We start from the raw sequence: 57,671 nt of genomic DNA on the forward strand, positions 1-57,671 counted from the left end.
GAAATACGTCTAGATTGGAACAAGGGTGGAACCACGAAAACACATTCGTCCCTTTCCTAGGGATGGGTGTGTTTTTTTACTTTGAAAGGAGGTGCAGTAACATGGAACGATTTGTACGTACGGAAATAACCACCACCTGCATGATTAAAAAGCAGAGTAAGGTGATTGATAGAGATAAATAATAAAATTGTAGGAGGAGATTAGAAGATGAATAACGTTATAAATGTTGGGGTATTAGGTTTAGGTACGGTCGGAAGTGGTGTTGTCCATATTTTGAAAGAACATTATAAAAAAATCGCTCTTGATACAGGATACGAAGTGAAAGTGAAAACAGTCGTTGTACGTGATTTGGAAAAAGAACGCGATGTTTGTATTGACGGAATTGCAGTAACAAGTCATGCAGATGAAGTTCTAAATGATTCAAATATTGATATTGTAGTAGAGGTAATGGGCGGAATTGAAGAAGCAAAACAGCATATTGTTAAGGCTTTACGAAATAAAAAACATGTCGTAACAGCAAATAAAGATTTAATGGCTGTATATGGTGCAGAGCTTCTTCAACTGGCGAACGATAATGATTGTGATTTATGTTACGAAGCGAGTGTAGCGGGCGGTATTCCAGTGTTAAGAGGATTAACGGATGGATTAGCTTCAGATCAAATTGAAAAAATAATGGGAATTGTAAATGGTACAACAAATTATATGTTAACAAAAATGAGTCAAAATGGATGGTCTTATGAAGAGGCTTTACAGGAAGCACAAAAATTAGGCTTTGCAGAATCGGATCCGACAGCAGATGTAGATGGACTAGATGCGGCGAGAAAAGTAGCAATTCTTGCAAACTTAGGTTTTTCGATGAATGTTTCATTAGATGATGTGCAAGTAAGAGGGATTCGAAAGGTCGAAAAAGAAGATTTACAAATGGCTGAAAAGTTAGGATTTACTATGAAGTTAATTGGTAAGGCTGAAAAACAAGGACCAGCCATTCATTTAAGTGTAGAACCGACGCTTTTACCGAGCCAGCATCCATTATCAAATGTGAATAATGAATTTAATGCGGTGTATGTTCATGGCCAAGCGGTAGGAGAAGTAATGTTTTATGGACCCGGAGCTGGGAAGTTACCGACTGGTTCTGCTGTAGTAAGTGATATTATTTCAATCGTTAAAAATATGAATCAAGTTCCGAAAAATAAAAGTGCGTTAAAAGAACCAGTTCCTTATGAATTACAAGGTGATGAAGAAGTAGTTTCGAAATATTTCTTACGTATTTCATTACGAGATGAGCCTGGGATGTTACAGAAAATAACAGAATGTTTCGTTAATTATTCTGTAAGTTTAAAAGAAGTTATTCAATTACCTTTAAACCGTGAACTGGCAGAAGTCGTGGTTGTGACACATCGAACTTCCAAGTATCAATTCGAACGAGTTTTAGAAGCGATAGAAGCTGTCGCAAGTGAAATAAACAGTTACTACATTATTGAGGAGGAAAAACAATATGTATAAAGGACTATTAAAACAGTATGCGTCTTATTTACCGGTGAATGAAAATACACCTGATGTCAGCTTAATGGAAGGAAACACACCACTTATTCCATTATTAAATATATCAAAACAATTAGGGATTCAGCTATATGGTAAGTACGAAGGAGCGAATCCGACAGGTTCTTTTAAAGATCGTGGCATGGTCATGGCAGTTGCTAAGGCGAAAGAAGAAGGTTCAGAAGCAATCATTTGTGCATCAACAGGTAATACATCAGCATCAGCTGCAGCATATGCGGCACGTCTTGGGATGAAATGCATTATCGTAATACCGGAAGGAAAGATTGCACATGGAAAATTAGCACAAGCAGTTGCCTATGGTGCTGAAATCATTTCAATAGAAGGGAATTTCGATGATGCACTTAAGGCTGTAAGAAATATTGCTGCAGAAGAGCCAATTACGTTAGTAAACTCAGTAAATCCTTATCGAATTGAAGGGCAAAAAACGGCAGCATTTGAAATTTGTGACCAATTGCAAAATGCACCAGATGTTCTAGCTATCCCTGTTGGGAACGCAGGAAATATTACAGCATATTGGAAAGGTTTCTGTGAATATGAGAAAGAAAAAGGTTATAAGAAGCCAAGAATTCATGGCTTTGAAGCGGAAGGAGCAGCTGCAATTGTAAAAGGGCATGTAATTGAAGAGCCTGAAACAATTGCAACAGCGATTCGAATCGGTAACCCGGCAAGTTGGTCATACGCAGTAGATGCTGCTGAGCAGTCTCACGGTGAAATAGATATGGTATCAGATGAAGAAATTTTACATGCGTATAGGTTATTGGCAAAAACTGAAGGAGTTTTCGCTGAACCGGGATCAAATGCTTCATTAGCCGGCGTAATTAAACATGTTGAATCTGGAAAAATCAAAAAGGGAGAAACAGTTGTTGCAGTATTAACTGGAAATGGTTTGAAGGATCCTGATATCGCTATTTCTTCAAATCAACTAGACATCGCAAGTGTGTCAAATGATATAGAACAAATTAAAGATCATATTAAAGGGGTGATTATGTCGTGATACCATTTAGCGTTCGTGTCTCTGCTAGTACGGCGAATGTTGGTCCTGGATTTGATTCAGTTGGAATAGCTTTGTCATTGTATTTAGATGTGGTGGTTAAAGAAAAAGCTGATAAATGGCAAGTAATCCATTCCTTTGAAGAATCAATTCCGACAGACGATAAAAATTTAATCGTTAGCACGGCATGTAAAGTATGTCCTTCTATATCACCCCATATAATAGAAGTTACTAGTAATATCCCATTAACGAGAGGGCTAGGAAGTAGTGCATCAGCAATTGTAGCCGGGATAGAGCTTGCGAATCAACTAGGCAATTTGAACTTAACTGCTGATCAAAAAGTTCAAATTGCTACAAATTTTGAAGGACATCCTGATAATGTTGCTGCTTCTATATTAGGTGGAACTGTAATTGGAGCACTTGATGGAAAGGATGTTTCCGTCGTAAGAATTGAGAGCAAGGAATTGGGTGTAATTTCTCTCATTCCGAATGCAGAATTAAATACAGATGAAAGTCGATCTGTATTACCAAAGATGTTTCCGTTTCATGAGGCAGTTAAAGCTAGTGCGATAAGTAACGTATTAGTAGCTGCATTATGTCAAAAGCGGTGGGAAGTTGTAGGTGAAATGATGGAGAGAGACCATTTTCACGAACCATATCGTTTAGAACTCGTACCATTATTACCATCTATTCGTAAATGCGCAAAAGAATTTGGTGCGTACGGCACAGCACTTAGCGGTGCGGGGCCATCTATTTTTATATTAACGCCATATGAGAAACGTCAAGAAATCGCTGAGCAATTAGCGAGAGTATTTACAGATATGAAAGTATGTGAGCTTGAAATCGACCATAAAGGTATTATTGTAAATAAGGAAGAGCATATTGGAACGTAAAGAAAGCTGGCATGGCTAGCTTTCTTTACGTTGCAAACCTATTTTAAATTAGGTTTTTTCGGAAAAAATATAAAACAAATGTTGATTTTGAATAATGTAAGTAAAGAGTGCATTCATTTTGGAGGTGATTAAATGAATAAAGAGTCACCAGAAGAAAAAAGAGAGCGTATGAGACAAAGTGAATTAAAAAGTAATCCTACGGGTTCTTTACGTGACGGACTCAATAGGGCGGAAACGGGTAGTCCAGTTGATATAGCAGGCGGTATGAATTGGAAAGGTACAGGAATAATCATTTTAGTACTACTTTTAGGATACATTGTATACACTTATTTTTTCAGTTGAAGAATGCTTGTTAAAATTTTGATTTGTTTAGTTTCATAATTGTTGAGAAAAAATGCAGTTACTGTATTACATATCTTCTAAGCGAATTATAGTTGTTCATATCAACTTTTAATACTCCAAACAGAGCTAGCAAAATGCTAGCTCTGTTATTTTTTGCCACATTCCTGTAACAAAGCATCTGTATATTCATTGGTGGAGGTGCAGAGGATGAAAAAAATGATAGCGATATGTCTTCTTACAACTATGTCGTTTTCGACTTTAGTCGGTTGTGACGTAAAAGGTAGTAATGCTGTACAAGAGTCTAAAATAAAGAAAGCGACGTATAAAGATTTTACTTATGATGTAAATCCAGAAACATTCACATTAACTGTAGAACATGAGGGGGTAAAGGAACAGGCATCACAACCCCTACCGAAAATGAAGGTATCGAATGTAAAAAAAGAAAAGGATCGTACATCGTGGGAATATCCAGATCAAAAAGTAAAAATAAAATTAGAAAAGAAAAAAGACCACTTAAACATTGAAGTGGAATCGACTGGTGCAGAAAGCTTTACATGGCCGAAAGTAGAAGCTGAAAATTATACACTTCCGTTATGGGAGGGTAAGCAAATTCCGAGCAATGATGAGAATTGGAAGAAGTTTTTAAAGGATGATGCATATTCATTTGCTGAATCATTTTCTATGAAGTTTTTCGCATTAAATGGTTCGAAATATTCAATTGTATATATTGCAACAAATATGTTTAATAATGAATTGAAATTTCATTCGGATCCGAAAATAGGATTTGATTTTACACATGAATTTCCGAGCATAAATAAAAATAAAACATATGGATTTCAATTATATGTGACAAATAATGATGCGGTAAGCATTGCTAAACTGTATAAGGATGATATTGTTCGAAAAGGTGAATTTAAAACATTACAAGAAAAGGCTAGAAAAAATAAAGAAATCGAAAAGTTATATGGAGCGGCGCATTTTTATTTTTGGAATCAAAATGGTTTATTAGAAAATAATATAAATTGGCCAAAACTAAGGGAGCAAATAAATAGCCCGCTGTTTAGTCATATAAAAGAACTTATTCAAAAGAATAGTTCCGAGCCTGGGGAACTGAATGTATTGGATCAAGTAAGTAAACAAGATTTCATTGATAAGTATCAAAAAAATGTTATTTTACGTTATATAAACGAAGTATTATCGATGAAGGAATTTTATAAAGAGGATATTTTTCAAAACGTTAATCAGGAAGCTAGTGTGCTATTAAAGAAAGGTGTAGGTCACTTAACGAATACAGAATTGTATAGCTTAAATAAGCATTTATTAAAGTCGCTACTTGGTGATGCGGTTGAAGAGGTAAGTAAATGGGGTAATGCAGATGGAACGGATATATTAAAGGAAATGAAAGAGGCAGGAATAGAAAAAGCGTGGATTGGTCTGCCGAACTGGGAACAAGGATTTATGCAACCTAATTTCGTGACAAAAGCTAAGGAAATGGGGTATTTAGTTGGTCCGTATGATTCGTATCATTCCATTCACGAAAAAAGTGATAAAAATTGGAACACAGCATCCTTTAATGACCCGTCATTATATGAAGAGGCTACTGTAACGAAGAAAAACGGAGAAAAGGTGCAAGGCTTTTTAGGAAGAGGTCGCAAGTTAAATCCGACTTTATCGCTGCCTAGTGTAAAGGAACGCATGAATGATATATTACAAAATGGTCCTAAATATAATTCATGGTTTATTGATTGTGATGCGACAGGTGAAATTTACGATGACTATTCAGCGAAACATATAACGACGCAAGAGCAAGATTTAAAAGCACGTTTAAAACGAATGGACTACATTGCGCAAGAAAAGGGTATGGTCGTTGGTTCTGAAGGCGGAAATGATTTTGCTAGTAGTACGATTGCATTTGCACATGGAATTGAAACACCTGTTATTAAATGGGACGATGAAGATATGCGGAAAAATAAAACAAGTCCGTATTATGTCGGTGGATATTGGTCACCAAATCAAAATGTGCCTGAAAAATATGCAAAACAAGTACCATTGAAAGAAGAATATAAACAAGTATATTTAAACCCAGTATATTCGGTACCATTATATAAATTAGTATACAATGATTCCGTTATTACAACGCATCATTGGGAATGGGGAAGTTTAAAGGTAAAAGATGAAGTTGGAAATCGAATGCTGTCTGAATTATTGTATAATGTTCCTCCGTTGTACCATTTAGATGAAGTAGAGTGGAATAAGCATAAAAAAGAAATTACAGAGCATCTAAAAGTTTGGAATGAAGTTCATGAAAAAGCAGTAAAAGAAGAGATGACGAATTTTGCGTATTTGTCAGAAGATAAGCTAGTACAATCTGTTTCTTATGGAAAAGATATTAAAATCATTGTGAACTTCTCAAATGAAGACATGGAAGTAGAAAAAACGAAAATAAAAGCAAAGTCGGCTTACATTGATAATCAGGGGAAGAAAAGCGTGTATACGCCGTTTGAGAAATAATAACGTCAAATATACTGTATTCATAGAGATTTTATAATTAGCTGGATTCTTTATTCATATCGTTTGTTAAGAAAAAGACATCCTAATTTAAAATGAAAGAGTTAATAAATTTGTAAATTTATATGTTGCGAAGTGCTAAATTTTTGAAATTGGTAAATAGTGACTTGCCAAAAATAAGTACGAGAGTATAATGTGAAATGGAATACGTATTGGGTTTAAGTAGTAACCTTACAAAATTGTAAGGTTAGTGAAAGGAAATTCAATATGAAGATAAATAGACTTACATTATACTTGGTAAAGAGAAAGAGAGGCGAATGGGTATGAGCTCTGAATTAGAACAAAATACGAGAAGTAATAAAAAGCGTTCTAAAAGAAAGTCAATAAAATGGTTCATATTAATTCCATTTTTCCTACTTATTTTTGGAGGAGTAGGATATGGTTCGTTTATATATAATAAAGCAAAAGCTGTTGTAAATGATGCGTATGCAAAAATTGATAAGTCATCAAAGCGTGATAAAGAAGTCGAACCTTTAAAGGATAATATTTCAATATTAATCATGGGTGTAGATGGAAGTGAAATGAGAAAAAGCCAATATGGCGAAGCAGTTCGAACAGATGCACTTTTATTAGCAACAATTAATAAAGATGATAAGTCTGTTAAGCTAGTAAGTATTCCACGTGATTCACGTGTTTACATTCCAACTAGAAAAAAATTAGATAAAATTACTCATGCTCACGTATTTGGTGGCGTAGAAAGCACACGCGATACGGTGGAAAGATTTTTGAATGTACCTGTTGATTATTATGTGAAGTTTAACTTTGAATCATTCGTACAAATTGTCGATTCAATTGGTGGTATTGATATTGATGTACCAGTTACTTTCACTGAACAAGATAGTAAAGACCAAGCTGGTATGATCCATTTAGAAAAAGGTTACCAACATTTAAATGGAGAACAAGCTCTTGCACTTGCAAGAACGCGTAAAATTGATAGTGACGCAATGCGTGGACAGAGACAGCAACTTGTAATAGAAGCAATTGCCAAAAAAGCGATGTCTGTTCAATCAATTAGCAAAATGGGCTCTTTACTAGATGCGGTTGATAAAAATATGAAAACGAACTTAACATTTGACGATATGCTTGCCATTACAAAAAATATGGCAGGATCTAATTTGGAAATGGAAAAATTGCAAATAGAAGGTACAGATAAACGTATCGGTGGTATTTATTATTACATTCCAAATGAAAAAAATGTAAAAGATATTTCAAAAAAATTAAATGATCATTTAGGTGTAACGCCAAAATCAGTCCGAAACGAATAATAAAAAAAGATTGGCTTTTGCCAATCTTTTTTTTGGAATGTATTTGTAACTTTTCTGTAACGATTTTTTAGTTTAGAAAAATTATACTTATATGTATGAGTATAATGGATAGGTAAAAAAGTAAAAGACATATTCAAAATTTGTGGTAAGGAAAGATATCATATGCAGAAATGGTTAAGCATGATGGGAATTATCTTTATATTGACTGGATGTAAAATGTCTGAAGCTCCAACAAGTCTAATGGAAGCTCCTACAAATGAAAAATGGATTAATGAATTAAAGGAACAAATTGATAAAGATTTACCTGTTAATTATCGCTTACTTACTCCAATGTCTAATAGAGATAAACAGACGACATGGTCAATGAATTTCGAACGAGATAATAAAAAAGAAGCTGTCATCGTATATAAAATACCTAATGAAGATTATCATATATATTTAGCCGTATATGAGAAGAAAAATAATGGATGGAATATGAAGTCAACCTATACATTTGATGGGGAAGAAGTAGATATTGTTGAGGTAGGAGATTTCACAGGGAGTGGAAAAAGAGAACTATTGATAGGAATAACTACCAATCGTGATTTATTAGAAAACACAATGTATGTTTTTTCCAATGAGAGTGACGATATAAAGGAATTTTATAGACAGAAGTATACAAAGTTATTTATAGATGATTTAAACAAAAATAGTTTTAAAGACATAAGCCTTGTTTCGTATATGAAAGATGAACAGTTGAAGGTTCAGTTCATTGAAAAGTTTAAGGTATTGTCAGAGGTTACATTTGATCCGTATATAAATAGTATTCAAAGAATACAAATGGGCCGTATTTCTAAATCATTAAAGGCAGTTGTAATCGATGCGGGAACAGGGGCTCATTCAGGTATAACTTATGTAGCAAAATTTGATCAGGATCATTATGAAGTATTACCTATAGGTGGGAAAGAAGATTTATTTAATGAATATGTTGTAGAAAGTAAAGATGTTAATGAAGACGGCATTATTGAATTTGTTCGTACTGTACGTCCAAAAGGTTGGGAGGATAAATCACATGGTGATAGTCCGCTTTTTGAACGTTACATACAGTGGAGTGAATCTGGAATTAAACCAATTGAAGAACGATATATAGATATAGAAAAAGGGTATTATGTGAAAATTCCTAAAGAGTTAATAGGGAAAATTACAATACCAGATCAGCAAAAAGAATCAAATTCTCAAAAGTTTTTGGATACAAGAACAAATAAAATATGGCTTGAAGTTCATATTTTTAAGCGGAAAGAATGGTTCAATATAAAAGGCTACAGCGCAGCAATTAAAACGGCTTCTCACGTATATGCAGTACCGAAGCAATCGGAATTTGAAAAAGTGAAAGCATATATAAAACCGCTAGCGGATTATCAACAAGAGTAGGAGGTGGGAATTATGTCAAAAATTTTAGTTTTAGAAGATGAATTAACGATCCGTAGCTTTATTGTTTTAAATTTAAAACGTGCTGGATTTTATGTAATAGAAGCTACTACTGGAGAAGAAGCGTTACAGATTTTGAGTGAACAAACTGTTGATATAGCACTGCTGGATGTAATGTTACCGGGGATTGATGGTTTAGAAGTTTGTAAGGCTATCAGGAAAGAAAATAAAAAAATGGGTATTATTATGTTAACCGCACGTGTACAAGATGAAGATAAGGTGCAAGGACTAGGAATAGGTGCAGATGATTATATTGCAAAACCGTTTAGTCCAGTAGTATTAACTGCACGTATACAGTCTTTATTAAGAAGAATAGAAGTACATGAAGAAAAAACGAATATTGTTACGTCAGGTCCATTTTCGTTAAATATTATAGAAGAAAGATTGTATAAAGATGGACAATTAGTCGATTTAACACCTACAGAGTATATGATATTACAGTATTTAATGAATCAGGCTTCAAAGCCAGTTTCGCGTGATGAAATTTTAAATATGATTTGGGGAACCAATTACGTAGGTGAGACGAAAGTAGTAGATGTAAATATGAGACGGTTACGTCAAAAGATAGAATGTAATCCATCAGAACCTGAATTTATTCTTACGGTGTGGGGAAAAGGATATGTGTGGAAGGAAAGCATAAGATGAAACGGAAAGTGACTTTATATTTTATGACGGTCATTACACTTATGCTTGTATTATTTGAAGTTGTATTTTCAGTCTCAATTTATCGATACTATTATAATGGTATTGTGCAATATATAGAGTCTCATGCAAAAACGAGTACACGTTTTTTTTCAGAATACAATTCACTATACTTTATTCGATTACAAGAATATAGTGGTGACATAATTAGTAGCTTTCAATTAGAAGGAACAGAATTACAGTTAATTGATCGTCATGGCTCGGTTATACAATCTTCAAGTGGTGAAAAGGTAGAAGGTAAAGTGAATATTCCGCAATCATTATTAGAAGGTGAAATGTATAACCAAGTTACTATGAAAGGTAATAAAAAACAACTAGAGGTGCTAAGTCCACTTATACATCAAGGACAAACTATTGGTGTTTTAAAATATACGACTGTTTTAACAAATGTAAATAAAAAGATTATTGAAATTATTACATTTACTATTTCTGTAGGTATTGTTATTTCGGGAGTCGTCTTCTTAATTAGTAGACGTTTGGCAAATTCATTTGTTGAGCCAATTGAATCTATTATTCAGGCCTCTTCACAAATTGCAGAAGGCACATTAAAGCAAAAAATTAAAGAAGATTATCCTGGAGAATTAGGTGACTTGGCACATAGTTTAAATTATATGGCCTATAAAATAGATAAGGCTGAGCAGATGAAAAATGAATTCATTGCTTCTATTTCGCACGAAATACGAACGCCTTTAACAGGAATTAAAGGTTGGAGTGAGACGTTAAAAACAGTAGATCATTTAACAGAAGAAGAAATAAAGCAAGGTATGGGCATTATTTCAGGTGAGACAGATAGATTGATTCATTTAGTAGAAGAATTGCTAGATTTTTCAAGATTACAATCAAATCATTTTAATTTATATAAACAAAAGGTTCAATTGTACGATATACTAGAGGAGACGATTTGGCAATTAACTCCTAAATCGGAAGAGAAGGAAATTCAATTTATTACTACTATAGACCGAATTGAATTGATGGGAGATCGAAATAGGCTAAAGCAAGTTTTCTTGAATATTGTTCAAAATGCAATTAAGTATTCACATAAAAAAAGTACAATATACATTGAAGCGACTAAAATAGAAGGACAAGCAGTGATTAAGGTAAGAGACGAAGGGATTGGAATTGCTAAAGAACATTTACCATATATTGAGCAATCATTTTACCAAATTAATAATCATGCTGCAGGTGCAGGTATTGGTTTAGCTATCGTTAAAAAAATGGTAGAGCTTCATGGCGGTGCGTTTAGTGTTACAAGCAAAGAAGGAATAGGAACAACAATTTTGATAAAACTCCCATTATAATACAAATAAAATCTATTTATATAGTGAAATAAAAATAAATAGATGTATAATTATATTGGGCGATTTATATATAAGATTAATAGGGAGAGGAATTCGATAGAATGGAAAAAGCTTTAAAAATTAAACAAATAGTAGTCGTTTTAATAGCGATTGCCGCAGTAGCTATTGGGTATTACATGTTTCAATCAATTACTTCACCAGCAAAAGCTGTTGCGAAACAAGAAAATGTAGTGCAGCTTGCAAGTGAACAGCCGAAAGTTGAAATGAATAAAACGGCACCAAGTCGTTTTAATGGAAAAGAAAGAAAAGTTGCTTATCTTACATTTGACGATGGCCCAGGGAAATATACGGCCGAATTATTAAATACGCTAAAACAACATGATGCGAAGGCAACGTTCTTTTTAATTGGAGCAAATGTAAAAGAATTTCCTGATTTAGTGAAACGTGAAAATGCTGAGGGTCATTATGTAGGCATGCATAGTATGACACATAATTTCGCAAAGTTATATAAAAATGGCGAGTATGTAAATGAGATGAAAGAAGATCAAGGTTTAATCGCTAATATTATTGGGAAATCACCTAAATTAACACGTCCTCCGTATGGTTCGATGCCTGGATTGAATGAAGGTCTTCGAAATAAAGTGGTAGAAGGCGGATTTAAAGTATGGGATTGGACAATTGATTCATTAGATTGGAAATACAATAAAATGCCAGTTGATGCAGCTGCAGCACAAATTGCTCAAAACGTATTAACAAATGCAACAAAACCACAAGAAGTTATTTTAATGCATGATATTCACCCGCAATCAGTTGCTGCTGTGCCAGCAATTTTAAAGGGACTAAAAGAAAAAGGTTATGAGTTTGAAGCTTATCATGAAGAGAGTCACTTCCCAGTGAACTTTTGGCATGATAACCGTATGTAATGGAGGAATGAACGTTGAAGTATGGAAAAGTAGCAGTAGTTGGAGCATTATCAGTAGGACTTTTAACAGGTTGTTTCGGTGAAAAGCCAGAAGAAAATCTATATACAGCTTTTGAAACAGCAGCAACACAAGAAAAATCTTTAGTGGATGAAGCAAAAAAATTAGAGCAGTTAGAGAAAAAAGGACAAGAATTATATGCTCAAATTTTGCAAGAAGGTAAAGATCATAATGAAGCAGTTGTGAAGAAAATAGAGCAAGCTACTGCAAATGTAGATGATCGTGAAAAAGTATTAAAAAGTGAGAAAGAAATGCTAGAAAAAGCACAGAAGGAAACGAAATCTGTTCAAAGTAATATAGAGAAGATTGAAGATAAGAAGTTACAAAAACAAGCAAAAGCAGTAGAAGAGTCGTATAAGAATCGTTATGATGCATTCCAAAAAATGAATGAAAATTACACGAAAGTGTTAGCGACTGAAAAAGAACTGTATGAAAAATTAAAAGTAAAAGAAACGAAATTAAAAGAAATCGGTGAAAGAGTTAAAACTGTTAATGAATTAAATGTGGAAACACAAAAGTCGAAAGAGCAGTTTAACAAATTTACAAAGGAGTATAATGACAGTAAATTAGCATTCTACAAAGGTGCAGAAATTAAGATTAAAGATCAGAAATAAAGAAGAATCTAAAGTGTAATAAAAAGCCGGAGAAACATCGTTATAAATGTTTTTTCGGTTTTTTTACGTTAAATGAATAGAAAAGACTGGAATTGATATCATAAAAGAGTTATAGTGAGTTATTCTAAGGGAAACATTGTAAAGTAAGGAGAATGGAAATATGTCATATGAATTTTTACTCAAATTAGGTTTAGCACTCTTTTTAGGATTATTCATCGGGATAGATAGGCAGCTAAAGAATAAACCACTTGGTGTGAAAACAAGTATGGTTATTTCTGTAGCAAGTTGTTTAATTACGATGGTTTCAATTGAATCTGTGCATGTATATTCTGTTCCAGGACATACAAATATGGATCCGATGCGACTGGCTGCTCAAATTGTTAGTGGAATTGGTTTTCTTGGCGCAGGTGTCATTTTACGAAGAAGCAATGACGTTATTTCTGGATTAACAACAGCTTCTATGGTGTGGGCTGCTTCAGCTTTAGGAATCGCAATTGGTGCGGGATTTTATTTACAAGCGACAGTTGCTATGGTTTTAATTATTTTAGCGATTAATGTACTTCCGCAACTTGTGAAAATTGCAGGACCGTATTCATTAAGACAAAAGGATTTATCTATAAAAATTACTGTTAAAGAGCATCATGAGTTAGATGGTATATTTAAGCAAATTAAAAATTTAGGCATGCATGTGAAACGCGTGAAAATTAAAGATATAGATAGTGGAGCATTTCAGCAACTAGAGATGGTTATTTTAGCTCCAGAAGATTTATATACAACAGAGTTATATAGTTCCCTGAAAGAGATTGATCGAGTAGTTTCAGTTGAAGTGGAAAGTAGATAATTGTGATAAAAAAGAGTGAAGTGAATTCACTCTTTTTTATTTGGATTTTTAAGGAATGAAATTGATATAATGATGAGTAACAAGGGGGAGAAATGATGGGAATACATATTAGAAGAGCAATAAAGGATGATATACCAGGTATAGCAAAGGTGCATGTTGATAGTTGGAAAACAACTTATAAAGGTATATTTGCTGACGAAATTCTAGATAATATAGCATATGAGAAACGAGAAAAACAATGGGAAGATATTTTTCAAAAAGAAGGTAATCATCAATTTAGATTTGTAGCAGAGAATTTAAGTGGAGAAATAGTTGGATTCATCGATGGGGGAGTAGAAAGAACTGGCACATATAATTGTGATGGAGAATTATATGCAATCTACCTTTTACAAGAGTATCAAGGAATGAAAATAGGACAAAAGTTATTTCAAGCTTTATTATCGGATTGTATAAACAATAATATGCAATCACTTTTAGTTTGGATTGTTACGAATAATCCTTCTAAAAAGTTTTATGAAAAATTTAACCCTGAAAAAATTGATACGAAATTTTTAGAGAGAGTAAGGAGAGAAGAAACAGCGTATTGTTGGAGAGATTTGAATTTGTTACAAAAACAAACAGCTATATAGATTGATACATATAATAATATTATGTAAATATATCGTAGGGAAAGGTATACCTCATTTGGTGTACCTTTTTATTAATCCATCAAAAAATGGATTAATAAAAAATAGTAGGTAATTAGTTTGAAGGCAAGAATTTTTCTAGTGTACTTTTAACTAGATTAAAGAAAAGAAAGAAAAAAAGAAAAATTTAATTTCATAAAAAAATTCTGAAATATACTCTTGAATTGAATATCATTATCAATTAGAATCATAATTGATAACGATGTTCAATTATCAATTGTAATATGAAATTCTCATAGCGTTAATATAAAGAGGAGGACCAACATGCAGCATGCGAAACAAATCGCAGAACATGCAACATTACAAAGCTTTTTAAACTGTTATTTAAGAGAAACAGGGAGTGGAGAATGGATTACAGAGGATGAAAGAATGAAAAGTATCTTCAGTAATACGTTGAATAGAGATACAGTCCCCACATATTTATGTTGTCGGCTATCGGCACAGAACGTTACTTTGTATGGAGAAGTTATATATAAATCATCAACAGATCGCCATTTGTTTGGAGAACAATTTTATTATCAAATTGGAGATAGTAATTCTGTTATTACAGCAGATTACGTTACAGTTATTACGTTTTTAATAAAAGAGATGTCTATCAACTACGGAGAAGGAACGAATCCTGCGGAACTTATGCTTCGAGTTATCCGTAGTTGTCAAAATATTGAGGAATTTACAAGAGAGAGAATAGAAGATACATCCGCATTATACGGTTTTCATACAACTTTTATAGAAGCGGAGCAATCTTTATTATTTGGGCATTTAACTCATCCTACACCAAAGAGTAGACAGGGGATATTGGATTGGAAAAGTGCAATGTATTCTCCAGAATTAAAAGGAGAATGTCAGCTTCATTATTTTCGGGCACATAAAAGTATAGTAAATGAAAAATCATTATTATCAGATTCTACAACAATGATTATAAAAGAAGAATTAAGTAATGATGAGATGGTTAGTAAGGAATTTATAGCGAAGTACTGTAAGGAAGATCAATATGCATTAATTCCAATTCATCCGCTTCAGGCAGAATGGCTCTTGCATCAAGCTTACGTACAAGATTGGATAGTTCAAGAATTGCTTGAGTATATTGGTCCTGTAGGTAAGTATTATATGGCAACATCATCACTAAGGACGCTATATCATCCCGATTCGAAGTATATGCTTAAGTTTTCATTTCCGGTGAAAGTAACGAATTCAATGCGTATTAATAAACTGAAAGAACTTGAGAGTGGTCTTGAAGGGAAGGAAATGTTAAATACGGCTATTGGTGAAGTACGAGAAAGATTTCCAGGATTTGATTTTATTTGTGATCCAGCCTTTATTACATTAAATTATGGAACACAAGAATCTGGATTTGAAGTGATTATTCGCGAGAACCCTTTTTATAGTGAACATGCAAATGACGCAACATTAATTGCTGGACTAGTTCAAGACGCTATACCTGGAGAGCGTACGCGGTTATCGAATATTATTCATCGTCTAGCAGATTTAGAAAGTAAAAGCTGTGAAGAAGTAAGCTTAGAGTGGTTTAGACGATATATGAATATTTCTTTAAAGCCAATGGTATGGATGTATTTACAGTATGGTGTTGCATTAGAAGCTCATCAGCAAAATAGTGTTGTTCAGCTAAAAGATGGTTATCCGGTCAAATATTATTTCCGTGATAATCAAGGATTTTATTTCTGTAATTCAATGAAAGAGATGCTTAATAATGAATTAGCTGGTATTGGAGAACGTACTGGAAATTTATATGACGACTATATTGTGGATGAGAGATTTCGTTACTACTTAATTTTCAATCATATGTTTGGCCTCATTAATGGTTTTGGCACAGCAGGATTAATTAAGGAGGAAATTCTTCTTTCGGAATTAAGGTCTGTACTTGAATCATTCCTTCCATATAACCGGGAACCTTCTACATTTTTAAGAGAATTATTGGACGAAGATAAGTTAGCGTGTAAAGCAAATTTACTAACGAGATTTTTCGATGTCGATGAGTTAAGTAATCCATTAGAGCAAGCAATCTATGTGCAAGTACATAATCCACTCGTTAGAGAAGTGGCTGTTCGTTCATAAATAGAGTTAAAATTTCACGTAATACAAATAATGGTATTTTGTCATAAGGTGGAGGGTTTTATGAGAGTGGACATGTATCATACGAAAGTATTGAAGGCGCTCGAATCAGAAGATTACATTTCAGTACGAAGAAGAGTGCTACGTCAATTAGTAGAATCGTTAATTTATGAGGGGATTATTACACCGGTTCGCATAGAAAAAGAAGAACAAATTCTTTTTATAATACAAGGACATGATGAAGAAGACAAAAGTGTCACGTACAAATGCTATGGCAGGGAACGGATGACATTTGGACGTATTTCGTTAGACTCATTAATAGTAAGAGTCCAAGATGAACAGCAAGAAATACAATCTGTCTCGCAATTTCTAGAAGAAGTTTTTCGGGTTACTAGTGTAGAACAAGCTAAATTAGATTCTTTTATGCACGAATTAGAACAAACAATATTTAAAGACACGATTGCACAATATAAAAGAAATAATAAGAGAGAATACACTCAAAAATCTTACGATGAGTTTGAAAGTCAATTAATAGACGGCCATCCATATCACCCTAGTTATAAAGCACGTGTTGGATTTCAATATCGTGACAATTTTCAATATGGTTATGAATTTATGCAGCCAATAAAACTCATATGGATTGCAGCGCATAAGAATTATGCGGCTGTAGGTTATGAGAATGAAGTGATGTATAACAACCTTTTAAAAGAGGAGATTGGCGATCGTAAATTAGAAGAGTTTATGGAACGAATTCGTAATAAGGGATGTAATCCAAAACAGTACGTGTTTATACCTGTTCACCCATGGCAGTGGGAGAATTTCATCATTTCAAATTATGCGGATCATATACAGGGTAAATTTATTATTTATTTAGGAACATCAGAGGACGATTATTGCGCGCAACAGTCAATGAGAACGTTAAGAAATATTAGTAGTCCAAAGAAACCGTACGTTAAGTTATCGATGAATTTACTCAACACTTCAACACTTCGTACGCTGAAACCATACTCTGTTGTGAGTGCACCAGTAATATCAAATTGGTTAAATGATGTTGTAAGTAATGACGCCTATTTAATGGATGAAGCACGTTTAATCTTGTTAAGTGAGTTTTCAAGTGTAACGTATGACACGAATAAGAAAGCTATATATGGTTCATTAGGATGTATTTGGCGCGAAAGCGTTCATAAGTATTTAGATGCACAAGAGGATGCAATTCCTTTTAATGGTTTATACGCTAAAGAGAAAGATGGTACACCAATTATTGATGCGTGGTTGAATAAATATGGAATGAAGGATTGGCTACAATTACTTATTCAAAAAGCGATAATACCAGTTATACATCTTGTTGTAGAGCATGGCATCGCACTGGAATCACATGGACAAAATATGATTCTAGTTCATAAAGAAGGGGTGCCTGTTCGTATTGCGTTAAAGGATTTTCATGAAGGGCTTGAGTTTTATCGTCCATATTTGAAAGAAGTTGACAAATGTCCCGACTTTACTAAAATGCATAAAACATATGCGAATGGAAAAATGAATGATTTCTTTGAAATGGATGGCATTGAATGTTTGCAAGAGATGGTGTTAGATGCACTATTCCTGTTTAATTTAGGAGAATTAGCATTCGTACTTGCGGATGAATATGGATTGAAAGAAGAACATTTTTGGATGATGGTTGTTGAAGAAATTGAAAATCATTTAAGAATATATCCACATTTGAAAGGTAGATTTGAAAATATTCAATTATATGCACCTACATTCTATGCTGAACAATTAACGAAACGTCGATTATATATGGATGTGGAATCGCTTGTTCATGAAGTTCCAAATCCATTGTATAGAGTAAGACAACTTATGAAACAAAAATCAGCTGTTACAGGGGGAAATTATGCTAATCATTAATAAACAAGAGTATAGCAAAAGTGATTTTGAATTGAGATTACAAGTTTATGAGGAAATGGAACAATTTCAAGAAGCAGAAGGAAATAGATTTGCACTTTGTCTGAAAGATCCATTCGATATTATTACGCTTGTGTTTTTCTTAAAAGAAAAGAAATCATCAGTATTACTTATACATGAAGATACGCCAAACGAAACGGCTATTGAAATGGCAAAGCGTGCAAATTGTGTAGGAGTTTTATATGGAGAATATGGCGATTTTACAAAATTAGAAGTAGAGAACTTTTTACTAGAAGAGCCTTCTTTATTGCAATATAGTTCGGGAACTACGGGAGAACCGAAACTGATTCGTAGAGCATGGACGGAAGTTGATACAGAAATTACTGCCTATAATGAAGCTTTAAACTGTGAAGTAGATGAAGTGCCAATCGTTATGGCTCCTGTTTCACATTCATACGGACTAATATGTGGTACGTTATCAGCAATTACGAGGGGGAGCAAGCCTGTAATCATTACGAACAAAAATCCTAAATTCGCATTAAATATAGTTCGCAATACAGAAAAACATATTATATATGCAGTACCACTTATGTTACACATTATGGGGAGTTTTCCATTAGGAACGTTCCAGTTTCATAAAATTATGACATCAGGATCGCCTTTGCCAGAAGCACTATTTTATAAACTAAAAAAAATGACAACATATATGATGCAGCAATACGGTTGTTCTGAAGCAGGTTGTATTAGTATATGTCATGATATGAAGAGCCATTTAGATTTAGGAAACCCTCTACCTCATGCGAGTATAAGCATAGGTTCAGATGAAAATGCACCGGAAGAAATCGTCGTGAAAATGAATGATAAGGAAATTTTCACGAAAGATTTAGGTTATAAATCTGAGCGTGGCATTCATTTTATGGGGCGTATGGACGATGTAATTAATGTTTCAGGATTAAAAGTCTTTCCTATAGAGGTAGAAGAAACGATGCTTCGATTGGAAGGTGTTCAAGAGGCAATTGTATATCGTGGGAAACATCCTGTGATGGGCGAAATAGTTAAAGCGAAAGTGATCTCTCATGTTGATCCAGTACAAATAAGAGAATGGTGTATTCGGCACTTACCTTCTTATAAAGTTCCGCATGAAATTGAAAGTGTAAATGAAATTCCTAAAAATAAAACTGGAAAAGTAAGTAGAAAGTTACTAGAGATGGGAGAGGTTACAACATGAGACGGGAAGCGTTAAAGAATGCCGTATTAAAAATTATGATAGAAAAAATGGAACTGAAAAATGTAACGCATTTAGAAGAAACGATGCGCTTAAATCAAGATTTATATATAGATTCGGTAATGATGTTACAGCTTATTGTATACATAGAAATGGATGTAAAGTTATGCGTTCCAGAGGATGAGGTAGATCCAAAGGCATTTCTTACTGTAGGATCTTTGCTTGATTTTATGGAGGAGTTACAGCCGTTACAGGAAGTAAATGTGAATAACTAACCTTTAGGAAAGTGGATGAGAGTATGACTTCAATTAAAGTGCACTGTTTAGTGAGTTGTTTTTGTGAAATTATAAAAAGGCGTAGCGACATTGATTTTCGTCCATTTTATTTTGGACTATGGGATGGAGATTTTGATATAACAGAAGGCGGAATTATTTCATATCACTCTGAAAACATTAACCATGATCATTATTTACTTTGGTTTGAAAAATTGTACGGTATTAAAGTAAACGAATGGTATGATCATGCAAAAGATAAAGATAGCAATGTAGAAACGTTTTTAGAATTAGTAGAAAACAAGCCGGAAAATCGTTATGTCATTGTAATGGTTGATATGTCTCTATTACCAGAGAGGGAAAATAAATTTCATCAAAAACCGTTTCCTCATTATTTAATGATATCAAAAACAGAGAAAGAAGAAGAGTGGTTCATGCTAGATCCTGATTTTCGTTGGGAAGGAAATATGGAAAGAGAAAAAGTACTTCACTCTATTCAAGATAACCCATTTGGTGGAGGTTATTTCATTGATATAGAAGGAATTGGGGAGCCAACGCAAGAAACAGTAGCTAATTATTTCACAGAAACATTCAAAAAGAACGACAATGAACTGACTATGGAACTGAAAAATTTAATTGTAAAAATGGCAAATGAGGAAGAAGGATATGCGCTTTCTGGACTTGTAGCAGCAGTAAAACAAATACCAGTACTTGCAATTCGTAAATATAGTTATGAGCATGCCTTTGCATACTTCCGTGAAACGTTGCAATATTCGGAGCAAGAATTTGATTATTGGTGTGATCGGGTAGAGGATATTGTACAAGGATTTACAAATGTACAGTATCGTGCAATTAAAATGGCAATGACGAATAATAAAGGTATGCTAGTATCGATTATTGAAAAACTGGATGAAATGAATGCAATTGAACTGCAAATTAAGAAGGAATTAGAGAGACAGTTTCTATCATGGAAAGGTATGAAAACAAATCAATCTGTCGCAACTCTTTAATAAGCTAACTGAATTTAAGATAGGGGAGTTTAATACTATGAAATATTCGCTATGTACCATTTCATTTCGTCATCAATTAATTTCATTTACTGATATTGTTCAATTTGCATATGAAAACGGTTTTGAAGGAATTGAATTATGGGGGACGCATGCACAAAATTTGTACATGCAAGAACGTGAAACGACAGAACGAGAATTGAATTTTCTAAAGGATAAAAACTTAGAAATTACGATGATAAGTGATTACTTAGATATATCGTTATCAGCAGATTTTGAAAAAACGATAGAGAAAAGTGGACAACTTGTAGTACTAGCTAATTGGTTTAATACGAATAAAATTCGCACGTTTGCTGGGCAAAAAGGGAGCAATGACTTCTCGGAACAAGAGAGAAAAGAGTATGTGAAGCGAATACGTAAGATTTGTGATGTGTTTGCTCAGCACAATATGTATGTGCTGTTAGAAACACATCCCAATACACTAACGGACACATTGCCTTCTACTATAGAACTATTAGAAGAAGTAAATCATCCGAATTTAAAAATAAATCTTGATTTTCTTCATATATGGGAGTCTGGCGCAGATCCAATAGACAGTTTCCAGCGATTAAAGCCGTGGACACTACATTACCATTTTAAGAATATATCTTCAGCGGATTATTTGCATGTGTTTGAACCTAATAATGTATATGCTGCAGCAGGAAGTCGTATTGGTATGGTTCCGTTATTTGAAGGTATTGTAAATTATGATGAGATTATTCAGGAAGTGAGAGGTACGGATCTTTTTGCTTCCTTAGAATGGTTTGGACATAATTCAAAAGAGATATTAAAAGAAGAAATGAAAGTATTAATAAATAGAAAATTAGAAGTAGTAACTTCGTAATGTGAAATGATGTTAGAGTCTCGTTTTAGAGGCTCTTTTTTTATGGTAAGAAATAACCAAAAATTTCCATGTATTTTAATTTGAATTTAACACAATTTATATATAAATAAGGAGGTGATTGGTAATGGCTAGAAATCGTAATTCTAATCAATTAGCATCACATGGAGCACAAGCAGCTTTAGATCAAATGAAGTATGAAATTGCACAAGAGTTCGGTGTACAACTTGGAGCTGATACTTCTTCACGTGCAAACGGTTCTGTAGGCGGTGAAATCACAAAACGCCTAGTAGCGATGGCAGAACAACAGCTTGGTGGCGGATATACTCGCTAAATGTAGAAGGTTATAGGAGAAAGGAAGGATTCTTCCTTTCTTTTTTTTTTCAATTAATTGGTATGAATATATTGCGAACAGAATTCAAAGAATAGAAGTAATACTATATTTTACCCAATTTCTTTTGTTGTGAATGGGAAGTATTAAAGATGTAATAGCCCTGGTGGAATGAAAATTATGTTCCAGCAGGGCTATTATATGGTAAGAAATATATGATGAAAGGTTCCGAAATCAACATGTTAAAAAAAGAAAACTGTTGTTTAATTGCGCTTGCATCAGTTCCACTTGTCATGACATTAGGGAATTCAATGCTCATTCCAATCTTGCCGACATTTGAAAAGAAATTACATATTTCATCGTTTCAAGTATCCATGATTATTACAATTTACTCTATCGTAGCCATTTTACTTATACCGATTGCTGGTTATTTATCAGATAGATGGGGACGAAAGATGGTAATGGTTCCGAGTTTGCTGATTGCGGCTATAGGAGGAGCGATAACTGGTTGGGTATCTTGGAAAGTTGATAATCCCTACACTTGGATATTAATCGGTAGAGCGATTCAAGGTATTGGTGCTGCTGGTGCAATGCCGGTTGTTATACCGTGTGTTGGTGATTTATACAAAGACGAAAAACAAGTTAGTACAGGCTTGGGAATCATTGAGACATCCAATACATTTGGAAAAGTGCTGAGCCCTATTTTAGGATCTGCTCTTGCTGCCATTGTATGGTTCTTACCATTTTGGGCGATTCCAGTTTTATGTGTCATATCAATTGTTTTGTTACTTGTTCTAGTAAAGGCAAAGAAACAAGAAGGAGAAGTACCACCACTTAAAGAGTTTATAAAATCTATTCTGTCTACGTTTCGAGAAAAAGGAAGATGGTTAATTGCCATTTTTGCATTAGGTGCAATTATTATGCTTATTTTATTCGGAATTCTCTTTTATTTGTCGACTATACTGGAATCAAAGTATGACATTCATGGTATATGGAAAGGGTGTGTGCTTGCTATCCCGTTACTTGTACTGTCACTTAGTTCATATATGGCCGGTAAAAAAATTGGAGATAATCAAAATGTTATGAAGAAGTGTATTTATATTGGTTTTTTAATGGCAGCTGCATCAGTCATCATTCCTTTATTTATAAAAGGGATTTATTTACTACTTCTTTGTCTCGTTATTATGGGGATAGGAATTGGTATGGCACTCCCATGTTTAGATGCCCTCATTACACAAGGAATTGAAAAGGAGCAAAGGGGAACGGTTACGTCATTTTATAGTTCAATGCGATTTATCGGTGTAGCAGCTGGACCACCTTTATATTCTTTTTTCATGAAAGGGGCGGACCATGAAGTGTTTTATTTGACAAGTATTTTCGCTGCCATTGGTGCTGTCATAGCAATCATTTGGATTAAACCAGCAAAAGATGCAAAGAAGGTAAAACAGAAACCGGAACCTACTTCATAATTTGTAAGAGAATTGCATGATGTTTTTAGTAACATGCAATTCTCTTTCGTTCATTAAGAATAAATAACTTGTTTTAACATATAAAGCGCGACACCCCATATGATGAGACCAGAAAATTTATTTAATAATAAAATTGTCTTTCCGGTTGAGTCTATTCTTTTTAGAAATTTCCCCGCTAAAGCTAAGCTTATAAACCAAATCCAAGAAACGATAATAGTTGCAAGTGTGAAAGCCCATTTTTCACTTCCTATGTATTGAATAGAATTTGTTCCAATTACACCGATTGTGTCTAAAATAGCATGTGGATTTAATAACGAAACGGATGCTGCGAAAAGAATTTGCTTTTTTAAGGGCATACTTTTTTCTTGTTTTACATCGTTGGAAGGGTTACTTCTCCAAATAACAAAGCCCATGTATAGGAGAAAGAAAAATCCAATTATATATAACGAGTTAGTTAGCCAAGAAAAAGTAAGGAGTACAAGGGAGACACCTTGCACTGCAATCAATATGAGTAACGTATCACATATAGAGGCAGTTAATACTACGGGTGCTGCCCTCCAAATGTTTGGTTGGCTCGCACCTTGGTTGAAGACAAAAACATTTTGTACACCTAATGGAATGATAAGTCCAAATGCAAGAATGATACCATGAATAATTGCTTCACTCATCATATTACCTCCTATTTTAATTCATTATGATAGTGTATATTGTATAGAAGAAATGAAAATTTGTATCCATCCATATGGTTGGGGAGGTTACCAACCAAAAAGAATATAAGGTGATATAATGGAAAGATTCGTTTGGAAACCGAATATGTCTCTAGCGACTCCTCTGTATAAACAAATAGAAACGTATATAAAAGAAAGGATCGTTAATGGAGAATGGACCGTTGGAACGAAATTACCTTCACAAAGAGATTTGGCACATACATTTGGTGTGAATCGAAGCACAATTGTAATGGCTTTCGATGAACTAGTTGCAAAGGGATACATTGAAGGGAATGGCAGGAAAGGAACAATTGTTGTAAATAATAATGAGAATGCTTCACCTTACGCACCCCCGCCTAATTGGCAGTCTTATGTAGAAACAGGACTTCATTATCCGAATCTCCCAGCTATTCAGGAGATTAATCAAGCTGAATTTTATCCACATGTAATCCGATTAGGAACAGGTGAGCTCGCGCCAAGTCTCTTACCTGAGAAAAAGATGAAAGAAATTATGAATAAGCTTTTAAAGTCAAATGTGACGCTTGGGTATGAAGAGCCGAAAGGAAATCTGTATTTAAGGGAAAAGATTTCCGAATACTTACAGGGGCATGGTGTATATGTATCTCCTGCCTCTATATTAATTGTTTCAGGAGCGATTCAAGCGCTGCAACTTATTTCTATGGGTCTTCTTTCGAAAGGGGCATCAATCTTATTAGAGAAACCATCTTATTTATATTCACTTAATGTTTTTCAATCAGCAGGAGTACGTTTAATTGGAATCCCAATGGATGAGAGCGGCTTATATACATCATATATTGAGAAATATAAGAAGCAATTCAATGCCTCTATTTTATATACAATCCCGTCGTTTCATAATCCGACGAATTTTAGTATGAATACTAAGAAGCGAAAAGAAATAATGGAAGTATGTAATGAAATTGGATTACCTATTATAGAGGACGCAGTGTATCAAGACTTATGGTTTGATGCACCTTGTTCGAAACCTTTAAAAGCCTATGATAAAAATGGAATCGTACTACATATTGGAAGCATGTCCAAAGTGATTAGTCCAGGTTTAAGAATTGGATGGATTGTTGGACCTGAGCCAGTAATTCAAAGATTGTCAGACATAAAAATGCAAACAGATTATGGCTCAAGCACTATATCCCAGCAAATTGCAGCAGAGTGGTTTACAAATGGTCTATATGATCAGCATTTGCGATTTGTAAGAAGTGAATTGAAAAAACGAAGAGATTTTATGTTACTAATGTTAGATAAATATCTTCGTGAAATAGCAACTTGGCATGAGCCAACAGGTGGGTTTTATATATGGGTACATATAAAAGTACCCATTTCATATCGCAGTTTATTTGATAAAGCTCTGCAAGAAAAGGTTTTATTAAACCCAGGTACTTTATATGATAGAAGTGCAAATCAATTTTTGCGCCTATCGTATTCATACGCAACGTTAGAAGAAATTGAAATAGGTATAAAAAAACTTGCACAACTAATGAAAAAGTAAGAGGAGAAAGTAATGAAACAATATGTAATTTGCCAAATTATCAATGGAGAAAAATATTTAGCTGCTTATGCGGAGACGAAGGAGGAAGCAATTGAAAAAGCAGAATTGTTAGGATTACGAACGGGAAATCGATACACAGTTATTACTGCAGAGGAAGCAGAAGGGTTAACGTATCCTTAAACAACGTATAATAATGATGCAGAAAGTAAATAAGCCTAGTAATATATTATTACTAGGCTTATTTTTTTGAAAGCGTTACGTGTTCTCGTATGAAAAGCAATAGTATTATGAGTCAAGTTGACGGAAGTAACGATTTGATTTTCTATCCTGCTTTCCGTTTCTATAGTCATCAATATATTGTCTGAAGTTCCACGATTGTAAAAACTTATTTGCGGCATTATAACCAGAATTGTATAGCCACTCTTTTTCTTCCTTTGTTAAGTCGAAGTTTGTACTAGTAATAGCCCCTGTTGGAATTGTAATTGTTCTTGCTTTTGATTCCTTGTCTAAATGACGTAAATCATGAGCTTGCATCATTGTTTTAAATAGTCCTTTGAACATGGAAATAGGCTCGTTATAGTGAGCAGGATCAGCTTGAATCTCATCTTTTACAAAATGAAATCCGAAAGTCGGCCAGCGAGGAGCGGTAGGTGAATCGAAGATCCAAATTGGATAATTACTTAGAATTCCTCCATCAACCATATAACAAGGCTGCTTCCATTTTGGAGTTCTCCATTTTACGGGTTCAAAGAAGAAGGGGATTGTACTACTCATTCTTACCGCTTTAGCGATAGAGAAGCGATAATTTAAAAATCCGTAGTTTGGTAAGTCGTCAGGAAAGACAACCATTTTACCATTACTAATATCAGAGGCGATGATTTTGAGTTTGTTTAGATCCGGTAAATCAGTAAATAAATGAATACCTTTTTTCCGAAGCAATTCTTCAATCCATTCTTCTATAAATGCATTAGAGTATATACCTAGAGTAGTCCATGCACTTAGCCCCTTACCGATAAAAGGAATTCTATCAATAAAAGTTTTTTTCATAAATTTATTATAATCAATATCAGTTATAATCGTTTTTAACTCTGAACAAGAATATCCTGTCGCTACAAGTGCTGCAATAATCGAACCAGCCGATGTACCAGCTACACGTTCCCATTCATAACCTTTTTCGGCTAACGCGCAAATTGCCCCAACATGCGCAATACCGCGCACACCGCCTCCTTCAAAAACACCATCAATCTTCATTAAACATACTTCCTTTCAAATAAAAGATTTGGAAATGGCAAAAAAGCACGTATTGTACGTGCTTTTTTACAATGGTTTTTAAGTTTACTAGCAGCCTACAAAGCCGCCCCAACAGCTAGCTCCGATGATGATTAGAAGGATAAATAAAACGATTAATAAAGCGAAACCTCCGTAACCACAACCGCCGCCACCGTATCCGTAACCACAGCAACTATATCCGTAACCCATGTGGAATTCCTCCTTATATTTAAAAATGAACGAGGGGAAAATGTACTGGAAGAATTAAAGAATTATCGTGTTTGTAGGAACAATGTATAGTATGCTTTTTTAAACTTGTTCGCGTACGAAGGATAAGCCCGTTTTTTGGAGGCTTGTTGATTTTGTAAAGAATGAAGTATAATCTTTGTACTATGATATAAATAAGTATGTAAATGTAAGGAGAATTTATGAATAAAAAAATTGAAGTATTAATTGATAAATATGAACTAACACACTTGAAAGAGGAACTTATTAATACTGTATTTCCTTGTATAAAAGTTGTGCCAAAGCAGCAGGAAACTGTTGCGATAGGTAGTTCGAAAATGGGAGGAGTTCCTGATTTACCAGCTTTATTTGAATATCCAAAGCATAAAGGAAATCCACTACAATTTATCGCGCAATTTAACTTAAGTGATTTACAAAACGTTGGTATGGATCACAATCTTCCTAAGACGGGGATGCTGTATTTCTTTTGCATCGAAAATTATTTTGAAGAAAATGTGAATCTAACAGAGGCTGGGCGTGTACTTTATTATGATGTTCCTGTAGAGCAATTACGAAGAGAAAATGAAGTACAAGCGAAATATAACCAGTGTGCAATTACTTTTGAACTGACATACAAATTACCAGAGCTTTTCATTGAAGATGAGGCTGATTCAGATCGTTTCTTGCAATTACTTGAAGAGCTAATTCCGGATAACTACGATAACCATCAAATGTTTGGTGAGCCATTCTCTGTACAAGAGGAAGTGTTATATGAGACAGGAGAATATATGGGAGTAGACCCACAGCAAATGACTCTTTTATTCCAAATTGATTCAGATCATAAAAATTGTAATATGGTTTGGGGAGAACTAGGGATGCTATATTTCTGTATTAGTAATGAAGATTTGAAAAATCAACGTTTTGAAAATACATGCTGCGTATTACAAACTTGCTAATGAAAAAAGGTTGTTCTTTTAAAAAGAACAACCTTTTTATGTGAATTAATTAATATGCATAATCTCATATGACCTATACGAAAAAGTATTGTATACTCTGAAACTATACGATACTTTTTCGTATAGTTATAGAATGTAAGGAGTGACAAGATGGGAAAGACAAGTAAGTATGTGACAGCTGCCGCACTTTGTTCAACTATAGTAATGGGAGGCTTACAAGCGTCATCTGTATCTTATGCAGCTACAAATCCGACTACAGTGACAGCACAATCAGATGTAAAGTTATTAGATGATTTCAGAAAAGAATTAAAAAAACAGATTGATAATCGAGAAGAAAATATTACAATCACATATAAAACAAAAGATAGAAATGCTAGAAATATTATGGATCAATTGTATGGTGAGTTTAATAAAATTGTAGATGCTGATGAGTATGTAAAATATAATGTAGCGTCTACTAGATATTCTATTAAAGGAATGCCAGGGGACTATACGTTTACACTGCAAGTAAAATACCGTGAATCAAAAGAACAAACTCAATATGTAAAAGCTCAGGCGAAATCAATTGTTGGATCAATTGTAAAACCAGGGATGGATGAGCATGAGAAAGTAAAAGCTATTCACGATTACGTTGTTAAGCATGTGTCTTATGATACGTCTTATCAAGCGTATACAGCATATGAAGCATTAGCGAATCGTTCTGCCGTTTGCCAAGGATATACATTATTAACGTATGAGTTGTTAAAAGAGGCAGGTATTCAAAATCATATTGTAACAGGCACAGGAAACGGACAAGCTCACGCGTGGAATTTAGTGAACATTGAAAACAAATGGTATCACCTAGATACTACATTTGATGATCCAGTACCAGATAAAGCAGGGCGTGTAACTTACTCATATTTTAACATGTCTGACGAACAGTTAAGTAAAGATCACGACTGGGATCGTAGTAAATATCCAGCAGCAACTACAAGTTATTTTGGTGAATTAACAAATAAAATAAAAGCTGGTAGCTCAAAAACTGTCGTATATGAGCAAATGTTAAAAGAAACAAATTTACAATACTTATCTGCAGAATACGGAGCAGAAAATTATAATGAATTTAAGAAAAAGTTACAGCAACAGTTTGCAGCCAAACCAGAAAAAGTAGAAGTACGATATAAGCAGTCCATGGATGGAACGATGCAAGATATAAAGAAAGTATTAAATGAAATAAATTGGCCAAAAGGTGCAAAGCGTGTGTCTTATCAAGTAGCACCTTATAGTGCATTAGCGGGTTATTCATTAGCGACAATTACATTTACGTATTAAGCAATGATAAAGAGCATCTGTAAAAGATGCTCTTTTTATATTTGTTGATCACTTTAAAATATTGAGAATTATGTGATGAAATAAAAAGGAGAGGATGTGAATGCGGAATGAACTTGTTTGAAAGTAATATATTTACATTGATATATACTTGTTTAGTAATCGGACTTATCGTTTTGTTTTTCATATCATTTACTTTGTTTATTAGAAGAGTATTACAAAGCAGTGCTGCAAAGAAACACCACGTGATTAATATGAACCAGAAGCTAGATCGAATTATTGAATTGCTTGAAAAAGATAAGAAATAGCGATAGAAGAAGTATGAAAAGGGGAAAGAGAATGGCCAATTATATAAAAGAATTACGTGAAAAAGTAGGACATGATTATGTTTTCTTAAACTTTGCCGGTGGTTGTGTATTTAATAAAGAAGGAGAAGTATTACTGCAAAAAAGAGGAGACTTTAACGCTTGGGGATTTCCAGGTGGCGCAATGGAGATAGGGGAATCAGCTGCGGAAACTGCAATCCGAGAAATAAAAGAAGAAACCGGGTATGATGTAGAAATAAATGAGCTTATTGGAGTGTATACAAAATATTTTCAATCATATCCAAATGGAGACAAGGCCCAGTCAATTGTGATGTTCTTTTCATTCTCAATAGTTGGAGGTGACAAAAAAGTAGATGGTGATGAAACGTTGGATTTGAAGTTTTTCCCGTTAGACGACATGCCACCGTTATTTTGTAAACAACATGAAGATTGCCTGCAAGATTTATTGGAGAAAAGAGTAGGGGTATATCGTTAACATATAAAAAAGAAGCTAAATGAAGATTAGCTTCTTTTTGATGTTTAATTTATTTCCACCAATCATCAAACATTGACGCTGGTACTTGTCTTTTATGCTCACTCACTGTGTAACGTTTTTCAATTTTCTCTGCAACGTCAGCTGGAACTGCTTTACCTTCTAAATAATCATCTAATTGATCATAAGTAATACCTAACTCTGTTTCATCAGCTTGACCTGGTTTTTCATCTAATAAATCAGCTGTTGGCATTTTTAAGTACAGTCGCTCGTCTGCACCTAACTCTTGTAATAATGCACGTCCTTGGCGCTTCGTTAATCCCGTTAATGGTAATAAATCTGCACCACCATCTCCGAATTTTGTAAAGAACCCTGTTACAGCTTCTGCAGCGTGATCTGTTCCGATAACAAGTAGCCCTTTTTGTCCACCAATTGCATATTGAGTAACCATACGGATACGTGCTTTCACGTTACCCTTATTGAAATCTGTTAATGATTCACCCAATAAGTTTTCATATTGATTTGAAAAAGCATCAACAGTTGAAGCAATATCAAATGCAACAGATTGATCTGCTTGAATGAATTGTAATGCTAATTGTGCATCATCTTCATCTTTTTGTACTTTATAAGGAAGACGCACGGCGATAAACGTTGCATTACCACCTTCGTTACGAATTTCTTCAACTGCAAGTTGTGCTAAGCGTCCTGCTAATGTAGAGTCTTGTCCGCCGCTAATACCAAGTACAAATCCTTTTGCACCTGTTTTTTTTACATAATCCTTTAAGAAATCAACTCGTTTACGAATTTCAATTTTTGGATCAATTACAGGCTGAACATGTAATGCTTTCATAATCTGTTCTTGTAATGTCATTATGTTTCCTCCTATTCATATTAAAGCGGTAATTAAGTTTATATGTATAATGGTACATACTTCTATCCTTTATTATTTCGCAAAATTAACGAATATACAATAGGATGTGTGTATGAATATGAATGTAGTCATTATAAATAAAGTACTACGTATAAGCAATTTTTTTAAACCTTTCAAAAATGTAAGGTTTTTGTCATTTGAATCGATGGAAGGTATTTCCGCACTTTACTAATATAAAAACATAGATAGTAGAAGGGCGGAGAAGTAATATGAACATTAGAGAACTAGCATATCGGAATGTAACCCGAAATAGACGGACATACTCAGCCTATTTTTTGAGTAGTGCATTTGCAATTATGGCCTTTTTTGTGTATTCATTTTTTGCGTTTCATCCGGCATTAAGTGCAGGAGAATTAGGTCAGTACGTATTCGTAAGTATGTCTTTTGCACAGTCTATTATTTACTTATTTACATTCTTCTTTATTTTATATTCCATGGGAATGTTTTTAAAAACGAGAAAGCATGAACTAGGAATTTTAATGATGCTAGGTATGACGAAATATCAATTAAAGCGTCTGATCTTTTTTGAAAATATTATAATTGGAATAGGGGCAATTATTTTTGGTATTCTTTCAGGTATGTTATTTTCAGGGGTATTACTATTTGTCGCTCCGATGATATTGAAACTAGATATCTCCTTATCCTATTACATACCGATGAAAGCAATTGTTGTAACGAGTATTATGTTTTTTATTTTATTTATGATCATATCATTGTTTAGTGCAGGAATGATTCGTAAAAATAAGATTATGAAGTTGTTTAGGGGATCAGCAGAGGCGAAACCGGAACCGAAAGCATCAATCATTTCTTCCATATTAGCAGTAGTATTGCTTAGTGCTGGCTATGTAGGAGCTCTTCTATCACATGGAGCAATGGTATTTATTATGATGATTCCTGTTACAACGGTAGTTATTATTGGGACGTATTTGTTGTACAAGCAGCTGAGTGTCTTTATTATTCGATTATGTAAAAAAAGTAAACGTTTCTATTGGACACAGACTAATATTATTACGTTATCAGATTTAGCGTATCGCATGAGAGATAACGCAAGAATGTTCTTTATTGTAACCATTATTTCTACTGTAGCATTTTCCGCAATAGGGACATTAGTTGGCTTCGCATCCATGACGAAAGGGATAATGGAGAGACCGATTTCGTTTCATTACCATTCTAAGCAAGGGAATAGTAACGAATCACAGCATATACAAATGATTGACAAAGGATTAAAGAAACATAGTATAGCAGCTTCAAAAACTAATATTTCGACAAAGAAAACGGAGGAACAGTCGTTAAGAAGCGCCATTTTTATAAAAGAATCAGACTATAAGAAATATGCAAAGTTAACAGAAGAACCATTTAATACTGTAGCAAATAAAGAAGTTGTATTTTTGTCAGCTAATATACCAGGGCCAACGATGAAAGAAAGAAAAGAAATTACTTTACCTAATATGAATAAAAATTTAAAAGTGAAAAAAGTTACTTCATCTTCATTGGGGAAAATATTAAGAGGAAATGTTTATGTAATCTCTAATAATCAATATGATTCATTACAAGATGGGTTTATAGAGACAAAAGATTATATGTATAAAACTGAAAGAACGAAAGATGAGACTGAAATTGGTAAAGAGCTTACGCATCAAATTAAACCGTATCAAGAATATTCAACGTTTAGTGCGGAAGAGTACGAGCAAAACCAAAGTTTACAAATTGCAGGACCGATTTTATTTGTAGGTTTCTTTATTGGTATAGTATTTTTCGTTTGCGCAGGAAGTTTCCTTTACTTCCGTTTATTCTCCGATTTGGAGAATGATGTTCGTTTGTTCGAAATGATTCGTAAAGTTGGATTGACAAGTAGGGAATTATCGAAGGTAGTTACAATTCGATTGGCGCTTTTATTCTTCGTTCCAATTGGTGTTGCAACATTACATGGAGCAGTAGCCTTAACGGCGTTAGGGCAAATGTTTGAGTACTCATTGTTTAAAGAAAATACAGTTGTATTAAGTGTTTTCATAGGTATTCAAGTTGTATACTTCTTACTTATAAGATCCCGTTATGTAAAACAATTGAAAGAGAGATTACGTATGCATTAAATGTGTTTTTTAACTCGAGTACAAAATTTTCTAAAAAGAGGCAAGTATTGTCAAAAAGTGATAAAATGGAAAAAGCGAGGCGAAAAAATTAATAGAGAGTAAGGGGGGAGAAATATGAAAGCAACAGGAGTTATTCGAAAAGTAGACGAATTAGGACGAATTGTTATCCCTAAAGAATTACGCGATGTATTGGGAATACAAATTAAATCACCGCTTGAAATTTTTGTAGAAGCAGATAAAATCATTTTACAAAAATATCAACCTTACAATGCTTGCCAAATCACAGGTGATGTTTCAGGGCAGAATATTACATTAGCAAATGGAAATATTACAGTTGGGATAGAGGGAGCGGAATATTTAGTAAAAGAAATAGAAAAGTTTTTAAACAAGAGTGAGGTTTAGTCTTAATTTATATTATTTTTCAAATACATATCATTCTTTTAAAAGACTGTAAGAGGACCATTAATTGGTCCTCTTATTTTGGTTATTAGTTGAACGACCCGGGTTGTTACTTCCTACAAATCATAGGGAAAATAAAAAAGTATTATAGAGGTAGTAAATGATGTTGAGAAATATTTGAAAAGAAGGAAAACAAAAAGAATAAAACGAATGTTACATTTACACGTATTCAAAAGTGGTCTGAAATGAAAATAATACATTTTCAGGAGGGATTACGATGAGTAGTACAGTGAATAAACAAAAAGGTATACAATTGATTCCGTTTACCGTAAATAAGGTGGTAGAACAAGTAAATGAAATTCCACCAGGTGTACAACTGATTCACGCTCCGCAAGTATGGGAAAAGAGTGTGAAGGGGCAAGATGTAGTCGTTGCCGTATTAGATACAGGGTGTGATACTAATCATATAGATTTAAAGGATCGTATTATCGGCGGAAGAAATTTCACAAAAGATTATGAAGCTGATCCAAATGTGTATCTTGATAATAACGGACATGGTACTCATGTTGCGGGAACGATTGCCGCGACTGAAAATGGTGTCGGTGTATTAGGAGTTGCACCACTTGCTAAAATGTTAGTATTAAAAGTTTTAGCGGGAGATGGTTCTGGGAGTTATGAGCAAATTATTGAGGCAATTCATTATGCTGTAAATTGGAGAGGGCCGAATCAAGAGAAAGTGGGAATTATTTCAATGTCACTTGGTGGTCCGCAAGATGTTCCAGAATTACATGAAGCAATTCAAAATGCGGTAAAGCAAGATGTTCTCGTTGTATGTGCTGCTGGAAATAATGGAGATTGCGATGATGAAACAGAGGAACTAGACTTTCCGGGTGCGTACTCCGAGGTAATTGAAGTTGGTGCTGTTAATTTAGAGCGGAAGATTGCATGTTTTAGTAATTCAAATCAAGAAATTGATCTAGTAGCGCCAGGTGATGAAATATTATCTACGTATCCAGAAGGAAAATATGCTGTGTTAAGTGGAACTTCCATGGCGACGCCGCATGTTGCTGGAGCGCTCGCCTTGCTCATTAAACAGTGTGAGAAAGAATACGGTCGAAAGTTATCGGAGCCGGAAATATATGCACAACTCATTAAAAGAACTGTACCTTTAGGGTACGAACGTACATCTGAAGGGAATGGATTAATAGATTTATTAAAAGAATAGCCATATTAAAAAAACATCTCATATGAATATGAGATGTTTTTTTAATATGGCTCTGTCGCATGTAATACAACTTGTAATAAACCTGGGAATCTAGCATTTAAATCTTCTTCACGAATTGAAATGAAACGTTGTGTTCCTTCAAGGCGCGTGTACATAACACCTGACTCACGTAAAACTTTGAAATGGTGAGATAAAGTTGATTTTGCAACAGGGATGTTTAAAGCACCACAAGATTGTTCATTTTTCTCTAGTAAAATATTTACAATTTGTAAACGAATTTGATCGCTAAGTGCATATAAGACAGAAGAAAATTGAATTTCTTCTCGATTTGGATGATAGAGTGTACGCATATTTCACCTACTTGTATAAGTTAAGATATTTGCACTATAACATATAAAGTGCTATATTTCTATTGTTCGAATATATTCGAACAATAGAAATATAGGGGGAGAAAAAATGAAGTATACAAAATTGCAAAAGGCAGGATTAAATATTTCAAAGTTGGGTTTAGGTACAAATGCAGTAGGGGGACATAATTTATATGCTGATGTGAATGAAGAAGAAGGAAAGCGATTAGTAGAAGAAGCTATTCAGCAAGGGATTACATTTTTTGATACAGCAGATTCATATGGTTTCGGTAGATCAGAGGAATTAGTAGGAGAAGTATTAAAGGGAAAACGTCATGAGTTTATACTTGCTACAAAAGGTGGAATTCAACCGTTGTTAAATGGAGAAACTTATATTAACAATGAACCAAGTTATTTAAGGAATGCTGTGGAAAATAGCTTAAGAAGATTACAGACTGATTATATTGATTTATATTATTTACACTTTACAAATCCTGAAACAAGTTACATAGATTCAATCGGAGAGCTTACTCATTTAAAAGAAGAAGGGAAAATTCGTTCAATTGGAATATCGAACGTAAACATAGAACAATTAAAAGAGGCGAATCAACATGGTCATATAGATGTTGTACAATCTCCATACAATATGTTAGAACGTACAGCTGAGGAAGAACTGTTGCCGTATTGTATAGAAGCGGGTATTTCATTTATTCCATATGGGCCTCTTGCTTTTGGAATATTAGGCGGAAAATATACAGAAGATTTTAAATTGAACGAAGTCGATTGGCGCCAAAATGTAAATCTATTTGAAGAAAATACATATAAGAGTAATTTTAAGAAAGTGGAAAAGTTAAAAGGGCTAGCTAAAGAAAATGATATTGAAGTGTCTCATTTAGCGTTAGCATGGTTATTAAATAAAGAAGGAATTGATACTGTTATACCTGGTGGAAAGCGGGCAGAGCAGGTAAGAGAAAGTGTGAAAGCGGTAGACGTTGTATTGAATGAAAGAGTCATGAAAGAAATCCAATCTATTTTAGAAGATTAGTGAAACAGAGGGAGAGTACCCTCTGTTTATATAAGGAGAAGGTCTAAATGAACAGAGCACTAGCTGTATTTTTCACAATAATGTTTATGATCGGTACAGATACTTTCTTAATTTCACCACTGTTGCCGACATTACAACAGGTGTATCATGTTTCAACTGAGTTGTCAGGATGGATGGTGAGTTCCTATGCTTTAGGGTATGCTGGATTTGCACTTATCGCTGGTCCTATATCAGATGGATTAAACAGAAAAAAAGTGATGGTACTAGGTATGAGTTTTTTTGCAATAAGTACGTTTTTGTGTGGAATTGCACCGAGTTTTTTATGGATGCTAACATTTAGATTTTTAGCAGGTGTAAGTGCAGCTTTTGTATCTCCACAAGTGTGGGCATCCATTCCGCTCCTTATAGAGAAAAAGCAAATTGTGAAAGCAATTGGGATTGCAACAGCAGGGTTATCAATCTCTCAAATTTTAGGGCTTCCACTGGGAGCTTATTTAGCAACGATACATTATACAATGCCATTCTATTCCATTGGTATATTATCAGCACTACTTGTCATTCTTATTTATGTTGTATTACCAGAAATCCAGTCGGTTCATATAGGTGGAAATAAAAAAGCTATCTTAAAGCGCTATAAACAATTACTTACAGATTCAAAGGTTTCACTTTCTTATTTTGCATACTTTGTTTTTCAAACCGGAAATTTTGCTGCATTTTCATTTTTTGGTGTATGGCTTTCCATTCAATTTGGCTTACAAGTTCATGAAGTAGGTACAGCTATGCTCGTATTAGGATTAGGAAATTTAACTGGTAATATTTTTGGTCCTAGAATCGTAAATAAAATTGGTTATAACCTTTCTTTCTATGGTGGAATTATATTTACAGCAGTGCTATATGTATTACTTCCTCATGTAAAGAACATTGTATTGGTGGAGTTATCGTTCTTTGCTTTGTTTTTTGTGACAGGAATTTTGTTTGTATTAATGATGGGACATTTACAAAACATGTCTAGTATAGCAAGAGGAACAGGAGCCGCGCTTGCAAATGCTTCTATGTATATTGGTCAAATGATTGGAGCGGCAATAGCAGGAATGTTATTTGCAGTATCTCACAATTTTATACTTATAGGTAGTTTTACTGCGTTACTATATATAGGAGCTTTATTTTTGTTTAGAAAAAGTGAAAAACTTACTGAAAATAGTGAAACAGGAATTGTATCATAAAGCTTGTATAAATATTTCGCAAATCAGAATTAATAAGAGTGTGAATACATGAATGTGCTTTTAATTAAAGTGGTTACTAAAAGTATAGAAATAGTAGAAGAAATGTATTGTAACAAAGTTATGAGGAATCAAAAAATAAAAATCCCTATAAAGATAGGGATTTATATATCGGCATATAGTTCCTTGGAAAAGGATATACTTAGTTTAACATATCGGACTACTTATATTTGTGAAATAGATGTGAAAGTAATGTGAAAAATGCCGAAGGAAAAAACTATTTAAATAGAGGGCAATTTAGATGGGGATATGGATTTTACATAAATGTTGTGTTATATTTCTACTTATCTGTTAATAATTACATATTTTAATTTTATTAGGGATAAAAGGGAGAGGTTTAAATGCAATGGTATTTGAAAGCTCTAAAGAATTATGGGAATTTTAGTGGTAGAGCTACGCGAAAAGAGTACTGGATTTTTAGTTTATCCAATATCGTAATTTTTTGGCTACTGTTATTTTTATCATCATTTTTAGAGGTGTTAGTTGCTATTATTGCGTTGCTATTTATGTTAGTAATGATTATACCAAGCTTTTCGGTTGGTGCACGACGATTACATGATATTGGGAAAACGGGATGGTGGCAACTATTAAATTTTGTACCGTTTGGTAGCGTTGTTTTACTTGTATTTTTTATCATTGAAAGTGAAGAAAATGACAATCAATACGCACCAAATCCGCATTCAGATTTAAAAGAAGCGATTTAATAAACTTGTTTAGTTTGTAGCATTACTAGTTCAATTATTTTATCTATTATTAAAATGGTTTGCGTGGGCTAATATTATTAGGTTGATCTTTAGGTTTAGATGACTTTTGAAACTGTAAAAATGGAAAGATAAAGGCAGAGGGAATATAGCATGGAAAGAAAAAAATTCTAAATAAAAAGCACTGTTTTAGCTAATGTAGCTAAAACAGTGCTTTTCTCTTTGATTGAACAGTTGCAGCATTTTCATCATGTATACCTGCATCTTTAATAATTCGTTGTTTTGCTTTATTTAATAGATGGTTTACTGCTTCGCCAAAATAGTTAGCTTCGCTTTTTGTGCGGGCTTCTCGTAAACATTTATAGTTTTCTAGCAGTTCCTCTTTTTCGGAGTTTGTTAAGAAATCTTCTATTTTCTTTTTTGTCATACGAAACACCCTTTCTCCTGACAAACGACGCAATAGAAAATATTTATTTCTCATTATAACAATAATTTTAAAAGAAAGTATACACTAACGTCGCAATAATTTGTCAATTTCTTGAATCTTCTCATCAGCTTTCCCAATTTGCGTATTTTTAGCCTGTTCGCCACCAAGAGCTTGATGTAGTAAGAAAGTTTGGCCGGAAATAGCAGTTACAATGGATACTTTTATAATTTCTTTTATTGCGGTGACATCGAATAAAACGAGCCCAAGAAGTGCGGCTAGGCTACCAGTAAAAATATCAGTTAAAAATCCAAAATGAAAAAATGTTTTCAAACGGCGTGGAAGCAATAACTTACCTTGGTTATTGATTAGATGGGAAACGAAGCCGGTAATGCCACCAACGAGAACAGCGGTTAGCCATTGATACATTTCCATCGAATCCACTCCTTTTAGTGAATAAGATTCGATTATTTTATATTGATTCCTTTTAATATTTCATATAAGCATATTGAGAAAGTTTGTTTGGGTATATTTTGTATTCAAATTAATTGTAACAGAAAATTTAGATATATTTCAGTCTATTATATGAATCATTTTTACAATAATATGAATGCAGAAAGGGGTGCGTGATATGAATATAGATTATCGAATAAGAAGCGTAGATGGTTATACAAAAAAAATAGGGGAATTAGTAAGCCTGCTTGAGCATACGAGAGCTGTAACATTAGGCGAAGTAAAAAATTTATCAGTTGAGAAATTAGATTTAATTATGCAAAGCAGGGGAAATTCAATTGGCGCCTTATTAAAGCATATAGCAGCTATTGAAAAAGTTCATCAGCTTATTTCATTTCAAGATCGTGACTTTACAAAAGAAGAATTAGAAATATGGGAAGATGCACTGTATTTAGGGGAAGCGGGTAGAGCAATCCGTGGTCATGAAATACAGTATTATGTACAACTTCTACAAAGTGTTCGAGAAGAATCTCTGAAGTATTTAAGTGAACAAGGTGATGAGTGGCTCATGTCAGAAAGAAAGTGGCCTAACGGTGTAGCATATAACCAGCACTATCTATGGTTTCATGTGCTAGAAGATGAAATTAGTCATCGAGGACAAATTAGAATGCTCAAAAACAAGTTATTTGAAAATTACGTAAAGTGATGTAGCTTTTTATAGGAGAATTCCATATAATGAGAATAATTAAAATAAGAACGGGGTGATGTATTATGGCGAAAATAACTTATATGAATAATCAACCAAATACAAAGGTGGATGGAAAGGGCGATATTATATAAGGTAATTCGCAATCCTTTCACTTAGTACAAACTAGGGAGGATATTTATTTGAATCAAAATATTTTAGAATCTTTCGGCTGGGATTCATTTTTTGAAGAACAAGTTACAGAGAAAAATTATGAAGTAGGTCGTATTTTACTTGAGCATAAGCATATATATCGCATTATTTGTAATGATGGTGAATATATGGCAGAACTGTCTGGGAAGTTTCGGCATGAAGTGATTACGAAAAGCGATTATCCAGCAGTTGGTGATTGGGTGTATATAAAGAAAATAGAAGATGAAAAGAAAGCGATTATTCATCGTATTTTCCAGCGAAGAAGCTCTTTCTCAAGACAAGAGGCTGGAACAAGAACAGAAGAACAGATTATAGCAGCAAATGTAGATTATTTATTTTTAGTGAATGCACTTAATCATGATTTTAATGTTAGAAGGATGGAACGTTATTTATTATTAGCGTATGAAAGCGGTGCTATGCCAGTTATTGTTTTAACAAAGAGTAGTATATGTAATGATGTGGAAGAGAAAATTGTAGAAACGGAAGCTATAGCAATTGGTGTTCCTATTTTCGTTGTTGATAGTTTAGAGCATACAGGTATTGATTCGTTGAAACAAATCGTTTCTTCAGGGAAAACAATTGCTTTAGTTGGATCATCAGGGGTAGGAAAGTCAACTTTGTTAAATGCTTTAATAGGAATTGATGTAGCAAAAACGGGAGATATACGTGAAGAGGATAGTAGGGGGAGGCATACGACAACGCATCGAGAATTATTCCAATTGCCTAGTGGAGCTCTCGTGATTGATACGCCTGGCATGAGGGAATTGCAACTTTGGGAAGGCAGCGAAGCGATTCAAACAGCATTCTCTGATATTGAAGAACTTGCGACAACATGTCGTTTCCGGGATTGTAAGCATGAGAATGAACCAGGATGCGCGGTGTATAGTGCAATTGAAAACGGACTTATTACGATAGATCGTTTGAAAAGCTATAAAAAATTACAAAGAGAACTGGCGTATTTTATGAGGAAACAAGATGCAATCCTTGCCAGAGCAGAGCGTGATAAATGGAAGAAAATTTCTAAACAACATAAAAAAATGTAAAAACCAAAGGGCCCCTTTGGTTTTTTCTATTTGTAAATTTTATAATAATATTATTCGTATATATAGACAAAGGGAAATTAATTGTTTAAACTTTACAAAGTATTCACCATAATAGGTTATGAAAATAATAATTAGGGAATGGGAAATATTCATAATTAACTCAAATTAACTTTTAAATTTGAAAATTAGGAGGTTCATAATGGGTAAACTATTAAATTTGTTTCGTGATATGAAAGTAGCAAAAAAGCTATTAATTTCATTCTTTGTAATTTTAATTGCGGCTGTGTCTATTATTGGAGGCATGTCTTATCAAACAGCCAAAAAGAATTTTGAATCGCAAATTAAGAGTAGTGCCAACGACAATATAAAAATACTGGATAATTTAATCAATCAAATGATTGATGCAAAATTTAATGATGTGAATAATTTTGCACGGGTGATTCAGGGGAATATGTATCAAGGAGATAATCAGGATGAATTAAGAAAAATGTTATCTCAATATATAAATTTAAATAAAGATGTTGAACAAGTATATGTTGCCGGAAATGATAAAAAATTTGTACAAGAACCAAATATACAAATGGCAGCAGACTATGATCCAACAGAGCGTTCTTGGTATAAAGATGCAGTTGCAAAACAAGGTGGTATTGTTGTTACTGAGCCATATAAGGCAAAAGGAAATGGACATATTGTCGTAACAATCGCAAAACAAACAGAAGATAAAAATGGGGTTGTTGCGCTAGATTTAAGTTTAGATAATTTATTAAAAACATCAAAGTTAATTAATATTGGTAAAAAAGGATATGCCTTCATTTTAGATGGAAAGCAAAAAATAATTGCTCATCCACAAGAAAAATCAGGAGAAAAAGCGGCTGATTCTTGGGCAAAGAAAATTTATGAAGATAATCACGGTGCTTTTTCATATTCTTATGGCGGTAGTGAAAAGAATATGGTATTTGCTACAAATGTAAAAACAGGTTGGAAAATTGGTGGAACTATGTACTCAAGTGAAGTAATTGAAGCTGCTCAACCTGTATTTTATAATATGTTAATTGTTATGCTTATCTCATTAGTAATAGGTGGAGCACTTATTTATTTTGTAACACTTTCAATTACGAAGCCTTTAAAGAGATTAGTTGTTACCTCTAAAGAAATAAGTGAAGGGGATTTAACGCAAACAATTGAAATTCATTCTAATGATGAAATCGGCCAACTTGCTAAAGGCTTTAATGAGATGACGAATTCGTTACGGACGTTAATCGGAAGAATTAACGATTCAGCTGGGCATGTTGCAGCGGCATCAGAAGAGCTAACTGCAAGTGTAAGGCAAGCAAGTGAAGCGACTGAGCAAATCACAATCGCAATGGATGAAATATCAAGTGGGGCAACGACGCAAACAACAAGCGTAGAAAATGGCGCTATGTTACTGTTTGATGTAACGGAAGGTATTCAGCATGTAGCAAATAGTTCATCATCTATTAATACGGCTTCTGCACATACTCGTGAAAAAGCAGAAGATGGTGGGAAACTAGTAGGAAGAACAGTAAACCAGATGCAGTCTATTGCAGAATCTGTGTCACAATCAGATGCAGTTATACAATTACTAAATAATAAATCAAAACAAATTGGTGATATTTTAGAAGTAATTCAAAATATTGCAGATCAAACAAACCTTCTAGCTCTAAATGCGGCGATTGAAGCCGCAAGAGCCGGTGAGCATGGAAGAGGTTTCGCAATTGTTGCAGATGAAGTGCGTAAATTGGCAGAGCAGTCTAGCGTATCTTCTAGTGAAATTAGTAAATTAATATGTGAAATACAAGATGATATGGGTAAGACAGTCAAATCTATGAATCATGTAAATGAGGAAGTTCAATCTGGACTTGTTATCGCAAATGAAACGAAGCAAAACTTTGCTGAAATTTTACAATCTACAAATGAAATAGCTAATCAAATTAAGACGATGGTTGAAACGGCTAATGGAATGTCAAAAGGGGCAAATGAAGTATCTATTTCGGTAGGACAAATTGCAATGACAGCACAAAATAATGCAACAAGCACACAAAATGTTGCGGCTTCAGCTGAAGAACAGCTAGCTTCAATGGAGGAAATTGGATCCGCAGCGGGTACATTATCTCAAATGGCTGAAGAGTTACAAGGACTAATTGACAGATTTAAAGTTTAATAGAGAACAGACTATCCCCTAGTAGCATTATGCCACTAGAGGGTAGTCTGTTTTATTGTGTAAAATCAAATAGGGATGTAGACTTCCTTTATGACGTTTAAAATGGCATTTTGCATAATGTTTGTCGAAAAATAGAGGTATTTGTTAGCTTTGTGTATAATTATTAACGTATAGAATACAAATAAAAGGAGAGTATTATGGGAGTGTATTGGGGGACAAAAAGACATTCTTGGCTTAGTTACGTCTCATTTTGGCTAAGTATTTCATTTTTTATTGTTTTTCTAATTGAAGTGTTTATATTAAAAACACTTTCGAATAGCTCGGTACAAATTGTTAAATATTTTTATTTTATACTTGTACCGGTAAATATTTTTCTTAGTTTAAAGTTACTATTTAAGAAGAATGAAAAGAAAGCGTTACCTATTTTTAGTTTCATTGTCTCATTATTATTTGCAATTTTAATAATCGTATTAGTTTTAGCAGCTATAGGGAAGTTCTTTTAAGGGGAGTGGTATAAGTCACTCTCCTTTTTTATTTGTGGTAGTCTTACTATATGTAAAAGTATGAATGCTGTGAGCTAATAAAAGCGGAGAGTAGACAATATTTGCATGGATTAAAGTCTGACGTTATTTAAACTTGTAAGAGTGTATGGAGTAATGAGGTAATATACATAATAATGAAGATAGAATTAGTTATTTTATAAGTATCTATGAAGCAAATGAATACGGTAAGAACGGTGATATATGGTACAATAGCTATGGATAGTGATAGAGATAAAGGGTATATAAAATACTCATCGTTTTTTAGTAAGAGAGGGGTTATCTTATGCTATACGAGGATTTGGAGACATTATTTCAAACAGCTCCGAAAGAAGATAGAGGCGGATGGAAATATATAATCCAAGAACAAAATGATACATATAAAATTGGTGATGAAATACTGAAAAATCAAATGAGTGTCGAATTGTATTTTAATGAATACGATGAGGTGAAAATCACTTTATATAAAGATGGAATTCCGATTACGACTATACAAAGAATTGTGATTTCAAAAGTTGAATTAGACGAAGATGAAGAAGGTATTCAATTTGTTTTAGAACGCATGCCTAGTCGAATGATTCGGTTGCAGTTAAAGCCGTATTTAGCATTAGAAATGGGACCGTACTGGGAAGTATGTGATGATTGTGAATGAACATAAAAAAGCATCCAATAACATGGATGCTTTTTTATGTTTTTTGAAGTTGTTTAAACGCAATGATTGGAAGTATAACAATACTTACCCATCCGATGATAGGATATAGAATGTGAAGTAAGTCACTGTAACCGATGTAACTAAAGCAATAACTAATTAGTAAAATGAAGAAAATAATATTGTGATTTTTCCACCCGGTAATAGATTGCATCTGTTTTGTCATCCCGAACACATTACCAACTAAAGTTGTGAAAACTTCACCGAAAATAATGAGAACGAAGAAGAAGTGAAAAGTTGCATTAAATCTTCTTATGACTTCAGCCATTGGGATGTTATATTGATAAAATTGATCGACTGATAAGATTGCTAAATGGCTGCATAATAAAATTAAAGAAAGTCCAGCACCACCTAAAATCCCACCCCAAAAAATGGCTTTTCGATCCTTTACTTCACTGGCTAATGGGACGAGAACACTTTGGGCGAGAGAAAGATTTAAGGCGACATATGTAATAGGGCTAGTAATCCATTTCATATTCCAACTCTCTGCAGGAATAGTGTTATTAATGGAAGGTGTACCGTGAAAAAAGGTTGTAATAGCAAGTCCGATAATAAAAATCATCATAATAGGTACGACAAGTGTATTTACTTCAAAAACACCTTGTAATCCGCGGCTACTTATAATGAGACAAGCGATAACTGTAATGAGAATACCGAGTTGTCTTGGTAAGCGAAGTTGCTCTTCAAATACTGCACCAGCCCCTGATAACATAACGCTCGTTACGCCGAATAAAACGAGTAATAATAATGTGTTTACAACATTCCCAAATACATCCCCAAATAAATATTTGTTAAATTCTTGCGCTGAAAATGCCCCGATTTGTGATGAAAGTAACATCATCTTTGTGCCGAGCCAAATAAAAAAAAATCCACTTACACATATGCCAATTGTCCCGTATAATCCATTCACTGTGAAAAATTCAACAATTTCTCGTCCAGTAGCAAATCCAGCTCCAACGACAGTTCCGATATAAGTAGCAGCTACTTTCTTTGCTACTTGCCATTGTTGATTGTCCATGTTATCCCTCTTTCTACTATGATGAGCTTGATGTACTATTATGCATATGTATGAGCTTGGACAATTAGACGTATGAAGTGTTTGAAAAAATACATGAATTAAATGATATTAGGGAAGTATTAAAGGTGTTAAAACTTTGTTACATATAAGCCGATTGTTCGAAAGGAAAGGGAATGTATGGTAAAATGTAATTAGGTTATTAAAAGATAAACATTACAAAATGATAAGAGGAGTGGATTGTATGAGTACGAAAACAAATGTTGTTGAAGTATTAAACAAGCAGGTAGCAAACTGGAATGTGTTATATGTTAAATTACATAATTATCACTGGTATGTGACAGGGCCACACTTCTTTACATTACATGAGAAATTTGAAGAGTTTTATAATGAGGCTGGAACGTATATTGATGAGTTAGCAGAACGTATTTTAGCTTTAGAAGGTAAACCATTAGCGACAATGAAAGAATATCTCGCAACATCTAGTGTCAGTGAAGGGACAAGCAAAGAATCTGCAGAAGAAATGGTGCAAACATTAGTGAATGATTATTCTGCACTTATTCAAGAATTAAAAGAAGGTATGGAAGTTGCGGGTGAAGCTGGCGATGAAACATCAGCTGACATGCTGTTAGCAATTCATACAACATTAGAACAACATGTATGGATGCTAAGTGCATTCTTAAAATAACGATAAAAAATATATAGAAACCCATTGAAAAATTATTTCAATGGGTTTTTTTATGATTTTTCAGTTTTCTTTTATGCTATAATATAGTAAAAAGGAGGCGATGCGATGTTTCGCTTTTTCAGAACTGGAAAAGAAGAGCGGGAAATTACGAAAGATGAGTTAGAACAAGCGATGGCTCAGTTTTTAGAAACGAATGCTAATATCGTTTATACAGTATTAGTAAATGATGATTATACAGTAAATTATGATCTGTTAAAACCGTATTTACCTGCATTTCCAACAAATGTTTTTCTTATAACGAAGGAAACGCTTGAGGTATTTGAACATACAGAAGAAAATTTAAACCTAGTGAAAGAAATTGATGTCGTACAAAAAGCAGTAGATCAATACGTAACAGAAAAAGAAATGTTCCCAATTGTTGAAGGTAGCGAAGATCGCCTCATATGCGGAATGAAACTAGGACCTTACTTAAATCGTAGCTTAAAAAGAGACTTATATATTTCAGAAAAACATTATTTAGTTTCAAGTAAACCAGATAGAAAAAAACAAAAGAGCGGGTAGACGTAATGAAAACAACAATACATATATTGTTGTCTTTTTTTGTCTGTTAAAATATTGATTTTTCAGTCTATTCTTATTTATACTAAATGCATTGGACAGGGAAGAGTAACTATTAAGCATCATTCTGAGAATAAGATATTGTTAGAGTAGGTTATACAAAGTGGTATAAAGATTCGCAAAAAAATATTATAAAAGGTTTCGGGGGAATTGGTACATGAAAAATAGTATGACTTACATTCAATTATTAAATGAAACGTTACGTTGTTATGCAAATAAAGGAAGTTTTGAAGCGTACAATTATATAATGGAAAATGCTACAGGTGTAATAGGGAATGAGGCGCAAATATATAATTTTAAGTATGCGCTCGCAAGTGCATCGAGACTTGAAAAAGAAGCATTACATTTAATGAGAGAGGCCATTATAGAAAAGGGATTCTGGTATGGAAATGAGTATTTAATTTCGGACGATGATTTAAAATCACTACATAAATTTGAAGAATTTCATACAATGGTTCAATTATGTAAAGAAAGAGAAGCATTAGCACATAAAACGGAAAGACCAGACGTGAAATATATATACAGCAAGAAAGAGGGAAATCTACTACTTACATTACATGGTGACCAAGAAAATATTCAAATAGTAGAGTCATATTGGAAATCAGTTTTGACACAAGATTACACGTTAGCTTTACCACAGTCTTCACAAATTCAGTTTTCAGATGGATTTGTTTGGGGTGATCTAGAGAGAGGGAAAGGGGAATTAAAAGAGCATTACAATAAGTTTATAGAAAATCATACAGTAGAAAATGTAATAATTGGTGGTTTTTCTGCAGGGGCAAGAGTAGCTTTATATACGATTTTACAAAAAGATATAGATGTAGATGGTTTTGTTTTTATGGCACCCTGGCTTCCTGAGATTGAAGAATGGGATGAGTTGCTAAGAGTGCTGAAGGATAAACATATAAAAGGATATATAGTATGCGGGGATCAAGATGAAGACTGTTTCGAATCCACGCAGCAATTCGTACAACTATTAAGAGAGAAGAATATAGAACATAAGTATAAAGTTGTGCCTGACTTAGATCATAATTATCCTATTAACTTTGAAGAGCTATTAAAAGAAGCTATTGAATATATAGGAAATGAAAACAATAAGTAGTAAGAAAAAGAGATGCATCATATGTGATGCATCTCTTTTTAGAATTATAAATTAAAAGCATTTGCTAGTAAGCGATAAGACTTTAATTTATGTTCGAATTGATGAGTAATCGTGACAATCATAAATTCGTCAGTATTGTATGCTTTGCTTAAGTTTATTATTTTTTCTTTTACAGAAGACGGATCACCGACAATCATACGTTGACGATTTTCTTTTATACGGAATAAATCATAAGCGCTGTATGAATAATTTTGAGCAGTTTCAATAGAAGGTGTACCAGTAGTTCGTTTTCCTTGCTCTAATAATAAGATTGATAAATCTAAACTAGAAGCAATTTTTTCCGCTTCTTCATTTGTTTCTCCGCATATAACAAAGATGGCAACGATTGAATTAGGCTTATCTCCTAAAAATGAAGGCTGATATTGTTCTTGGTAAGCCCTCATAACTTCAGGGCCTCCGAAGCCGTTAATAAATTGTGCAAATGCGAAAGAAGCTCCGTTGTTTGCAGCAATTTTAGCGCTCTCTCCGCTAGAACCGAGCATCCACATTTCAGGAGATGTTGGGATAACTGGAGTGGCTCTTAAGTTTGCATAGTGATGGTTTTCTGGTACTTGATCATGTAAGTACATTGCAACGTCTGCAATTTGTTCTGGATATTGATCAAGTGAGACCATTTTCCCTTCTTGAAGTGCGCGAGTTGCTATTGGCATACCACCAGGGGCTCTACCAACACCGAGATCGATACGATTTGGATACAGTGCTTCTAGAACACGGAAATTCTCAGCAACTTTATATGGGCTATAATGCGGTAACATAACACCACCTGAACCGACTCTAATACGGTCCGTTTTTGCGGCAATATGAGAAATAAGTATTTCTGGACTTGAACCAGCTAAGCTTACGGAATTATGATGTTCGGATACCCAAAAACGTGTGAATCCGAGTTTTTCAACTTCTTGTGCAAGCGTAACTGTATGTGAAAAAGCTTGGGCTGCTGTGCTACCATCTGAAATAGGTGATTGGTCTAATACACTTAACTTGATCATAGAATATACCTCTCAATCTTAATGTACATCCTATTATATATTTACTTATGAAAAATGCGTAGTGAAATGCTCAAAATGAAAAGCGGATAATCTTATTTCCGCTTTTAACGAGAAAATCCGCGTTCATAATGATTCATTTCGACTAGATTTAAAATATATTCATAGTTGTCAATTTCACGTTTTAGTTGTTCACGTTCTTTTTCAGATAGTGTCATATTGCTAAGTTTTTTACATAAGTTTTGTTTCTTTAATTCTAAATGTTTTTTTGTAGCATCGTAGTCATAAGTATGTTTCATTTTTAACCACTCCTTCTTTGTAGTTGCTATATTATACGAAGTATAAAGAAAAGTGAGATCTGTCTCTTATGTACTTTTAGTGAATATTCAAATTGCAATGGTGTTATGTTTATGGGGATTTATGAATAAAATGCACTAAACCACTAACGTCCATTTGATGAAGTAAGGGGTGGAATTGTGCAGAAAGATATAATGTATAACACTGAAATGGATGAAGCGTTAAAAGTTATAGATAAAGGATTGAAGAAGACGATAAGCCCAAAACAGATTATTGTAGTGGGAGCTGGTATGGCTGGGTTAGTTTCAGCATCTTTATTAAAGGCTGCAGGACATGATGTGAAAATTTTTGAAGCAAATAACCGGGTAGGTGGCCGTATAGAAACGGTTAGAATGGAAGATACCGGATTATATTTAGATGTTGGAGCAATGAGAATTCCGTATACGCATACATTAACGATGGCATATATAAGAAAATTTGGGCTACAGGTGAGACCTTTTATTAATAGGAATGAGACGGATGTTATATACGTAAATGGACGGAAAACGACGTTAAAACAATATGAAAAAGATCCAAGTATTCTAAGATATCCTGTGGAAATGAATGAAGTTGGAAAAACGTCAGAGGAATTATTATTGTTAGCGGTACAGCCCATTATAAATTTTATAAAAAAGAACCCAGAAAAAAATTGGGACGTTGTAGTAAAGGATTTTGGAAGATACTCTACTGGACAATTTTTAAAGTATCATCCTTATCAGTATAATACTTACTTTTCGCCAGTAACAATTGAGATGATCGGTGTTCTATTAGATTTAGAAGGTTTTTTAGAGCGGTCGTTTGTAGAGACTTTACGATTTTTATACATTATGCAAGAGGAGAGCGGATTTTGTGAAGTTATGGGCGGGAATGATAGATTACCAAAGTCGTTTTTACCGCAATTAGAAGAAAATATTATATATAATCAAAAATTAATGAAGTTACATCAACACGATAATGGTGTGACAGCTTTCTATCGGAACGAGGAAACTTTTGAATATAGTAGTATTACAGGAGATTTAGTTATTGTTACTATCCCGTTTTCGACAATGCGTTTTGTAGAAGTAGATCCGTTTGATTCTATATCTCATGAAAAATGGAAAGCAATTCGTGAATTACATTACATGCCTGCGACGAAAATAGGAATTCAATTTAAAAGCAGATTTTGGGAAGAACAAGGGCAATTAGGTGGCAGGATTATAACAGATTTGCCAATTCGTTATGCCTATTATCCAAGTCATGGGATTGGAGAAAAAGGACCTGCTATGATGTTAGGTAGCTATACATGGTCTTACGATGCATTGTTATGGGATGGTTTATCAAAAGGCGATCGTATTTATTACGCCTTACACAATTTAGCAACGATATTAGGTGGTCAAGTCTATGATGAGTTCATATCTGGAATATCAAAAAGCTGGACATTGGATCCGTATGCGCTTGGAGGATTTGCACTTTTTCAAGCAGATCAAGAATCTGAGCTGCAACCAGCGATTGTCAAACCAGAGGGGAGAATATTCTTCGCTGGAGATCATACAACGCTATATCACGGATGGATTCAAGGTGCGATTGAATCTGGAATTCGTGTAGCGGTGGAAGTGAATGAGTAAAAGGTTTTCAATTCAGAAAATTCTTTACTATATAACTTGAGATGGATATTATTATATATAAAAGAAATATAGGGAGTGTTTACAGTGAATCCGTTATTATTCGATTTTCCTTCTGAATTTTATACTGACAGGCTTTTTATTCGAATGCCGAAACCAGGAGATGGTAAAGTTGTATATGATGCAATTCAGGCTTCAATACAAGAACTAAAACCTTGGATGGTGTTTGCACAAAAAGAGCAAACAGAGCAAGAAGTAGAAGAAAGTATTAGAAAATCACATATTCAATTTTTGCAACGTGAAGATTTAAGATTACTAGTATTTTCGAAAGAAACAGGTGAATTTATTGCTTCAGCCGGATTACATCGTATTAATTGGGATATACCTCAATTTGAAATCGGATATTGGATTGATACAAGGTTTAGTGGAAAAGGCTATATGGTAGAGGCTGCGAAAGGTATAACGGATTACGCTTTTTCTGAATTGAAAGCAAACCGTGTAGAAATTCGTTGTGATTCTTTCAATAAGAAGAGTAGAGCGATACCTGAGAAATTAGGCTTTAAGTTAGAAGGTACGTTAGAAAGTGCGAGCGTTGCGGTAGATGGAAACGGATTAAGGGATATGTGTGTATTTGCTATGACTAGAAATACATATGAAAAAGAAGAGCTGTAAGAAAACAGCTCTTCTTTTTATGCATTATGGTACAGGATGTCCATTAGAGCTTTCGAAAATTGTAAACCATTGTTGACGGTCTAAGTTAACTTTTGTAGCAAGAGCGGCAGTTTTTACGCGATCTAATTTACCAGAGCCAACGATAGGCATCATATTAGCTGGATGAGCAAGTAACCAAGCATACATAACTGTATCGATACTAGAAACACCTAACTCAGTAGCAACTTTTTGCACAGTTTCACGTACACGTACGGCGCGTTCTGATTGACCAGTAAAAATCTCCCCACCAGCAAGAGGTGACCAAATCATTGGATTGATTCGTTTTTCTTGGCATAAATCAATTGTCCCTTTTTCAAAATGCTCAAGCTGCAATGCAGAAACTTCAATCTGGTTCGTAATAAGCGGGAAATCTAAGTACGAACTTAACATATTAAATTGTGAAGGTAAGAAGTTAGATACACCGAAGTGACGAACTTTCCCTTCTTGTTTTAATTGTGAAAATGCTTTTGCCACTTCATTTGGATCCATAAAAGGATCGGGACGATGAATAAGTAATACGTCAATATAATCTGTATGTAAATTTTTAAGTGATGCTTCTACACTTTGCATAATATGCTCTGCACTAGTATTGTAGTGAGCAACATATCGCTCTGGAAATTTCGGTGATGGGGGAGCGATTCCACACTTTGTAATAATTTGCATGTTTTCTCGTAAGGAAGGCTTTAATTGTAAAGCTTCGCCAAATAACCCTTCACACGTATATGCGCCGTAAATATCAGCGTGATCAAAAGTAGTAATTCCCATATCCATACAATCTTCAATGAAAGAAAGTAATTCTTGTTTCGTCATATTCCATTCTGCTAAACGCCAAAATCCTTGAATAATACGAGAAAATTCTAGCGTTTCAGCCATTTGAACTCGATCCATTATAAGTACCCCCTTGATGAATAATAATGTTTTGAAAAGGCTTTCTTACTACATGTTATTATATAGTTAATTAGGTGTAGAGACAATAAATATGTTTTGCTACAAAAACGATTTTCTCTATATGCTATAATGTAGAAACATATAGCTATAAGGAGATGTACGAAATGATTCCAGTAACAATATTAACTGGTTTTCTTGGATCTGGGAAAACGACATTATTAAATCGTATTTTATCAGAAAATCACGGTAAGAAATTAGCGGTGATTGTAAATGAAATAGGGCAAATTGGCATTGATAATCAGTTGATTATCAATGTGGAAGAAGAAATTATGGAAATGACAAATGGCTGTTTATGCTGTACTGTACGTGAAGATTTACTCGTTGCTTTAAAACAGTTACTGGACGTAAAAGCAGAAGGGAAAATGGATTTTGATGGTTTAGTAATTGAAACGACTGGCCTTGCAAATCCAGGCCCAATTATTCAAACATTCTTTTTAGATCCAGTCATTCAATCTGCTTACCAAATTAACGGTGTTGTAACGGTAGTAGATAGTTATCATATACATAAACATTTTGAAAAAGGATTAGAAGCAAAAGAGCAAATTGCGTTTGCTGATGTCGTTTTAGTAAATAAATTAGATTTAATTGAAGAGAATGAGAAAGAAAATCTCTTGCATGAAATTCAAGGAATTAACCCGACTGCAAAGTTAATTGAGGCGACTAACTGTGAGGTAGATATACCATCTTTATTACAAATCCAAACGTTTAAAACGAAAGATACGTTGCAAATTTACCCTCATAAAGAACATAACCACTTAGAAGGTGTGAAATCATTTGTATTACGTGAAGAACGTCCGCTGGATTTACAAAAGCTTAATGAGTGGATGTCAGCTGTCGTTCAAGAGCTAGGGGAATATTTATATCGTTACAAAGGAATTTTATCGATAGATGGAGTAGATAAACGTATCGTTTTCCAAGGTGTACATACGTTATTTGCTGCTTCGTACGATAGAGAGTGGCAAGAGGGCGAAGAGCGAGTAAGTGAAGTAGTTTTTATCGGAAGAGATATTAATAAAGAGTGGTTCCAAGAACATTTCGAGGAGTGTGTGAAATAAGTCTGCGTAAATTGCAGGCTTATTTTTTATGAGCATTCTATTAGATTGCAAAACAGAATTCAATAAGGGAGAGAAACTAAAAATTGATAAATGTATAATAAAAAGCCTGTTTTCACAGGCTTGTATTTTCGTCTATTAGTAACTCCATTACAACACCTACAACTGGACCTTCATCATCAATATCCCCATTTAAGCGGAAACCAAATGATTCATACAGTCCCATTGCAAGTTTGTTGTCTGGATGTAAACTTAAGTAAATTATTTTGCATTCAAATTTTTCTTGTAAGAATTGAATGAGTAAGCGAAGGAAACGTTTTGCGTATCCTTTTCCTTGATATTGTTGGTCAATCATAAAGCGATCGAGCCATACACTTTTATGTTTTACTGAATACCATCCATACATTGCGTATCCTACAAGTGTTTCTCCATCATATAAACCTACTGACGTTCCGTTTCCTTCATATAATGATTCTGCTAAAGAAAACGCGTTACTTTCAATAAATTGTTGCTGATCTTTTGCGACGTCTAAAGCAACTACTGAACGCCAATTTTTTGCTGTTACTTCACAAATGTGAAGATTCATAATTCCAACTCACCTTCTAAATTAATATAGCTTTAAAGCTAATATGGATAATTTTACTTGTTATTTTGGTCAAGTCAAGGATAAATACATAAAAAGGCAGCTGAATAACAAATTCAGCTGCCTAGAAAATACAATGGATTAGTTTGTTGCTTCTTTCAATGTATTTACGTTTTCTTCCATTAAAGTAAAGTAATCTTTATTATTTTTTGCATCATCTTCAGAAATAGTAGCTAAGTGATTTAAGCGTAAAACTTTTGTACCAGTTTCTTTTTGAATTACGGATGCTACTTTTGGAGTAGAGAATGTTTCGAATAAAATATATTTTAGATTATGTTCTTTTACTGTTTTTGTAATGTCAGCAAGCTGCTTTTGAGATGGTTCATCAGAAGCTGAAATTCCAGCGATAGGAATTTGTTTTAGGCCGTATCGTTGTTCCCAGTAACCATAGGCAGCATGAGAAACTAAAATTTCTTTCGTTTTTGCGTTCGCTACAGCTGCCTTAAATCCATCGTCTAAATCAGTAAATTTAGTTTGAAGTGCTGCAAAGTTTTTTTCGAATTCTTGTTTATGTTCAGGTTGTAATTCTACAAGTGCATTTTTAATTTTTTCTGCCTGTTTCATTGCTAGAGTAGGATCTAACCAAACATGCGGGTCTTTATCGTGATGATGTTCATCTTCTTTATGGCCATCTCCATGATCATGATGCTCTTCTTCAGTAGAAGCACGAAGCTCAATACCTTTAGATGCATTTACAATTTTAACATTTTCTTTTTGTAATGTTTTTTCCATTTTTTCAGCAAATGGTTCTAATTCAGCGCCGTTATAAACAAATAAATCGGCTTTTGCAACTTGTACTGTTTGTTTTTGACTTGGTTCAAATGTATGTGAATCTGCACCAGGTGGGTAAATCGCTTCAACATTTACATAGTCGCCACCGATTTTCTTTGCGAAATCAGCAAGTGGGAAAATCGTTGTATAAACTGTTAGCTTTCCATCTTTCTTGGCATTACTTTCTTTTTTATTTGAGCAGCCAGCGAAAATTAAGGTAAAAATAAGTAAGAATGAAAATATAGTCAATCTTTTAGGCATGAAGTTCTCCTCTTTTCTTTTTTACGGATATATTTTCCCCAATTATAGAAGAAAAATATCATTTTAATACAAAACGGAATAATTACGTTTTAGTTTGCGAACTTAGTATAATACATCTTTAATAAAGTTGCAATAAATAATAATCATTCCGATTTGTTTTTTTTATAAAGTTGTCAAATATAGGTGTATTATTTTTGCAAATGCATGCATATGTGACAACGCTGTTTTCATATATTGAAAAGGAGGTAAAGAGGGGGATGAGCGCTTGGGTTACTTAATGGAAGCTATTTTATTAATATTAGCGGTAGTATTGCCATTATCTTTCGTATTAATTTTTTTAAGAAAATTAATAAGTAATTTAGGGGACGCTACAACAATAACGAAATTACAAGAGAGAGATGAGAAAAAAGAGTGAGTAAAGCACTATGCGTACGCATAGTGTTTTACTTGTGGTAAAATAAGAGCAGGAAACTCCTAAAGGTTGTATTTTACTAAAGGAGAGAAAAGTAAAATAAGAGGTATATGCATATATGAATAAGCGAACAGCGTTAATACTTGGTGCAAGTGGTTTAGTTGGACAAGAGATAACGCGTCTATTACTTGGATCAGATTACTACGATTCGGTTACTATTTTTGTAAGAGAGCCAATGCAATTGCAACATGAGAAGTTACAGCAGAAACAAGTTGATTTTTCGGTATTAGAGGAATATAAAGAGTTCTTTGCTGTGGATGATGTTTTTAGTTGCTTAGGAACAACAATAAAAAAAGCAAAAACAAAAGCAAATTTTAAAAAAGTAGATTATGAATATACGTTACGAGCTGCGTGTTTAGCTGAAAAACAAGGGGTACAAAATTTCCTTGTCGTGTCTTCTATGGGAGCGAATCCTAAATCATTCTTCTTTTATTCACAAGTGAAAGGAAAAATGGAAGAAGAATTGCAAAAGTTAGTGATTGGTGGTATTCACATTTTTAGACCATCATTATTAGTAGGAAATCGACAAGAATTTCGTTTCGGCGAACGAATGGCTGAAAAGTTATCTCGTATTATTCCGTTTATCTTTAAAGGAACTTTCAAAAAATATAAACCAATTTCAGCTAAAGATGTGGCGAAAGGGATGTATATAACCGCGCTACGAGAAGAATCGGGTATCCATACTTATAATTCAAATGAAATTACAACGATAGAATAAATAAAACCGAGAAGAATGACTTCTCGGTTTTATTTATTCGTATGAATTTTTCCTGGTGCTCGCTTATATTGGTGAGGTTCTTGCAATTCAAAGCCAAGTTCATTGGCCGCTATTCTCGGAAAATACGGATTGCGAAGTAATTCACGTCCGATGAAAATTAAATCTGCTTCGTTATTATTTAAAATTTGCTCTGCTTGTACTCCGGTCGTAATCAATCCAACTGCACCAGTTGCAATGTTAGCATGCTCTTTAATATGTTTGGCATATTGTACTTGATAACCGGGATACACATCAATATGTGCTGGTACAACTGCGCCAGAACTACAATCGATTAAATCTATTCCCTGTTCTTTCATCCACTTTGTATACTGAACGTAATCTTGAACCGTTAGCCCGTCAGGATGATAATCATTTGCTGAAATACGAACGAATATTGGTCCGTCCCAAACTTCATTTATCGAGTCAATGATTTCGCGTAAGAAACGATAGCGGTTTTCAGGTGAACCACCATATTCATCAGTCCGCTTATTGGAAAGCGGAGAAAGAAATTCATTAATAAGATAACCATGAGCACCGTGTATTTCAATAACATCAAATCCAGCTTGTTTTGATCGTACTGCAGCTTGCTGAAAAGCTAATACGGTATCTTTAATTTGGTGTTTGCTCATTTCTATTGGCATTTTCATTGTTTCATTAAATGGAATGGCTGAAGGAGCTAACGCATCTGTTTCTAGTTCTGCTTTTCTTCCGGCGTGAGCGAGTTGAATGGCAGCTTTTGCACCATTATCATGTATAAAAGTAGTCGTTTTATGTAAGCCTTCAATTAAACTGTTATCCCAAATGCCTAAGTCTTTATTTGAAATTCGACCTTCAGGTAACACGGCTGTTGCTTCAATCATAACTAAACCAACTTGACCGGCAGCTCTTGTTCCATAATGAATGAGATGGAAATTCGTTACTTGGCCATCCCCGTTTTCCGATGAATACATGCACATAGGTGACATAACAATCCGGTTTTTTAATGTAACGTCCTTAATTGTATAAGGTGAAAAAAGTTCGGAATTCATCCAATAGCCTCCTAGATTGAATTTTCTTACATTGTATCATTCTCTTTTTTGTTTCTCTAATAAAACGCTTATACGAAAAATTTTGTATATTCGTGTTACAATGACTAATATGAACTGAATTGGAGGATGGCATATGTACCAGGCTTATTATGAAAGCGAAGTAGGTTTGCTTGAAATTACAGCGAATCAAGAAGGAATTACGTCTGTTATATTT

Annotated in this window: 62 protein-coding genes (1 of these 62 running past the window's edge); 48 read left to right on the forward strand and 14 right to left on the reverse strand. The window is 34.0% G+C overall.

The features are described from left to right. Window positions 1-207: 207 nt before the first annotated feature. The 21 genes from BAQ53_RS09220 (at window position 208) to bcbE (ending at window position 23,360) form a co-directional block, all read left to right on the forward strand. Window positions 208-1,503: a homoserine dehydrogenase gene (locus BAQ53_RS09220; protein ID WP_001066901.1), complete on the forward strand. Its 1,296-nt coding sequence runs from the start codon at window positions 208-210 to the stop codon at window positions 1,501-1,503. After that, window positions 1,496-2,554, forward strand: a complete 1,059-nt coding sequence (gene thrC / locus BAQ53_RS09225) for a threonine synthase (RefSeq protein ID WP_208906786.1) — start codon at window positions 1,496-1,498, stop codon at window positions 2,552-2,554. Before BAQ53_RS09220 ends, thrC begins: the two co-directional genes overlap by 8 nt. Next, the gene (thrB, locus tag BAQ53_RS09230; protein ID WP_151522704.1) at window positions 2,551-3,444 is read left to right on the forward strand and encodes a homoserine kinase; all 894 of its coding nucleotides are present in this window, start codon (window positions 2,551-2,553) and stop codon (window positions 3,442-3,444) included. Before thrC ends, thrB begins: the two co-directional genes overlap by 4 nt. Window positions 3,445-3,576: 132 nt before the next feature. Continuing rightward, window positions 3,577-3,786, forward strand: a complete 210-nt coding sequence (locus tag BAQ53_RS09235; RefSeq protein WP_001031483.1) for a DUF6366 family protein — start codon at window positions 3,577-3,579, stop codon at window positions 3,784-3,786. A 207-nt stretch (window positions 3,787-3,993) separates the two neighbouring features. Further along, a complete protein-coding gene (locus BAQ53_RS09240; RefSeq protein WP_000738156.1) occupies window positions 3,994-6,297 on the forward strand; it encodes a glycoside hydrolase in 2,304 nt (767 codons plus the stop codon). 320 nt (window positions 6,298-6,617) lie between these two features. Then, on the forward strand, window positions 6,618-7,619 hold the full coding sequence (locus tag BAQ53_RS09245; protein WP_002163948.1) for an LCP family protein: 1,002 nt from the start codon (window positions 6,618-6,620) through the stop codon (window positions 7,617-7,619). A 162-nt stretch (window positions 7,620-7,781) separates the two neighbouring features. Next, complete coding sequence (locus tag BAQ53_RS09250; protein WP_208906788.1) at window positions 7,782-9,029, forward strand: hypothetical protein; 1,248 nt, start codon at window positions 7,782-7,784, stop codon at window positions 9,027-9,029. 12 nt (window positions 9,030-9,041) lie between these two features. Continuing rightward, window positions 9,042-9,731: a response regulator transcription factor gene (locus tag BAQ53_RS09255; protein WP_000036070.1), complete on the forward strand. Its 690-nt coding sequence runs from the start codon at window positions 9,042-9,044 to the stop codon at window positions 9,729-9,731. Continuing rightward, on the forward strand, window positions 9,728-11,086 hold the full coding sequence (locus tag BAQ53_RS09260; RefSeq protein ID WP_061884075.1) for a sensor histidine kinase: 1,359 nt from the start codon (window positions 9,728-9,730) through the stop codon (window positions 11,084-11,086). Before BAQ53_RS09255 ends, BAQ53_RS09260 begins: the two co-directional genes overlap by 4 nt. Before the next feature lie 101 nt (window positions 11,087-11,187). Further along, window positions 11,188-12,009: a peptidoglycan-N-acetylglucosamine deacetylase gene (locus BAQ53_RS09265; protein WP_000409482.1), complete on the forward strand. Its 822-nt coding sequence runs from the start codon at window positions 11,188-11,190 to the stop codon at window positions 12,007-12,009. Between the two features lie 14 nt (window positions 12,010-12,023). Further along, window positions 12,024-12,680 (forward strand): YkyA family protein, encoded by a 657-nt coding sequence (locus BAQ53_RS09270; protein WP_074594072.1) that lies wholly within the window; start codon window positions 12,024-12,026, stop codon window positions 12,678-12,680. A 160-nt stretch (window positions 12,681-12,840) separates the two neighbouring features. Continuing rightward, complete coding sequence (locus BAQ53_RS09275; RefSeq protein ID WP_000119510.1) at window positions 12,841-13,521, forward strand: MgtC/SapB family protein; 681 nt, start codon at window positions 12,841-12,843, stop codon at window positions 13,519-13,521. Window positions 13,522-13,613: 92 nt separating this feature from the next. After that, window positions 13,614-14,150, forward strand: coding sequence for a GNAT family N-acetyltransferase (locus BAQ53_RS09280; RefSeq protein ID WP_003300898.1), 537 nt, complete (start codon window positions 13,614-13,616; stop codon window positions 14,148-14,150). Window positions 14,151-14,471: 321 nt separating this feature from the next. Further along, on the forward strand, window positions 14,472-16,280 hold the full coding sequence (locus tag BAQ53_RS09285; RefSeq protein ID WP_208906790.1) for an IucA/IucC family protein: 1,809 nt from the start codon (window positions 14,472-14,474) through the stop codon (window positions 16,278-16,280). A gap of 60 nt (window positions 16,281-16,340) precedes the next feature. Then, window positions 16,341-18,179 carry an IucA/IucC family protein gene (locus tag BAQ53_RS09290; protein ID WP_208906792.1) on the forward strand — a complete coding sequence of 613 codons (1,839 nt, stop codon included), beginning with the start codon at window positions 16,341-16,343 and terminating at the stop codon, window positions 18,177-18,179. Then, on the forward strand, window positions 18,166-19,404 hold the full coding sequence (locus BAQ53_RS09295) for an AMP-binding protein (RefSeq protein WP_000905504.1): 1,239 nt from the start codon (window positions 18,166-18,168) through the stop codon (window positions 19,402-19,404). The genes BAQ53_RS09290 and BAQ53_RS09295 overlap by 14 nt, the downstream gene beginning before the upstream one ends. Beyond that, a complete protein-coding gene (asbD, locus tag BAQ53_RS09300; RefSeq protein ID WP_001250562.1) occupies window positions 19,401-19,676 on the forward strand; it encodes a petrobactin biosynthesis protein AsbD in 276 nt (91 codons plus the stop codon). Before BAQ53_RS09295 ends, asbD begins: the two co-directional genes overlap by 4 nt. Window positions 19,677-19,699: 23 nt before the next feature. Next, on the forward strand, window positions 19,700-20,683 hold the full coding sequence (locus tag BAQ53_RS09305) for a DUF6005 family protein (protein WP_000200703.1): 984 nt from the start codon (window positions 19,700-19,702) through the stop codon (window positions 20,681-20,683). Window positions 20,684-20,720: 37 nt separating this feature from the next. Continuing rightward, window positions 20,721-21,563 carry a sugar phosphate isomerase/epimerase family protein gene (locus BAQ53_RS09310; protein ID WP_061884077.1) on the forward strand — a complete coding sequence of 281 codons (843 nt, stop codon included), beginning with the start codon at window positions 20,721-20,723 and terminating at the stop codon, window positions 21,561-21,563. Between the two features lie 124 nt (window positions 21,564-21,687). Further along, window positions 21,688-21,894, forward strand: coding sequence for an alpha/beta-type small acid-soluble spore protein (locus BAQ53_RS09315; protein WP_000113545.1), 207 nt, complete (start codon window positions 21,688-21,690; stop codon window positions 21,892-21,894). Between the two features lie 236 nt (window positions 21,895-22,130). Next, window positions 22,131-23,360, forward strand: coding sequence for a bacillibactin exporter BcbE (bcbE, locus tag BAQ53_RS09320; protein WP_163051145.1), 1,230 nt, complete (start codon window positions 22,131-22,133; stop codon window positions 23,358-23,360). A gap of 53 nt (window positions 23,361-23,413) precedes the next feature. On the opposite strand, the gene BAQ53_RS09325 is transcribed toward bcbE, so the two are convergent. Continuing rightward, complete coding sequence (locus tag BAQ53_RS09325) at window positions 23,414-24,028, reverse strand: LysE/ArgO family amino acid transporter (protein WP_001287300.1); 615 nt, start codon at window positions 24,026-24,028, stop codon at window positions 23,414-23,416. A 118-nt stretch (window positions 24,029-24,146) separates the two neighbouring features. Between BAQ53_RS09325 and BAQ53_RS09330 the strand changes: the two genes are divergently transcribed. Both BAQ53_RS09330 and BAQ53_RS09335 read left to right on the forward strand, forming a co-directional pair. Next, window positions 24,147-25,589, forward strand: a complete 1,443-nt coding sequence (locus tag BAQ53_RS09330) for an aminotransferase-like domain-containing protein (RefSeq protein WP_000439408.1) — start codon at window positions 24,147-24,149, stop codon at window positions 25,587-25,589. A 12-nt stretch (window positions 25,590-25,601) separates the two neighbouring features. Continuing rightward, entirely contained in the window at window positions 25,602-25,769 is a 168-nt protein-coding gene (locus tag BAQ53_RS09335) for a DUF3933 family protein (protein WP_000816377.1), read from the forward strand. Window positions 25,770-25,874: 105 nt separating this feature from the next. Here BAQ53_RS09335 and BAQ53_RS09340 read toward each other — a convergent pair whose 3' ends face one another. Both BAQ53_RS09340 and BAQ53_RS09345 read right to left on the reverse strand, forming a co-directional pair. Continuing rightward, on the reverse strand, window positions 25,875-26,840 hold the full coding sequence (locus BAQ53_RS09340; protein WP_208906794.1) for a patatin-like phospholipase family protein: 966 nt from the start codon (window positions 26,838-26,840) through the stop codon (window positions 25,875-25,877). 87 nt (window positions 26,841-26,927) lie between these two features. Then, on the reverse strand, window positions 26,928-27,068 hold the full coding sequence (locus tag BAQ53_RS09345) for a YjcZ family sporulation protein (protein ID WP_000540419.1): 141 nt from the start codon (window positions 27,066-27,068) through the stop codon (window positions 26,928-26,930). A 218-nt stretch (window positions 27,069-27,286) separates the two neighbouring features. Here BAQ53_RS09345 and BAQ53_RS09350 point away from each other — a divergent pair, with 218 nt between their 5' ends. The 4 genes from BAQ53_RS09350 (at window position 27,287) to BAQ53_RS09365 (ending at window position 30,148) form a co-directional block, all read left to right on the forward strand. After that, the gene (locus tag BAQ53_RS09350) at window positions 27,287-28,039 is read left to right on the forward strand and encodes a YwqG family protein (protein ID WP_001034839.1); all 753 of its coding nucleotides are present in this window, start codon (window positions 27,287-27,289) and stop codon (window positions 28,037-28,039) included. A gap of 150 nt (window positions 28,040-28,189) precedes the next feature. Next, complete coding sequence (locus BAQ53_RS09355) at window positions 28,190-29,350, forward strand: transglutaminase domain-containing protein (protein ID WP_000520860.1); 1,161 nt, start codon at window positions 28,190-28,192, stop codon at window positions 29,348-29,350. A 107-nt stretch (window positions 29,351-29,457) separates the two neighbouring features. Beyond that, complete coding sequence (locus tag BAQ53_RS09360) at window positions 29,458-29,655, forward strand: DUF4083 domain-containing protein (RefSeq protein WP_001048102.1); 198 nt, start codon at window positions 29,458-29,460, stop codon at window positions 29,653-29,655. Between the two features lie 31 nt (window positions 29,656-29,686). Continuing rightward, entirely contained in the window at window positions 29,687-30,148 is a 462-nt protein-coding gene (locus BAQ53_RS09365; RefSeq protein WP_000024999.1) for an NUDIX hydrolase, read from the forward strand. A gap of 49 nt (window positions 30,149-30,197) precedes the next feature. Here the strand turns inward: BAQ53_RS09365 and nadE are convergent, their stop codons facing one another. Continuing rightward, window positions 30,198-31,016: an NAD(+) synthase gene (gene nadE, locus BAQ53_RS09370; protein ID WP_000174891.1), complete on the reverse strand. Its 819-nt coding sequence runs from the start codon at window positions 31,014-31,016 to the stop codon at window positions 30,198-30,200. 269 nt (window positions 31,017-31,285) lie between these two features. Between nadE and BAQ53_RS09375 the strand changes: the two genes are divergently transcribed. From BAQ53_RS09375 to BAQ53_RS09385, 3 genes are all read left to right on the forward strand, one after another. Then, window positions 31,286-33,166: an FtsX-like permease family protein gene (locus BAQ53_RS09375; RefSeq protein ID WP_208906796.1), complete on the forward strand. Its 1,881-nt coding sequence runs from the start codon at window positions 31,286-31,288 to the stop codon at window positions 33,164-33,166. 114 nt (window positions 33,167-33,280) lie between these two features. Next, complete coding sequence (locus BAQ53_RS09380; RefSeq protein WP_000648325.1) at window positions 33,281-33,568, forward strand: AbrB/MazE/SpoVT family DNA-binding domain-containing protein; 288 nt, start codon at window positions 33,281-33,283, stop codon at window positions 33,566-33,568. 274 nt (window positions 33,569-33,842) lie between these two features. Then, the gene (locus BAQ53_RS09385) at window positions 33,843-34,790 is read left to right on the forward strand and encodes a serine protease (RefSeq protein WP_000099754.1); all 948 of its coding nucleotides are present in this window, start codon (window positions 33,843-33,845) and stop codon (window positions 34,788-34,790) included. Window positions 34,791-34,831: 41 nt separating this feature from the next. Here BAQ53_RS09385 and BAQ53_RS09390 read toward each other — a convergent pair whose 3' ends face one another. Next, a complete protein-coding gene (locus tag BAQ53_RS09390; RefSeq protein WP_046945368.1) occupies window positions 34,832-35,140 on the reverse strand; it encodes an ArsR/SmtB family transcription factor in 309 nt (102 codons plus the stop codon). 106 nt (window positions 35,141-35,246) lie between these two features. On the opposite strand from BAQ53_RS09390, the gene BAQ53_RS09395 reads away from it, so the two are divergent. The 4 genes from BAQ53_RS09395 to BAQ53_RS09405 all read left to right on the forward strand — a co-directional run bounded on the left by BAQ53_RS09395 (window position 35,247) and on the right by BAQ53_RS09405 (window position 38,166). Further along, entirely contained in the window at window positions 35,247-36,182 is a 936-nt protein-coding gene (locus tag BAQ53_RS09395) for an aldo/keto reductase (protein ID WP_000877961.1), read from the forward strand. Window positions 36,183-36,229: 47 nt separating this feature from the next. After that, window positions 36,230-37,405: an MFS transporter gene (locus BAQ53_RS09400; protein WP_001077918.1), complete on the forward strand. Its 1,176-nt coding sequence runs from the start codon at window positions 36,230-36,232 to the stop codon at window positions 37,403-37,405. A 48-nt stretch (window positions 37,406-37,453) separates the two neighbouring features. Beyond that, on the forward strand, window positions 37,454-37,660 hold the full coding sequence (locus BAQ53_RS26205) for a hypothetical protein (protein WP_001101743.1): 207 nt from the start codon (window positions 37,454-37,456) through the stop codon (window positions 37,658-37,660). A 143-nt stretch (window positions 37,661-37,803) separates the two neighbouring features. Beyond that, entirely contained in the window at window positions 37,804-38,166 is a 363-nt protein-coding gene (locus BAQ53_RS09405; protein ID WP_208906798.1) for a DUF805 domain-containing protein, read from the forward strand. Between the two features lie 199 nt (window positions 38,167-38,365). Here the strand turns inward: BAQ53_RS09405 and BAQ53_RS09410 are convergent, their stop codons facing one another. Together BAQ53_RS09410 and BAQ53_RS09415 are read right to left on the reverse strand one after the other, a co-directional pair. Continuing rightward, on the reverse strand, window positions 38,366-38,590 hold the full coding sequence (locus BAQ53_RS09410; protein ID WP_000162602.1) for a hypothetical protein: 225 nt from the start codon (window positions 38,588-38,590) through the stop codon (window positions 38,366-38,368). A gap of 84 nt (window positions 38,591-38,674) precedes the next feature. Continuing rightward, complete coding sequence (locus tag BAQ53_RS09415) at window positions 38,675-39,022, reverse strand: DUF4257 domain-containing protein (protein WP_000426317.1); 348 nt, start codon at window positions 39,020-39,022, stop codon at window positions 38,675-38,677. A 196-nt stretch (window positions 39,023-39,218) separates the two neighbouring features. On the opposite strand from BAQ53_RS09415, the gene BAQ53_RS09420 reads away from it, so the two are divergent. The 5 genes from BAQ53_RS09420 to BAQ53_RS09440 all read left to right on the forward strand — a co-directional run bounded on the left by BAQ53_RS09420 (window position 39,219) and on the right by BAQ53_RS09440 (window position 44,354). After that, the gene (locus BAQ53_RS09420) at window positions 39,219-39,746 is read left to right on the forward strand and encodes a DinB family protein (protein ID WP_046945365.1); all 528 of its coding nucleotides are present in this window, start codon (window positions 39,219-39,221) and stop codon (window positions 39,744-39,746) included. 182 nt (window positions 39,747-39,928) lie between these two features. Continuing rightward, entirely contained in the window at window positions 39,929-40,981 is a 1,053-nt protein-coding gene (gene rsgA, locus BAQ53_RS09425; RefSeq protein WP_208906799.1) for a ribosome small subunit-dependent GTPase A, read from the forward strand. A gap of 199 nt (window positions 40,982-41,180) precedes the next feature. Then, on the forward strand, window positions 41,181-43,163 hold the full coding sequence (locus BAQ53_RS09430) for a HAMP domain-containing methyl-accepting chemotaxis protein (protein WP_000517286.1): 1,983 nt from the start codon (window positions 41,181-41,183) through the stop codon (window positions 43,161-43,163). A gap of 197 nt (window positions 43,164-43,360) precedes the next feature. Next, window positions 43,361-43,666 carry a hypothetical protein gene (locus BAQ53_RS09435; RefSeq protein ID WP_000539571.1) on the forward strand — a complete coding sequence of 102 codons (306 nt, stop codon included), beginning with the start codon at window positions 43,361-43,363 and terminating at the stop codon, window positions 43,664-43,666. Window positions 43,667-43,988: 322 nt separating this feature from the next. Continuing rightward, window positions 43,989-44,354: a DUF3979 family protein gene (locus BAQ53_RS09440; RefSeq protein ID WP_000965062.1), complete on the forward strand. Its 366-nt coding sequence runs from the start codon at window positions 43,989-43,991 to the stop codon at window positions 44,352-44,354. Between the two features lie 34 nt (window positions 44,355-44,388). Here BAQ53_RS09440 and BAQ53_RS09445 read toward each other — a convergent pair whose 3' ends face one another. Continuing rightward, the gene (locus BAQ53_RS09445; protein WP_000370207.1) at window positions 44,389-45,429 is read right to left on the reverse strand and encodes a YkvI family membrane protein; all 1,041 of its coding nucleotides are present in this window, start codon (window positions 45,427-45,429) and stop codon (window positions 44,389-44,391) included. A gap of 241 nt (window positions 45,430-45,670) precedes the next feature. Here BAQ53_RS09445 and BAQ53_RS09450 point away from each other — a divergent pair, with 241 nt between their 5' ends. The 3 genes from BAQ53_RS09450 (at window position 45,671) to BAQ53_RS09460 (ending at window position 47,834) form a co-directional block, all read left to right on the forward strand. Further along, the gene (locus tag BAQ53_RS09450; protein WP_000105199.1) at window positions 45,671-46,114 is read left to right on the forward strand and encodes a Dps family protein; all 444 of its coding nucleotides are present in this window, start codon (window positions 45,671-45,673) and stop codon (window positions 46,112-46,114) included. Window positions 46,115-46,219: 105 nt separating this feature from the next. Next, window positions 46,220-46,675, forward strand: a complete 456-nt coding sequence (locus BAQ53_RS09455; protein WP_000488208.1) for a DUF3939 domain-containing protein — start codon at window positions 46,220-46,222, stop codon at window positions 46,673-46,675. Between the two features lie 214 nt (window positions 46,676-46,889). Further along, complete coding sequence (locus BAQ53_RS09460) at window positions 46,890-47,834, forward strand: alpha/beta hydrolase (RefSeq protein ID WP_151522722.1); 945 nt, start codon at window positions 46,890-46,892, stop codon at window positions 47,832-47,834. A gap of 44 nt (window positions 47,835-47,878) precedes the next feature. Here the strand turns inward: BAQ53_RS09460 and BAQ53_RS09465 are convergent, their stop codons facing one another. Further along, complete coding sequence (locus tag BAQ53_RS09465) at window positions 47,879-48,880, reverse strand: LLM class flavin-dependent oxidoreductase (protein WP_000594046.1); 1,002 nt, start codon at window positions 48,878-48,880, stop codon at window positions 47,879-47,881. A gap of 104 nt (window positions 48,881-48,984) precedes the next feature. Then, complete coding sequence (locus BAQ53_RS09470; RefSeq protein ID WP_000683359.1) at window positions 48,985-49,176, reverse strand: DUF3896 family protein; 192 nt, start codon at window positions 49,174-49,176, stop codon at window positions 48,985-48,987. Between the two features lie 177 nt (window positions 49,177-49,353). On the opposite strand from BAQ53_RS09470, the gene BAQ53_RS09475 reads away from it, so the two are divergent. Together BAQ53_RS09475 and BAQ53_RS09480 are read left to right on the forward strand one after the other, a co-directional pair. Then, a complete protein-coding gene (locus BAQ53_RS09475) occupies window positions 49,354-50,817 on the forward strand; it encodes a flavin monoamine oxidase family protein (RefSeq protein ID WP_208906801.1) in 1,464 nt (487 codons plus the stop codon). Between the two features lie 84 nt (window positions 50,818-50,901). Continuing rightward, window positions 50,902-51,486: a GNAT family N-acetyltransferase gene (locus BAQ53_RS09480; protein WP_001068749.1), complete on the forward strand. Its 585-nt coding sequence runs from the start codon at window positions 50,902-50,904 to the stop codon at window positions 51,484-51,486. A gap of 24 nt (window positions 51,487-51,510) precedes the next feature. On the opposite strand, the gene BAQ53_RS09485 is transcribed toward BAQ53_RS09480, so the two are convergent. Further along, on the reverse strand, window positions 51,511-52,413 hold the full coding sequence (locus BAQ53_RS09485; RefSeq protein WP_000376358.1) for an aldo/keto reductase: 903 nt from the start codon (window positions 52,411-52,413) through the stop codon (window positions 51,511-51,513). Window positions 52,414-52,577: 164 nt separating this feature from the next. Between BAQ53_RS09485 and BAQ53_RS09490 the strand changes: the two genes are divergently transcribed. Continuing rightward, window positions 52,578-53,528 (forward strand): CobW family GTP-binding protein, encoded by a 951-nt coding sequence (locus BAQ53_RS09490; protein ID WP_098451529.1) that lies wholly within the window; start codon window positions 52,578-52,580, stop codon window positions 53,526-53,528. Window positions 53,529-53,640: 112 nt separating this feature from the next. On the opposite strand, the gene BAQ53_RS09495 is transcribed toward BAQ53_RS09490, so the two are convergent. Both BAQ53_RS09495 and BAQ53_RS09500 read right to left on the reverse strand, forming a co-directional pair. Further along, complete coding sequence (locus BAQ53_RS09495) at window positions 53,641-54,111, reverse strand: GNAT family N-acetyltransferase (RefSeq protein WP_001048677.1); 471 nt, start codon at window positions 54,109-54,111, stop codon at window positions 53,641-53,643. 138 nt (window positions 54,112-54,249) lie between these two features. Beyond that, on the reverse strand, window positions 54,250-55,200 hold the full coding sequence (locus tag BAQ53_RS09500; protein WP_001126151.1) for a metal ABC transporter substrate-binding protein: 951 nt from the start codon (window positions 55,198-55,200) through the stop codon (window positions 54,250-54,252). 265 nt (window positions 55,201-55,465) lie between these two features. Here BAQ53_RS09500 and BAQ53_RS09505 point away from each other — a divergent pair, with 265 nt between their 5' ends. Continuing rightward, the gene (locus BAQ53_RS09505) at window positions 55,466-55,615 is read left to right on the forward strand and encodes a hypothetical protein (protein WP_000540931.1); all 150 of its coding nucleotides are present in this window, start codon (window positions 55,466-55,468) and stop codon (window positions 55,613-55,615) included. 115 nt (window positions 55,616-55,730) lie between these two features. Continuing rightward, window positions 55,731-56,390 carry an oxidoreductase gene (locus BAQ53_RS09510; RefSeq protein ID WP_208906803.1) on the forward strand — a complete coding sequence of 220 codons (660 nt, stop codon included), beginning with the start codon at window positions 55,731-55,733 and terminating at the stop codon, window positions 56,388-56,390. A 29-nt stretch (window positions 56,391-56,419) separates the two neighbouring features. Here the strand turns inward: BAQ53_RS09510 and namA are convergent, their stop codons facing one another. Next, complete coding sequence (gene namA / locus BAQ53_RS09515; RefSeq protein ID WP_001083646.1) at window positions 56,420-57,457, reverse strand: NADPH dehydrogenase NamA; 1,038 nt, start codon at window positions 57,455-57,457, stop codon at window positions 56,420-56,422. Window positions 57,458-57,590: 133 nt separating this feature from the next. Here namA and BAQ53_RS09520 point away from each other — a divergent pair, with 133 nt between their 5' ends. After that, a protein-coding gene (locus BAQ53_RS09520) for a methylated-DNA--[protein]-cysteine S-methyltransferase (RefSeq protein WP_000283913.1) crosses the window boundary here: on the forward strand, window positions 57,591-57,671 show its 5' end (the start). It continues 372 nt past the right edge of the window; the window shows 81 of its 453 coding nt (coding positions 1-81); the start codon lies at window positions 57,591-57,593; the stop codon falls past the right edge of the window.

The organism is Bacillus sp. B25(2016b) (assembly GCF_001679765.1).
Lineage (GTDB): Bacteria > Bacillota > Bacilli > Bacillales > Bacillaceae_G > Bacillus_A > Bacillus_A thuringiensis_K.

Excerpts from the sequence above, each read along its gene's own strand:
- BAQ53_RS09220 (WP_001066901.1), top strand. The coding sequence starts at position 208 with ATGAATAACGTTATAAATGTTGGGGTATTAGGTTTAGGTACGGTCGGA.
- thrC (WP_208906786.1), top strand. The coding sequence starts at position 1,496 with ATGTATAAAGGACTATTAAAACAGTATGCGTCTTATTTACCGGTGAAT.
- BAQ53_RS09235 (WP_001031483.1), top strand. The coding sequence starts at position 3,577 with ATGAATAAAGAGTCACCAGAAGAAAAAAGAGAGCGTATGAGACAAAGT.
- BAQ53_RS09240 (WP_000738156.1), top strand. The coding sequence starts at position 3,994 with ATGAAAAAAATGATAGCGATATGTCTTCTTACAACTATGTCGTTTTCG.
- BAQ53_RS09245 (WP_002163948.1), top strand. The coding sequence starts at position 6,618 with ATGAGCTCTGAATTAGAACAAAATACGAGAAGTAATAAAAAGCGTTCT.
- BAQ53_RS09250 (WP_208906788.1), top strand. The coding sequence starts at position 7,782 with ATGCAGAAATGGTTAAGCATGATGGGAATTATCTTTATATTGACTGGA.
- BAQ53_RS09255 (WP_000036070.1), top strand. The coding sequence starts at position 9,042 with ATGTCAAAAATTTTAGTTTTAGAAGATGAATTAACGATCCGTAGCTTT.
- BAQ53_RS09260 (WP_061884075.1), top strand. The coding sequence starts at position 9,728 with ATGAAACGGAAAGTGACTTTATATTTTATGACGGTCATTACACTTATG.
- BAQ53_RS09265 (WP_000409482.1), top strand. The coding sequence starts at position 11,188 with ATGGAAAAAGCTTTAAAAATTAAACAAATAGTAGTCGTTTTAATAGCG.
- BAQ53_RS09275 (WP_000119510.1), top strand. The coding sequence starts at position 12,841 with ATGTCATATGAATTTTTACTCAAATTAGGTTTAGCACTCTTTTTAGGA.
- BAQ53_RS09280 (WP_003300898.1), top strand. The coding sequence starts at position 13,614 with ATGATGGGAATACATATTAGAAGAGCAATAAAGGATGATATACCAGGT.
- BAQ53_RS09285 (WP_208906790.1), top strand. The coding sequence starts at position 14,472 with ATGCAGCATGCGAAACAAATCGCAGAACATGCAACATTACAAAGCTTT.
- BAQ53_RS09290 (WP_208906792.1), top strand. The coding sequence starts at position 16,341 with ATGAGAGTGGACATGTATCATACGAAAGTATTGAAGGCGCTCGAATCA.
- BAQ53_RS09295 (WP_000905504.1), top strand. The coding sequence starts at position 18,166 with ATGCTAATCATTAATAAACAAGAGTATAGCAAAAGTGATTTTGAATTG.
- asbD (WP_001250562.1), top strand. The coding sequence starts at position 19,401 with ATGAGACGGGAAGCGTTAAAGAATGCCGTATTAAAAATTATGATAGAA.
- BAQ53_RS09305 (WP_000200703.1), top strand. The coding sequence starts at position 19,700 with ATGACTTCAATTAAAGTGCACTGTTTAGTGAGTTGTTTTTGTGAAATT.
- BAQ53_RS09310 (WP_061884077.1), top strand. The coding sequence starts at position 20,721 with ATGAAATATTCGCTATGTACCATTTCATTTCGTCATCAATTAATTTCA.
- BAQ53_RS09315 (WP_000113545.1), top strand. The coding sequence starts at position 21,688 with ATGGCTAGAAATCGTAATTCTAATCAATTAGCATCACATGGAGCACAA.
- bcbE (WP_163051145.1), top strand. The coding sequence starts at position 22,131 with ATGTTAAAAAAAGAAAACTGTTGTTTAATTGCGCTTGCATCAGTTCCA.
- BAQ53_RS09325 (WP_001287300.1), bottom strand. The coding sequence starts at position 24,028 with ATGAGTGAAGCAATTATTCATGGTATCATTCTTGCATTTGGACTTATC.
- BAQ53_RS09330 (WP_000439408.1), top strand. The coding sequence starts at position 24,147 with ATGGAAAGATTCGTTTGGAAACCGAATATGTCTCTAGCGACTCCTCTG.
- BAQ53_RS09335 (WP_000816377.1), top strand. The coding sequence starts at position 25,602 with ATGAAACAATATGTAATTTGCCAAATTATCAATGGAGAAAAATATTTA.
- BAQ53_RS09340 (WP_208906794.1), bottom strand. The coding sequence starts at position 26,840 with ATGAAGATTGATGGTGTTTTTGAAGGAGGCGGTGTGCGCGGTATTGCG.
- BAQ53_RS09345 (WP_000540419.1), bottom strand. The coding sequence starts at position 27,068 with ATGGGTTACGGATATAGTTGCTGTGGTTACGGATACGGTGGCGGCGGT.
- BAQ53_RS09350 (WP_001034839.1), top strand. The coding sequence starts at position 27,287 with ATGAATAAAAAAATTGAAGTATTAATTGATAAATATGAACTAACACAC.
- BAQ53_RS09355 (WP_000520860.1), top strand. The coding sequence starts at position 28,190 with ATGGGAAAGACAAGTAAGTATGTGACAGCTGCCGCACTTTGTTCAACT.
- BAQ53_RS09360 (WP_001048102.1), top strand. The coding sequence starts at position 29,458 with ATGAACTTGTTTGAAAGTAATATATTTACATTGATATATACTTGTTTA.
- BAQ53_RS09365 (WP_000024999.1), top strand. The coding sequence starts at position 29,687 with ATGGCCAATTATATAAAAGAATTACGTGAAAAAGTAGGACATGATTAT.
- nadE (WP_000174891.1), bottom strand. The coding sequence starts at position 31,016 with ATGACATTACAAGAACAGATTATGAAAGCATTACATGTTCAGCCTGTA.
- BAQ53_RS09375 (WP_208906796.1), top strand. The coding sequence starts at position 31,286 with ATGAACATTAGAGAACTAGCATATCGGAATGTAACCCGAAATAGACGG.
- BAQ53_RS09380 (WP_000648325.1), top strand. The coding sequence starts at position 33,281 with ATGAAAGCAACAGGAGTTATTCGAAAAGTAGACGAATTAGGACGAATT.
- BAQ53_RS09385 (WP_000099754.1), top strand. The coding sequence starts at position 33,843 with ATGAGTAGTACAGTGAATAAACAAAAAGGTATACAATTGATTCCGTTT.
- BAQ53_RS09390 (WP_046945368.1), bottom strand. The coding sequence starts at position 35,140 with ATGCGTACACTCTATCATCCAAATCGAGAAGAAATTCAATTTTCTTCT.
- BAQ53_RS09395 (WP_000877961.1), top strand. The coding sequence starts at position 35,247 with ATGAAGTATACAAAATTGCAAAAGGCAGGATTAAATATTTCAAAGTTG.
- BAQ53_RS09400 (WP_001077918.1), top strand. The coding sequence starts at position 36,230 with ATGAACAGAGCACTAGCTGTATTTTTCACAATAATGTTTATGATCGGT.
- BAQ53_RS26205 (WP_001101743.1), top strand. The coding sequence starts at position 37,454 with ATGAATGTGCTTTTAATTAAAGTGGTTACTAAAAGTATAGAAATAGTA.
- BAQ53_RS09405 (WP_208906798.1), top strand. The coding sequence starts at position 37,804 with ATGCAATGGTATTTGAAAGCTCTAAAGAATTATGGGAATTTTAGTGGT.
- BAQ53_RS09410 (WP_000162602.1), bottom strand. The coding sequence starts at position 38,590 with ATGACAAAAAAGAAAATAGAAGATTTCTTAACAAACTCCGAAAAAGAG.
- BAQ53_RS09415 (WP_000426317.1), bottom strand. The coding sequence starts at position 39,022 with ATGGAAATGTATCAATGGCTAACCGCTGTTCTCGTTGGTGGCATTACC.
- BAQ53_RS09420 (WP_046945365.1), top strand. The coding sequence starts at position 39,219 with ATGAATATAGATTATCGAATAAGAAGCGTAGATGGTTATACAAAAAAA.
- BAQ53_RS09430 (WP_000517286.1), top strand. The coding sequence starts at position 41,181 with ATGGGTAAACTATTAAATTTGTTTCGTGATATGAAAGTAGCAAAAAAG.
- BAQ53_RS09435 (WP_000539571.1), top strand. The coding sequence starts at position 43,361 with ATGGGAGTGTATTGGGGGACAAAAAGACATTCTTGGCTTAGTTACGTC.
- BAQ53_RS09440 (WP_000965062.1), top strand. The coding sequence starts at position 43,989 with ATGCTATACGAGGATTTGGAGACATTATTTCAAACAGCTCCGAAAGAA.
- BAQ53_RS09445 (WP_000370207.1), bottom strand. The coding sequence starts at position 45,429 with ATGGACAATCAACAATGGCAAGTAGCAAAGAAAGTAGCTGCTACTTAT.
- BAQ53_RS09450 (WP_000105199.1), top strand. The coding sequence starts at position 45,671 with ATGAGTACGAAAACAAATGTTGTTGAAGTATTAAACAAGCAGGTAGCA.
- BAQ53_RS09455 (WP_000488208.1), top strand. The coding sequence starts at position 46,220 with ATGTTTCGCTTTTTCAGAACTGGAAAAGAAGAGCGGGAAATTACGAAA.
- BAQ53_RS09460 (WP_151522722.1), top strand. The coding sequence starts at position 46,890 with ATGAAAAATAGTATGACTTACATTCAATTATTAAATGAAACGTTACGT.
- BAQ53_RS09465 (WP_000594046.1), bottom strand. The coding sequence starts at position 48,880 with ATGATCAAGTTAAGTGTATTAGACCAATCACCTATTTCAGATGGTAGC.
- BAQ53_RS09470 (WP_000683359.1), bottom strand. The coding sequence starts at position 49,176 with ATGAAACATACTTATGACTACGATGCTACAAAAAAACATTTAGAATTA.
- BAQ53_RS09485 (WP_000376358.1), bottom strand. The coding sequence starts at position 52,413 with ATGGATCGAGTTCAAATGGCTGAAACGCTAGAATTTTCTCGTATTATT.
- BAQ53_RS09490 (WP_098451529.1), top strand. The coding sequence starts at position 52,578 with ATGATTCCAGTAACAATATTAACTGGTTTTCTTGGATCTGGGAAAACG.
- BAQ53_RS09495 (WP_001048677.1), bottom strand. The coding sequence starts at position 54,111 with ATGAATCTTCACATTTGTGAAGTAACAGCAAAAAATTGGCGTTCAGTA.
- BAQ53_RS09500 (WP_001126151.1), bottom strand. The coding sequence starts at position 55,200 with ATGCCTAAAAGATTGACTATATTTTCATTCTTACTTATTTTTACCTTA.
- BAQ53_RS09510 (WP_208906803.1), top strand. The coding sequence starts at position 55,731 with ATGAATAAGCGAACAGCGTTAATACTTGGTGCAAGTGGTTTAGTTGGA.
- namA (WP_001083646.1), bottom strand. The coding sequence starts at position 57,457 with ATGAATTCCGAACTTTTTTCACCTTATACAATTAAGGACGTTACATTA.